Origin of the sequence: Roseivirga thermotolerans, assembly GCF_014653175.1 — a bacterium.
In the GTDB taxonomy this organism is placed as follows: Bacteria; Bacteroidota; Bacteroidia; order Cytophagales; family Cyclobacteriaceae; genus Roseivirga; species Roseivirga thermotolerans.
On sequence record NZ_BNAG01000006.1, the window covers coordinates 57,672 to 108,775 of the forward strand.

42 protein-coding genes and 1 tRNA gene are annotated in these 51,104 nt (G+C 43.3%); 25 read left to right on the forward strand and 18 right to left on the reverse strand.

What is annotated here, in order from left to right:
• Window positions 1–15: 15 nt before the first annotated feature.
• Window positions 16–792 carry an amidohydrolase gene (locus IE164_RS17935; RefSeq protein ID WP_189631660.1) on the forward strand — a complete coding sequence of 259 codons (777 nt, stop codon included), beginning with the start codon at window positions 16–18 and terminating at the stop codon, window positions 790–792.
• Here IE164_RS17935 and IE164_RS17940 read toward each other — a convergent pair.
• Entirely contained in the window at window positions 782–1,171 is a 390-nt protein-coding gene (locus tag IE164_RS17940; protein ID WP_189631661.1) for a hypothetical protein, read from the reverse strand. The two genes, IE164_RS17935 and IE164_RS17940, sit on opposite strands and share 11 nt — an antisense overlap.
• Window positions 1,168–3,324 (reverse strand): T9SS type A sorting domain-containing protein, encoded by a 2,157-nt coding sequence (locus tag IE164_RS17945; protein ID WP_189631662.1) that lies wholly within the window; start codon window positions 3,322–3,324, stop codon window positions 1,168–1,170. Before IE164_RS17945 ends, IE164_RS17940 begins: the two co-directional genes overlap by 4 nt.
• A gap of 95 nt (window positions 3,325–3,419) precedes the next feature.
• On the opposite strand from IE164_RS17945, the gene IE164_RS17950 reads away from it, so the two are divergent.
• Entirely contained in the window at window positions 3,420–4,700 is a 1,281-nt protein-coding gene (locus IE164_RS17950; protein WP_308440977.1) for a UDP-N-acetylmuramoyl-tripeptide--D-alanyl-D-alanine ligase, read from the forward strand.
• Window positions 4,701–4,808: 108 nt separating this feature from the next.
• On the opposite strand, the gene IE164_RS17955 is transcribed toward IE164_RS17950, so the two are convergent.
• The 4 genes from IE164_RS17955 to IE164_RS17970 form a co-directional block, all read right to left on the reverse strand.
• Window positions 4,809–5,753, reverse strand: coding sequence for a FecR family protein (locus IE164_RS17955; RefSeq protein WP_189631664.1), 945 nt, complete (start codon window positions 5,751–5,753; stop codon window positions 4,809–4,811).
• Between the two features lie 206 nt (window positions 5,754–5,959).
• Window positions 5,960–8,695 (reverse strand): carboxypeptidase-like regulatory domain-containing protein, encoded by a 2,736-nt coding sequence (locus tag IE164_RS17960; RefSeq protein WP_189631665.1) that lies wholly within the window; start codon window positions 8,693–8,695, stop codon window positions 5,960–5,962.
• On the reverse strand, window positions 8,695–9,585 hold the full coding sequence (locus IE164_RS17965; RefSeq protein ID WP_189631666.1) for a FecR family protein: 891 nt from the start codon (window positions 9,583–9,585) through the stop codon (window positions 8,695–8,697). Before IE164_RS17965 ends, IE164_RS17960 begins: the two co-directional genes overlap by 1 nt.
• Before the next feature lie 14 nt (window positions 9,586–9,599).
• Window positions 9,600–10,091, reverse strand: a complete 492-nt coding sequence (locus IE164_RS17970; RefSeq protein WP_189631667.1) for an RNA polymerase sigma factor — start codon at window positions 10,089–10,091, stop codon at window positions 9,600–9,602.
• Between the two features lie 200 nt (window positions 10,092–10,291).
• On the opposite strand from IE164_RS17970, the gene IE164_RS17975 reads away from it, so the two are divergent.
• Window positions 10,292–10,366, forward strand: a tRNA-Val gene (locus IE164_RS17975).
• A 131-nt stretch (window positions 10,367–10,497) separates the two neighbouring features.
• Here the strand turns inward: IE164_RS17975 and IE164_RS17980 are convergent.
• Window positions 10,498–11,577, reverse strand: a complete 1,080-nt coding sequence (locus IE164_RS17980) for a glycoside hydrolase family 130 protein (RefSeq protein WP_229838768.1) — start codon at window positions 11,575–11,577, stop codon at window positions 10,498–10,500.
• 12 nt (window positions 11,578–11,589) lie between these two features.
• The gene (locus IE164_RS17985; RefSeq protein WP_189631668.1) at window positions 11,590–11,856 is read right to left on the reverse strand and encodes a phosphoribosylpyrophosphate synthetase; all 267 of its coding nucleotides are present in this window, start codon (window positions 11,854–11,856) and stop codon (window positions 11,590–11,592) included.
• A gap of 137 nt (window positions 11,857–11,993) precedes the next feature.
• Between IE164_RS17985 and IE164_RS17990 the strand changes: the two genes are divergently transcribed.
• Window positions 11,994–12,701 (forward strand): TIGR04283 family arsenosugar biosynthesis glycosyltransferase, encoded by a 708-nt coding sequence (locus IE164_RS17990; RefSeq protein WP_189631669.1) that lies wholly within the window; start codon window positions 11,994–11,996, stop codon window positions 12,699–12,701.
• 271 nt (window positions 12,702–12,972) lie between these two features.
• Window positions 12,973–14,607: a B12-binding domain-containing radical SAM protein gene (locus IE164_RS17995; protein WP_189631670.1), complete on the forward strand. Its 1,635-nt coding sequence runs from the start codon at window positions 12,973–12,975 to the stop codon at window positions 14,605–14,607.
• Here IE164_RS17995 and IE164_RS18000 read toward each other — a convergent pair.
• Complete coding sequence (locus tag IE164_RS18000) at window positions 14,604–15,413, reverse strand: thioredoxin family protein (protein WP_189631671.1); 810 nt, start codon at window positions 15,411–15,413, stop codon at window positions 14,604–14,606. The two genes, IE164_RS17995 and IE164_RS18000, sit on opposite strands and share 4 nt — an antisense overlap.
• A gap of 250 nt (window positions 15,414–15,663) precedes the next feature.
• Here IE164_RS18000 and IE164_RS18005 point away from each other — a divergent pair, with 250 nt between their 5' ends.
• Entirely contained in the window at window positions 15,664–16,980 is a 1,317-nt protein-coding gene (locus tag IE164_RS18005) for a phosphatidylserine decarboxylase (RefSeq protein WP_189631672.1), read from the forward strand.
• Window positions 16,981–17,041: 61 nt separating this feature from the next.
• On the opposite strand, the gene IE164_RS18010 is transcribed toward IE164_RS18005, so the two are convergent.
• The 4 genes from IE164_RS18010 to IE164_RS18025 form a co-directional block, all read right to left on the reverse strand.
• On the reverse strand, window positions 17,042–19,726 hold the full coding sequence (locus IE164_RS18010; RefSeq protein ID WP_189631673.1) for a valine--tRNA ligase: 2,685 nt from the start codon (window positions 19,724–19,726) through the stop codon (window positions 17,042–17,044).
• 164 nt (window positions 19,727–19,890) lie between these two features.
• Window positions 19,891–21,240, reverse strand: a complete 1,350-nt coding sequence (locus IE164_RS18015; protein WP_189631674.1) for a methyltransferase RsmF C-terminal domain-like protein — start codon at window positions 21,238–21,240, stop codon at window positions 19,891–19,893.
• 39 nt (window positions 21,241–21,279) lie between these two features.
• Window positions 21,280–22,071 (reverse strand): DUF6090 family protein, encoded by a 792-nt coding sequence (locus IE164_RS18020; protein WP_189631675.1) that lies wholly within the window; start codon window positions 22,069–22,071, stop codon window positions 21,280–21,282.
• Window positions 22,072–22,082: 11 nt separating this feature from the next.
• Window positions 22,083–22,553, reverse strand: coding sequence for an Lrp/AsnC family transcriptional regulator (locus IE164_RS18025; protein ID WP_189631676.1), 471 nt, complete (start codon window positions 22,551–22,553; stop codon window positions 22,083–22,085).
• A gap of 237 nt (window positions 22,554–22,790) precedes the next feature.
• Here IE164_RS18025 and IE164_RS18030 point away from each other — a divergent pair, with 237 nt between their 5' ends.
• From IE164_RS18030 to IE164_RS18070, 9 genes are all read left to right on the forward strand, one after another.
• Window positions 22,791–24,017 carry a Glu/Leu/Phe/Val dehydrogenase dimerization domain-containing protein gene (locus tag IE164_RS18030; protein ID WP_189631677.1) on the forward strand — a complete coding sequence of 409 codons (1,227 nt, stop codon included), beginning with the start codon at window positions 22,791–22,793 and terminating at the stop codon, window positions 24,015–24,017.
• A 172-nt stretch (window positions 24,018–24,189) separates the two neighbouring features.
• On the forward strand, window positions 24,190–25,347 hold the full coding sequence (locus IE164_RS18035; RefSeq protein WP_189631678.1) for a homogentisate 1,2-dioxygenase: 1,158 nt from the start codon (window positions 24,190–24,192) through the stop codon (window positions 25,345–25,347).
• 25 nt (window positions 25,348–25,372) lie between these two features.
• The gene (locus IE164_RS18040; RefSeq protein ID WP_189631679.1) at window positions 25,373–25,729 is read left to right on the forward strand and encodes a hypothetical protein; all 357 of its coding nucleotides are present in this window, start codon (window positions 25,373–25,375) and stop codon (window positions 25,727–25,729) included.
• A 107-nt stretch (window positions 25,730–25,836) separates the two neighbouring features.
• Window positions 25,837–26,976 carry a 4-hydroxyphenylpyruvate dioxygenase gene (gene hppD, locus IE164_RS18045; protein ID WP_189631680.1) on the forward strand — a complete coding sequence of 380 codons (1,140 nt, stop codon included), beginning with the start codon at window positions 25,837–25,839 and terminating at the stop codon, window positions 26,974–26,976.
• A 96-nt stretch (window positions 26,977–27,072) separates the two neighbouring features.
• On the forward strand, window positions 27,073–28,344 hold the full coding sequence (gene fahA / locus IE164_RS18050) for a fumarylacetoacetase (protein WP_189631681.1): 1,272 nt from the start codon (window positions 27,073–27,075) through the stop codon (window positions 28,342–28,344).
• A gap of 134 nt (window positions 28,345–28,478) precedes the next feature.
• On the forward strand, window positions 28,479–28,883 hold the full coding sequence (locus IE164_RS18055; protein WP_189631682.1) for a DoxX family protein: 405 nt from the start codon (window positions 28,479–28,481) through the stop codon (window positions 28,881–28,883).
• Window positions 28,880–29,776 carry a flavin reductase family protein gene (locus tag IE164_RS18060; RefSeq protein ID WP_189631683.1) on the forward strand — a complete coding sequence of 299 codons (897 nt, stop codon included), beginning with the start codon at window positions 28,880–28,882 and terminating at the stop codon, window positions 29,774–29,776. Before IE164_RS18055 ends, IE164_RS18060 begins: the two co-directional genes overlap by 4 nt.
• A 1-nt stretch (window position 29,777) precedes the next feature.
• Entirely contained in the window at window positions 29,778–30,368 is a 591-nt protein-coding gene (locus tag IE164_RS18065; RefSeq protein ID WP_189631684.1) for an outer membrane beta-barrel protein, read from the forward strand.
• A 179-nt stretch (window positions 30,369–30,547) separates the two neighbouring features.
• On the forward strand, window positions 30,548–31,150 hold the full coding sequence (locus IE164_RS18070) for an outer membrane beta-barrel protein (protein WP_189631685.1): 603 nt from the start codon (window positions 30,548–30,550) through the stop codon (window positions 31,148–31,150).
• Window positions 31,151–31,187: 37 nt separating this feature from the next.
• Here the strand turns inward: IE164_RS18070 and bioB are convergent, their stop codons facing one another.
• On the reverse strand, window positions 31,188–32,291 hold the full coding sequence (gene bioB / locus IE164_RS18075) for a biotin synthase BioB (protein ID WP_189631686.1): 1,104 nt from the start codon (window positions 32,289–32,291) through the stop codon (window positions 31,188–31,190).
• A 74-nt stretch (window positions 32,292–32,365) separates the two neighbouring features.
• Between bioB and folK the strand changes: the two genes are divergently transcribed.
• Entirely contained in the window at window positions 32,366–32,860 is a 495-nt protein-coding gene (gene folK, locus IE164_RS18080) for a 2-amino-4-hydroxy-6-hydroxymethyldihydropteridine diphosphokinase (protein ID WP_189631687.1), read from the forward strand.
• Window positions 32,861–33,123: 263 nt separating this feature from the next.
• A complete protein-coding gene (locus IE164_RS18085) occupies window positions 33,124–33,501 on the forward strand; it encodes a hypothetical protein (RefSeq protein WP_189631688.1) in 378 nt (125 codons plus the stop codon).
• Window positions 33,502–33,513: 12 nt separating this feature from the next.
• On the opposite strand, the gene IE164_RS18090 is transcribed toward IE164_RS18085, so the two are convergent.
• The 4 genes from IE164_RS18090 to IE164_RS18105 all read right to left on the reverse strand — a co-directional run bounded on the left by IE164_RS18090 (window position 33,514) and on the right by IE164_RS18105 (window position 38,916).
• The gene (locus tag IE164_RS18090; protein ID WP_229838770.1) at window positions 33,514–34,371 is read right to left on the reverse strand and encodes an alpha/beta hydrolase; all 858 of its coding nucleotides are present in this window, start codon (window positions 34,369–34,371) and stop codon (window positions 33,514–33,516) included.
• 361 nt (window positions 34,372–34,732) lie between these two features.
• A complete protein-coding gene (gene fabD, locus IE164_RS18095; RefSeq protein WP_189631689.1) occupies window positions 34,733–35,605 on the reverse strand; it encodes an ACP S-malonyltransferase in 873 nt (290 codons plus the stop codon).
• 42 nt (window positions 35,606–35,647) lie between these two features.
• Window positions 35,648–36,049: a thiol-disulfide oxidoreductase DCC family protein gene (locus IE164_RS18100; protein WP_189631690.1), complete on the reverse strand. Its 402-nt coding sequence runs from the start codon at window positions 36,047–36,049 to the stop codon at window positions 35,648–35,650.
• Complete coding sequence (locus IE164_RS18105; protein WP_189631691.1) at window positions 36,049–38,916, reverse strand: T9SS type B sorting domain-containing protein; 2,868 nt, start codon at window positions 38,914–38,916, stop codon at window positions 36,049–36,051. Before IE164_RS18105 ends, IE164_RS18100 begins: the two co-directional genes overlap by 1 nt.
• A 310-nt stretch (window positions 38,917–39,226) precedes the next feature.
• On the opposite strand from IE164_RS18105, the gene IE164_RS18110 reads away from it, so the two are divergent.
• The 8 genes from IE164_RS18110 to IE164_RS18145 all read left to right on the forward strand — a co-directional run bounded on the left by IE164_RS18110 (window position 39,227) and on the right by IE164_RS18145 (window position 51,066).
• The gene (locus tag IE164_RS18110) at window positions 39,227–39,916 is read left to right on the forward strand and encodes a succinate dehydrogenase cytochrome b subunit (RefSeq protein WP_189631692.1); all 690 of its coding nucleotides are present in this window, start codon (window positions 39,227–39,229) and stop codon (window positions 39,914–39,916) included.
• 10 nt (window positions 39,917–39,926) lie between these two features.
• Window positions 39,927–41,936, forward strand: coding sequence for a fumarate reductase/succinate dehydrogenase flavoprotein subunit (locus tag IE164_RS18115; RefSeq protein WP_189631693.1), 2,010 nt, complete (start codon window positions 39,927–39,929; stop codon window positions 41,934–41,936).
• Window positions 41,937–41,962: 26 nt separating this feature from the next.
• Complete coding sequence (locus IE164_RS18120; protein ID WP_189631694.1) at window positions 41,963–42,730, forward strand: succinate dehydrogenase/fumarate reductase iron-sulfur subunit; 768 nt, start codon at window positions 41,963–41,965, stop codon at window positions 42,728–42,730.
• Window positions 42,731–42,951: 221 nt separating this feature from the next.
• A complete protein-coding gene (locus IE164_RS18125) occupies window positions 42,952–44,373 on the forward strand; it encodes a hypothetical protein (RefSeq protein ID WP_189631695.1) in 1,422 nt (473 codons plus the stop codon).
• A gap of 346 nt (window positions 44,374–44,719) precedes the next feature.
• Window positions 44,720–45,775 carry a hypothetical protein gene (locus tag IE164_RS18130; protein WP_189631696.1) on the forward strand — a complete coding sequence of 352 codons (1,056 nt, stop codon included), beginning with the start codon at window positions 44,720–44,722 and terminating at the stop codon, window positions 45,773–45,775.
• A 167-nt stretch (window positions 45,776–45,942) separates the two neighbouring features.
• A complete protein-coding gene (locus IE164_RS18135) occupies window positions 45,943–47,049 on the forward strand; it encodes a hypothetical protein (RefSeq protein ID WP_229838771.1) in 1,107 nt (368 codons plus the stop codon).
• Window positions 47,039–47,800, forward strand: coding sequence for a helicase associated domain-containing protein (locus IE164_RS18140; protein ID WP_189631697.1), 762 nt, complete (start codon window positions 47,039–47,041; stop codon window positions 47,798–47,800). Before IE164_RS18135 ends, IE164_RS18140 begins: the two co-directional genes overlap by 11 nt.
• 2 nt (window positions 47,801–47,802) lie before the next feature.
• Entirely contained in the window at window positions 47,803–51,066 is a 3,264-nt protein-coding gene (locus tag IE164_RS18145) for an RHS repeat domain-containing protein (RefSeq protein ID WP_189631698.1), read from the forward strand.
• Window positions 51,067–51,104 lie beyond the last annotated feature (38 nt).

A 51,104-nucleotide genomic window follows, 5' to 3' on the forward strand; every position in this document is an offset into this window, starting at 1 on the left:
TTTATACATTTGGCTATGCAAAACCTTCGCGTAGCTCTTATCCAATCTGATATTCATTGGCATGAAATAGGTGCGAACCTAGCCATGTTTGAAGAGAAAATCTGGCAAATACAGAATGATGTGGATCTTATTCTACTTCCAGAGATGTTTCAGACAGGCTTCACTATGGAGCATAAGGGGTTAGCCGAGCCCATGAACTTCAATACTTTTAAGTGGATGAAGCAAATGTCAGCGCAAAAGAATGCGGCTATTTGCGGTTCTTACATCGTCAAGGAGGAGGGCAAGGTGTTCAATAGGCTTTTGTGGATGCAACCCGATGGACAGTTTAAGACTTATGATAAGCGTCACCTTTTCCGAATGGCCAATGAGCACGAGCATTTCGATATGGGTGCAGAAAAGCTCATAGTAGAGTGGAGGGGCTGGAAGATATGTCCAATGGTTTGCTATGATCTAAGGTTTCCTGTGTGGTCTAGAAATGTAGACTTAGCCTATGATCTGTTGCTTTATGTGGCCAATTGGCCGGCTGTTAGAGTCAATGCTTGGGACACGCTACTGGAAGCAAGAGCTATTGAGAATGTGAGTTATTCTATTGGTCTCAATCGTGTAGGGAAAGATGGAGTTGGTATTGAATATAATGGTCATTCAGCGGCATACAGTCCAAAAGGAGAGCAGCTGGCATTTTCTGAAAAGGAAGAGATTATTTACATAGAACTCTCTGCAGAAAGCCTTCAGTCGTTCCGTAAGAAGTTTCCTGCTCACCTAGATGCCGATGAGTTTGAAATCAAGAGTTGATAGATTCAGTTAAAACTGCTTTCAACTGCGCGGTAGATTGAAAGTTGTGCACCGGTTGTTTCAACATCTGTAAGACTTTCTGCAATTGTTGATTCTTCCCATTCACAAAGAACAGCTGGTTTGCTTTGCTTTTTCTCAAGGCTTCTATGGCCTTAGAAAGAGCTCCTAGACCTTCTGATTCAACTACATCGAAAAAGCATATGACTTGTTCTGATTCAGCTATCATTTTAGCGATCTCCTGAACTAAAAATGGCTCCGATTTACTATCGGCTTCCACAAAGTTAAACGCTGCATCAATTTCACTTAATGCGTCTTTCTCGGGAAAGCTGAAAGCGATTTGCTCTATTGGTTTTATCTGAAAGTAACAGAAGAGGGTCATCGCTGAATTAATAGCTTTTTAGTAATACTCCGTCCGTCCGAACTTACAATTCGAATCAGATATAGGCCAACGGGGTAGCTGGAGAAATCCAAAGTAGTTACTTCAGCATCGGCTACAGCTACAGGCTCGGAAATTAGTCGTCCACTGGTATCTACCACTGAGACCATGGCGTTGGCATTTACCAAAAGTCTGACGGAGTCCGCTGATGGGTTTGGAGACAGTGAAACCCGTAGATCGTTTTCGCTTCCGCCATTTCCGGTTCCCACATTTCTGAGAAGCAACAGTCCACCTCTTTTGGTGCCAACAACCAGCGATGGTTTGCCATTGTCAAATAAATCGGCTGTGGCCAGGTAGTTGCTTCGGCCAAGTCGTGAAGGTCTGAGGTTATTCGCTTCGCTAATTAGTGTAGTGACAGAGGGGCCTTTTTGGAATGCGGCATTAAAAGGAGCTTCATAGAGGGTCAATGCTCCCTGACTATCTATGGTAAGTAGTTGTGGTTTACTGGTGCCCGACCAGTTAGCCACTGCAACAGAAAGCACCTGACGGGTAAAATCATTTTCAAAACCGCCAAACTGTTCCTCTTCCCTAAACCTTAGGTTGCCTTCGTTGATAAATGCCGTCAGTCCTCCAAAAGCTCCGCCAAGCAGCACGTCTGCCAGGCCGTTTCCGTCAATGTCATACACCAAGGGGTTGCTATTGGGTGTAGTAGGCAGGTTAAGATTTACAGGAGTTTCGAAACGGCCATCACCAAGGCCCTTTAGAAGAAAAATAGCAGCCGAATTTCCTCCGGTTTGTGCCTGAAGAACTATATCGGTAATGCCGTCATTGTCTATATCGGCCATCTGGGGTTTGAACCCGGCATAACCCAGCGAAGACAGATTCTGGAAGTCGGTAGTTGCCAAAGCAAAGGAGGGGTTAAAACGGTTTCCGGTATTTTCAAACAGCCAAAGACTGCTTACCAGTCCGTTAGGGGTTGGTTGTCCAGCGTGCCCAACGAATAAATCCAGATCACCATCGGCATCATAGTCCCAAAATGCGGGATAGGCATCCTCCCCCAAATCTACCATCTCATGTTGTAAAAAAGGCTGTTTCCCTTCAAAGATGGGGCTTAGGTTGTTGCCGGAATTGTCGAATACTTGTATGTGGTTTGTAAAGTTTACCCTGTTGCCCAGATTGCGGTCGATGTTTGTGGAAACCACCAGTTCCATTACCTGGTCAAAATCGGTATCTAAAAGGAACGCTGAAGGAAAAAACTCAAAGGCCACAGGGTCTTGAGAAGGGAAGGGATGAAAATCGGTAATAGAGGCTTGTTGCGTGGTTCCCTTATTTTCAAAAAAAACGAGATTAGTACAGAGCTCATCTGAGGCTACAATATCTATATCGCCATCATTGTCTGCATCGAAGGGAAGAATCGTTTTGCCTCCTGCATGCAAAATCACAGCCGACTCTGAAGTCTCGGCCTTCTCAGCAGCTTCTCCAGAGTTTTCCTGACAGGGTTGTCCGAACGAAAAGTTATTGCAGCCACAATCGTAAAAATCGCCCCAGTTTCTGGTGATTCGGGTAAAATTAAGGCTACCACAGGAACCTGTGTTTTGGTAGTATTCTATCGAACCGGAACTTCCAAAGCGGTAACTAAGAATGTCCAACGCTCCGTCTCCGTTAACATCGGCAAAGCCGGGTATATCGGTGGCGCTCACCTGTAAATTAGAGCCCTGATCGAAGCGCAGAAATTCACTGGCTAGTTGCCAGGCCACACCTTCGGAAGTACTCATGTTGCGGTATACTTTAATGCCCAGCGTGGTGTTTGTAAAAAGATCCTTTTTGCCATCACAGTCAAAGTCTGTCAGTACCATCCAATTCACCACATCGGTCGGAAACAGGAAGGCATAAGAAGGGTCAAATACCCATTCATCGTCTTGGCGTATATAGGTGGTAAGGTGGCCGGACTGCCGGTGGAAGATGACCAGGTCTTGTTGGCCGTCCATATTCAGATCCATGGTTTGAAATTGCGCAGAATTTAAGCCCCCCTCAAAAGCCCTAGCTAAGCGTTCATCGTCTTGCCGGAGTTCTACCGTCTGATCGAAGGCGAAGGCAACCTGAGCCTTGGCCGTAGTGGCGAAGAAAAGGGTTATTAAGACAATCAGGTATTTCATGCGAGCAACTCTGAGGCTAAATTACGATCAGTCATTCAGAATAACGCAATTTTTGCGCTTTAGTGTTGTAACTTCACCGACCAAATGCAATGGCAATGATTGATCAGTTATACTCGGTTTACCTTCGTTCTACGGGTGTGTCTACAGACACCCGCACTCTCCAAAAAGATAACCTGTGGTTTGCTCTGAAAGGGCCAAACTTTAATGCCAACAAGTTTGCCGATAAGGCTTTGGAGCTTGGTGCCTGTGCGGTGGTAATCGATGACCCGGCCTATGCCAGAGATAATCGTTATCTGGTGGTTGAAGATGGGTTGAAGGCTCTGCAGCAGTTGGCCAATCATCACCGCAAGCAGTTTAATATTCCGGTAATTGGCATTACGGGTTCTAATGGAAAGACTACAACTAAAGAACTTGTGCGAGATGTGCTGGCTAGAAAATTTCGTGTGTTGGCCACATTGGGCAATTTCAACAATCACATTGGTGTACCTCTTACTTTGCTGAGGCTGACGGCCAACACGGAGATGGCTATAGTAGAAATGGGAGCTAATTTTGTAGGAGATATAGCTCAACTTTGTGCCATTGCCGAACCCACTTTCGGTTTGATTACTAACATAGGAAAGGCTCATCTGGAGGGCTTCGGTGGAATAGAAGGGGTGTTTAAAGGTAAAACCGAGCTATATGAACATGTGGCGAAACAAGGGGGTGTTTTGTTTGTGAACTCCCGTAATCAGCGCCTGATGGAAAAGGCCGGTCGGTTAGTAAGTGAGATAGCGACTTACCCTGATAAGGATGATGTTTACCATGCTGAGTTAATCGATGCCCAACCCTTTGTGAAACTGAGGGCCCGATCAGGCAAGGTGGTGGATACTCAGATTTCCGGAAGCTATAATTTTGAAAACATTTGTGCGGCTCTTTGCATTGGAGCCTATTTTGGGGTGCCTGAGAATGAAGCCCTGGAAGCTATAGCCGCCTATATACCTGAAAATAACCGGTCTCAGATTAAGCAATTAGGCTCAAATACCGTGGTAATGGATGCCTATAATGCCAATCCCACTTCTATGGCACTTGCACTGCAAAATTTTGCGGCCAAACCGGGTTATAAGGTGGCTATTCTGGGCGATATGTTCGAACTGGGTGAGTCAGCGGCCGAAGAGCATGCTGCTGTGGGTAGCCTGACGGCTGGCCTCGCTCTGGATCAGGTGATTTTTTGTGGTGAGCTAATGAAGCATGCCTATGAAACGAATGAGAAGGCTGAGTACTTTGAAGATAAACAAGAATTGGCGACTTACTTAAAAGGACTTCAATTGCAAGATAGCCAGATACTAATTAAGGGTTCGCGGGGAATGAGCCTGGAAACTCTTTTGGAGAGTTTTTGATGTCTTGAAAAAATAAGAGGGATGGCACCACCCATCCCTCAACCTCAACCTAAGAATCGGTGACTGAACTGCTTAACCATAAAAACAATTGTCACCTTATTTTAAATATTATTTCACCTTAAACACCACTCGTTGAGCCTCAGTATTTACCTCAAATCCTCTGCTTTTGGATAGTGCAATGGTTTGGGCGGCATCTTTCAGGCTTTTGAATGTGGTGGTTATAGGGCTTGATAATTCGCTTTCAGAGAAGTCGTGCTCAACTTCTACACTGTATAATCTTTTTACTTCGTTCAGAACTTGTTGCAGCGGCACACTCTCGTAGTCATATTGACCGATTCTCCAGCTGTCAATTCTGTCTAGCCGCGTTTCTACAGGTTCGGAAACAACATTATTTTCAACAGAAACGGAGAGTCCCGGAGTTATTATTTGCTCTGAAGTGCCTTCCGGACTACTTACTCTTACCTTGCCGGTTTTACACGCTACTTGCAGTAGCTGGCCTCTGGTTCTCACATTAAAACTGGTGCCTAGTACTTCAACCTTTCCGTTGGTTGTTAGCACCTTGAAGCTGCTGCCCCGCTTCACCTCAAAGAAGGCTTCGCCAGTTAAGCGCACCTCTCGGTGGTCTGTCCAGCCTTTTTCAGGAAATGAAACGGAACTTTCAGCATTCAGGTATGCCACCGATCCATCGGGCAAATTTACTGTTCGTACTTCTGCCAAACCGGTAGCTATAGAAACTTGATTGGTTCGTGGTTGTAAAATGAAAAAAGCACCAATAGCTAAGATGAAAGAGGCCGCTACTCCGATTATCCAATCTCTGCGCGAAATGGAAATTACTTTAGGTGAATCGTGGTTAGAAATTTTGCTTTCCAGCTTCTTCCAGGCCTCTTCCTGAGAAATGGTTTCTCTCACACAGAGGTTGCCGGACTGTTCCACAAACTTCTGCAATGACTCAAATTGAGGGTCGTTTTCGGCATGTTGTTTTGCTTCCCGGTGAGTTATTTCTCCCTCAAGCCACGCCTGCTCCCAATTGTTATGGTGCTTTTTTCCTGTCATTGTGCTGTTAATACACCAAGCGTGAGCAACACCCTACTTTTAGTATATTTATAGTGTGGCTTATTTAAGTCGTATGGTGTGTGTTTTGACATTTTTCCACTAGTCTTGCCATTTGCGAATGGAATGACACATATAGGGGCTGTTAAGGCAGCTTGTAGGTCAAGTGTCTTTTGCTTCTATCTGATCTGGATAAGTAGCCCTATAATTTAAAAATACAGATTGAGAAACAGGGAAGGGGTAAAGTCGAGCAGTACTATATCTCTGTAAAGATTGGTAGGGGCCATTTGTTCATTGTTATTAATGGCCATTTCAATTTCATCTCGCTTGAGTCTCCTGCCTTGTATGTTCTGCCGGTTATACACGTTGAGAATAGATAGCCCCATTTCTCCACGCATATGTTCTCCCTCAAACTTATGGGCAATGGAGATGTCTAACCGGTGATAATCAGGAAGTCGTTCAACTGTTTTTTGGGTGTTAACCACTTCAAAATTGATCAACTCACCCTGATTGTTTCGAATAAAATTAATAGTGGGACGGTAAAATGGTTTGCCGCTACCATAGACCCAGGTAGCTGAAAAGTTCCAGGCCGGTAGTTCAATAATATGTACAAACTTAAGTTCATTGCGCTGGTCTTCTCTTGCAGCTATTTCACTATTGTTATTTATGCTTTCAAAGCGGTTGAGTGCTTTACTTCTGGTGTAGGCAATCCAGCCCTGGTATGGGCCTATACGCTTTTGAATAAGTAGATCTAAACCCCTGATATTGCTGGTGCCGGGTGCTATAAGAATACTCGGACTTTGGCGGTTGGTGTTGGGATTGTACAGGTGAGAGATGTTGTATTCGGTGAGCCCGCTTACCTGTTTTTCATAAAACTCAAGGTCTATGGTAAGGTCGTTTTTTTCATATTGAAAGCCTGCTATTAGGTGGTCCGATTCCATTACCGGAAGGTGCCTGGGCCCTGGTTTGCTGCTTTCATATGCCAGGTTCCAACTGTTTTCATTATTCGAAAAGGGGTCGTCAAAAACCTCTTCTCGCATAATCTGAAAATACTTGCCCGAACTTAGTTTGAGTTCCAGGTGTGGAAGGGGCTGATATACGAGGGCCGCCCGTTGCCCAAAGAAGCTTTTGTCACTTACACTGGTGGTGTTGAGCCGGCCACCCAGTCGCAATTCAAGGTTTTTGCTGAGCGTAATATTGTCGGCCAGATAGAAGGAAAGAATGGTTCCGTCAGAGCTGGGGTTGCGGTCATCCGGAGTCATGCCCGATAAATCGCGTATATCTACCTTATTGAATACGTTGATGCTGGAAAGGTTAATGCCAAAGTCAAGGCTATGTCGTCCGCCCACCGTGAGTTCATTTTTTAAATTTAACTGAAGATCTTCTACTTCATTCATTCGGGTGATTTCGTAAAGCCCGATTTGATCGCCAGCACCATTGCGTCTTTCGTTGTTGTAGAAGTAGTCGAAGTAATGATCGGAAAAGGCCAGCTGCAGGTTTGAGTAATACTTTCTGTTCCAGTTTCTGGACCAGGCCAGTCCAATGCCATTGTTACCCCAGTCGGCCTTTTCATTGTAGCTGTCAATTTGGCTAATGGTGCCGGGATTGTTGGGATCCTGGAAGTTCACTATGTCAAAGTCCGTATCAAGGTCGTCCCGGCCCTGATAAACACTCAGACTCATTACATCGCGGGTAGAAACCTTGTAGGTGGCCTTAAAATTGAGATCGTAAAAATGAAAATCGGGGCGTATGAGGTCGTCTTCATTGGCCAGCCCGTTAAAAGCCTGCTGATTTACCTGATTAGATTTTTTTCGATAGTTGGTGTAGAGTTTTTCGAAGAGATTGCTGCGAATAATATCGGTGTATGCTCTTCTTGCACTCACATGAAAAGCTCCTCTTCCACTGGCAAAAGGCACATTGGCACTAAACCGAGCGCTTAGCAGGTTTAAGCCCATGGAGTAATTGGGTTCGTTGAAACTCCCGGTGGTACCCGTAATGTCTACCACCCCGGAGACCCGACCTCCGTACTCTGCTCCAAAGCCTCCTTTGTAAATTTGAATGTCTCGAACAGCATCGGCATTGATGGCACTAAAAACACCAAAAAAATGATCTAGCCGGTAAAGGGTTATACCATCGAATAGCACCAAATTGTGAGTAGAAGGGCTGTTTCTAATCGATAGGGCCGATGAGGTTTCGTCAGAACCTCCAATGCCCGGCAAATACTGAAGCGAACGAAAAATATCCAGTTCACCAAGGCTTGGTAGTGCGGAGAGGTTGTTGGGATCTATGGTGATCTGAGATATCTGATCGCCATACTTAACCGTGGAGAATTTATTTTCTACCACCGTAAACTCAGACAGATCTAGTGAGCTTTCTTGCATCATTATTTTGATGGTCTGCTTGGTTTCTCCCGGCTTCAGTTTTACCTGCGATTTTTGGTAGCCCAGGTAGCTAACTTCAATGGTGCTGGTGTCGGTGGGTACCTGGGGTAAAGAGAAGTAGCCGTCTTTATTGGTTATAACTCCTCGTTGCAAACCGCTCACTCTTACCACGGCATTGGGTAAACTTTCTCCGGTGCTGGCATCTTGCACCAACCCAAATACGGTTATGTCGAACAGACTGGGCGTATTTACATCAAGATTTACCTTTTTGGGGATGAGGATGATTTTATCATTGAGCAATTGGTAGTCTATTCCTTTATTGCGCAAGATGGCGTCCAGAAATTCGGTCACAGGCTTTTGAGCAAACTGCCCGGAAACCGTAGTGCCTGTTATAAGGGCATCGTCATAGGCAATTTTAAGGTCGTATTTGTTTTTGAGTATTCGGAGTACTTTGGCCAGTGAAGCGTTGTCAAAGTTTTCGGTTATGGCCACCGAACGGATGTCTTGAGCCAGGCTGATCTGGCTACAAATCAATACACATAAAAGCCAACTTATAATGCGCACTATTCAACAATTACCTGATCTCCGTTTCTACTGAATTTAAGCCCCATAGGTACAAAAACCAACTGCAATGCCTCGTTGAGGTTCGAAGTATTGAAGTAGCCTGAGTAATATCTTTCGCTGAGTGGTTGCTCTGAAAGTATTTTAATATTGAACTGCCTTTCCAGCTCCTCAACTACCTGCGAAAGGGGTTGAGCATCGAAGTAAAAGCTGCCCGACCTCCAGGTGGCTGTTCGTGTGAGATCGAAAGCCTGGGTTTTCAACTGGTTTTTGTGCAGTAAAGCTTCCTCACCGGAGTTCAAAACTACTTTATCTTCATTGTTGCTTACCTCTACTGTACCGGTAAAAACGGAAACACGCAGGTGTTTGGATCGGTTGTAAAGGTTAAAGGAAGTGCCCAGCACTTTTACCTGATAATTGTCTCCGATTACTTTGAATTCGTTGCCCGGAGTAATATCGAAAAAGGCTTCGCCCGATAGTACCACCCAACGATTGCGTTCCCAGTTTTTTTCTTTGTAAGACATAACGGTTCCGGCATTGAGGGTAACCATAGAGTTGTCGGGGAGTGTAATGGTTGTAAGCTGGCCCGATGCCGCCCGTACGGTGATGATCTTATTGCCGGCCGAAAAGTTAACGTAGATAACCAGGGCTATAATAGCGGCAGCCGCAGCCCACAGCCATGCCCTGCGAGGCTTTGAGGGCTGCATAATTTTTTCGTTGTCAGGAGCTCTTTCTTCTATTTTTCTGGTGAGTTGCTCCCATGCTTCGTTTTGCGATTTACCATGCGGAGCGTCCAGCTTCTCGGTGAAAGCGATAAGTTTCTCCATAGCTTCCTTCTCTTCCGGAGGAAGCTCCTGTTTGAGCCAATTGTCTATGAGATTATCTTCTTTCACCGGTCTAAATTAACTTAAATTTTATACTTAATGTGTTCGCGAAGATGTGCCAGAGCTCCGTGCATTCTTTTCTCAACAGCTTTGACGCTTAGTGCGAGCCTATCGGCTATTTCTTTATAGGTGAGTTCATCAATCCGGTTCATTAGAAAAACTTCGCGTTGCTTTTCGGGCATAGCACCAATAACTTCTTCCAACTCGGCTTTGAATTCCTTTTCTTCCAAAGCAAACTCCGGAGAGTGTTCTTCTTGTTGGGTTTTGTGCCGTTCTGCAAAATTCATCACCACCTTGTCATGTCTTATTTTGTTGAGCAACATGTTGTTGGCAATGGTGTATAAGTAGCTTTTTACAGTCTCCGGCTGAACTTCCTCCCGCTTGTCCCAAAGTTTCATGAACACATCTTGGGCAATGTCTTCGCTCTGCTCAATATTACCCGATTTGTAGTATAGGAAATTCTTGATGGGGGTGTAATACTGATCGAAAAGGCTCTTGAACTCTGAGAGGGTCATGCAGTGCTAAAAATGCTTTGGCTAAAGATAAATAAAAAACACTTTTCCGTAAGATGGAGAGCTTTTGTGGAGCGATTATAATTTTTTAAAATATTTTTGCCGACCCATTTGCATTATTAAAAACCGGTGCTACCTTTGCACTCCCATTTGATCACAAGCACAACAAAAACAGGGTAAAACCTGGTGTAAGTGAGAAATAAGGGCTCTTAGCTCAGTTGGTTCAGAGCACCTGCCTTACAAGCAGGGGGTCGCTGGTTCGAATCCAGCAGGGCCCACAAAAAAGAGGTTATCGCAAGGTAACCTCTTTTTTTATGCACTTTATTTTAGTGGGTCGAGTATAGTCCAGGCTTTTGGGTCTTCAAACGGTAAGGTGGGTGCTCATCTGCCTTCAAATCCTTTACAGTATTTATTGATTGGCAACGGCCACTCCCACAAAGGAGTCGGCTGTACCGTAGTACATAAACCACTGATTTTTATAAGGAACCAGGGCTTCCAGAAAGGTAGTGCCTGCAGCGTACTGCCCGGTAATTTCGTGAGGCAGTGTTGGGCAAATAAAGGGCTCATCCATGCGCTTTATAAACTTGGATGGATCGGCAGCACTAAACAAGGCTTGCCCACCACAATAGGTGCCTTTGGCAATGTCAGGGTCTGCAATATCGCCTTCGTCATTCTTACCATTATATATGAGCAGAATGCCTTCACTGGTCAGTAGGGCAGGAGGTCCGGGTTCGGTGAGAAAACTGTCGAAATAGCCGGGACGGGTATCCATAACTATGGCCAGCTGGTCGCCATCGGTTAGGGGAGTCCAGTTAATCAGGTCTTCTGACCAGGCCAGGTTTACTCCTCTTTCGCCAAAATACATCCAGTATTTGCCATTGATTTTGGTGGCAATGAGTTCATTGCCTTGTTGCTTGCACACAATGGATCCAGACTTACTCCAGGTGTCTACAAATTTTCCCTGAAGGGCATTAAGCAAAGCAGGGCCATGCTTGGTCCAGTTTCTTAAATCTTTGCTGCTGGCAATGGATAGGCGGGCTACATCCTGATTCCACGAGGTGTAGGTCATGATGTATCGCCCATCAGGTGCTTTTACCACCCGAGGATCTTCACAGCCCCCGGGATAGTCGTAGGCTATAAAGGCTGTGGAGTCCGGATAGAGAACCGGAGAATCGAATTTGTTAAAGTTGAGCCCATCGGTGCTCCAGGCAAGCCCAATTCTTGAGGTTCTTCCGCCTAAATAGGCTTTGGGGTTATCTTCGGCCCTAAAGAACATAAACACCGTATCGTCTTTTACTACCACAGCCGGGTTAAAAACATCGGCCTTTTGCCAGGCCACCGGGCTGTTGGTTAGTGGGTCTAAAAAGGTATAGGTACTATCGGCTTTTAAGATGGGGTTCATTTCCGGTTTTTCGAAACCGGTAAGCCAGGGCTCTTTCGGTTCACAACTCAAAAGAGCTACAAACAGTAGTATCGCAATCTTTTTCACACCCTAATCTACTTAATTCTCCTCTTCAATGGGAATTTTTTGTAGAGTGGAGTGGTGTTCTGTCTGGCCGGAAACAACAAGTGTACCCTGAGTGCCATCTTGTGCCTTAATGGCGAATAAGTCGGCTTCATCGCTCGGGTTAGTCATTCCGTCAAAGTGATAGCGTGCTACTATTTTTAGCTGGGTTGGAAGAAATTTATCTCCCCGGCCTAATACCTCTACTTCTTCTTTTTGTAAAGCAAACTGTGCCGTGAAGCCTTGCTCATGTAGCTTCTGCATGACAGTTGAAAGTGTTTTTTCGTTGGTTTTCATCATATTTATTGAACAGGTCAGTACAGGAAATGTTCCTGTAGATATAGATTTAAAAACATGAACTCAACCTCATCTAAACCGGGGCTGCCTTTCGTATCTAAGCCATGCAAGAGAAAATTAGTGTAATCATTCCTGCACTCAACGAAGCAGACCTTATTTACAGTCAGGTGAAGTCGGTCTTTCATAAAGGCAACGACTCTGCTTTGGAAGTAATTGTGGTAGATGGGGGGAGTTCGGATAATACCCGAGAGCTTGCTTTAAAAGCCGGTGCTCAGGTAATTGATTCTGCTCCCGGTCGATCGGTACAAATGAATGCCGGAGCGGCCAGGGCTACGGGCGATGTATTTTACTTTGTGCATGCCGACCTGACGATGCCGGATACCTTTGTTAAGGATATTAGAAAGGCTGTGGCCGGTGGATTTAGCTACGGTTGCTATCAAGTGGCTTTCGATAGACCCGTGAAGGGACTCAGGTTCAATAGTAGTCTTTCTAAATACCAGGGCATTTTTTTTAGGGGGGGAGACCAAACTCTGTATATAACCCGTGAGCTATTTAAGCACATTGGAGGGTTTGATGAAACCATAGTGATTATGGAAGATTATGAGATATTGTTGAGGGCTCGTAAGTATGGCAAAATTCATATTATGCCTCAAAAGGTAATTATCTCGGCTCGTAAAATGGAGCAGAATAACTACTTCAAAACCAATGTAATCAATGTGCTGGTGTTCGTGTTGTTCTTCCTGGGAGCTCCCCAGAAAATGTTGGTCAATATTTACAGTAGACAGGTGAAGGGGTCTAAGTATCGCATGTAACCATGTGCATCTAGTTTTCAGATGCTTCTTTTGTCTTATTTACCAATAAACATCTGGTGCGTTTTATGTTTTGTCTTCCTTAGGTATTTGCTATTAGCCGGTGTAAGAAGTTCTGAGCACACCTCTCATGCCCGGGATGTTGGGGTCATTTCCGCTCGATCTAAATAAGTGGTTGATACTTTTTTAAGAGGTGAATATTTAGCATATTCAAATCGGGCCAGTCAGTAGGGTAGGTATAGTGGGGTGTTCGCCTTCAACCTTTATAATACTTATGAACGTACTGCTTAGCTACCCTATTTTTCCCACAAGTTTCTGGTCGTTTGAAAAGGCTGTGCAAGGCATGGGTAAAAAAGCCTTTATGCCTCCCCTTAGTTTAGTTACTGTTGCGGCTCTGCTTCCTCAGGAATGGAATTTCAAATTGAGAGACAGAAATATTGAATCTGTGACGGAAGAAGACTGGGAGTGGGCCGATATGGTCATGTTTTCCGGAATGATCGCTCAAAAAGAGGATTTTTTAGGGCAGATAAGAGAGGCTAAGAGAAGGGGTAAGCCGGTGGCAGTTGGAGGCCCTTACGCTACTTCTCTGCCCAACGACATGCTTGATGCTGGTGCCGATTTTCTGGTGTTGGATGAGGGAGAGTATACGATAGGCCTTTTTGTAGATGCTCTGAGCAGGGGTGAGGCTTCGGGCATATTCAGGTCTAAAGATAAGCCAGATGTAACTTTGAGCCCGGTGCCCCGATATGACTTGTTGCAGTTGGATGCTTACTTTCTAATGGCCATACAGTATTCCAGAGGGTGCCCTTTTCGCTGTGAGTTTTGCGACATCATTATTCTTTATGGCAGAAAGCCCAGAACCAAAACGTTCAGTCAGGTACAGGCCGAGCTGGATCTTCTTTTTGAACTGGGGTGGCGTGGAGGAATCTTCTTTGTGGATGACAACTTTATTGGTAACAAGCGCACGGTAAAACCTTTTCTCGAAAAACTGATAGACTGGCAAACTACAAATGGCTACCCGTTTAGCTTTACTACCGAGGCTTCCATAGATATGGCTCATGACGATGAGTTATTGGAGCTAATGGTAATGAGTAAGTTTTCCACTGTTTTTATTGGGATTGAAACCCCCGATACAGATAGTTTAGCCCTTACACTCAAGCATCAGAATAATCGCCAGCCCATGAATGAATCTTTGGAGAAGATAGCTAAGTCTGGTCTGAGAATTATGGCCGGGTTCATTATTGGTTTTGACGATGAAAAGAAGGGGGCCGGGGAAAGGGTTTTTCAATTCGCTACCGAAAACGCTATTCCGGGAGTAACTTTCAGTATGCTGCAGGCACTTCCGGGAACGGCTTTATGGGACAGGCTGAAGGAGAATGGCAGGCTTCTGGACGATGCTAATTTGAATCAGACAACCCTGCTGAATTTTGTTCCTACCCGTCCGATTGAAGATATAGCCAAAGAATATGTAGAGGCTTTTTGGAAGCTATACGATCCTAAGGTTTACCTTAAGCGGGTTTTTGATCACTTTATGATGGTTGGTCAGGCCAGGGTTCACAGAGATCCGGAGCTTAGGGCGCAGCTTAAAAATAGGCATAAGACGGACTTTGATTTTAAAGGGGTTTTGTTTGGGCTAAAAATGCTCTTTAAGCTTGGTTTTGTAAGAAGCACCCGTTTTGTTTTCTGGAAGTATCTCTACTTGATGTTTAAGAAGAACCCCGGAGGAATTGGCAATTTCTTCACCTTTGCGGTCTTTATGGAGCACTTCCTCCCATATCGTAAAATGGTGAAGAAGGAGATTCAAGAAGCTTTACAAGCTAGAATGGACGGCAATGTTAAAGCATTAGAAACCGATATTGAGCTTTCTAAAGACCTGGCCAAAGAAGTAGAATGGTATAAAGCGAGCTAATTATTCTTATCTAACTCGGCAACCAGTTTTTCGTCTTTTATCTGCGACTTTTCTCTTTGAAACTCATCGTTTTGCCCATTGCACTTATAACAGTAGGCACGCACGTAAGCAATAAAGTCTCTGGTAATTTCAGATTCCGAATTGTCTACCTTTTCCAGTTTTTTTAATGCTCTTTTGGTATTGCCCCCGAGTGCCACATTCAGTATTTGATTCAGCTCGGCCAACTGAGAAATGGTTGCGTCATCCCCTTTTTCTGCCTTTCTGAAGTGTTCGTTGCTAAGTTTAAAAAAGTTGTTGGCCACTTGTTCCGACTCTATCTCCCTGGCCACTTGGCTGTAGGCTTCTCCCAGCCGCAGATAGGATAGCTGAGACTCTTCTTTTTCGTTGGCTTCGATCGCACTAAACAGGGCGTTTAAGTCTGTGGGTAAATGTGCAAAGGAAGTCAAAAATTCATCGCTGGAAGCAAAGCCCGTTCTGTCCCAAACTATCTTTTCGTCAGGCGTAATAAAAATTACCCTTGGTATGCCCTTTACCTGGTACTTCATGGCCAAAGACACCTCAAAATCTATATCCGCTTTATAAGCAATAAACTTATCGGCCATTTTCAACATTTCCTCAGAAGACCAGAGCTTTGAGTCCATGTTCTTGCAGGGGCCGCACCAAATAGCCCAAAAATCGATCATTAGAAGTTTTCCCTGAGCTTTTGCCTGGCTCTTGGCAAGTTCATAATCTTTGTACCAGTTGATTTGCGAAAAGGCCGGAGTTAGCAGAAAAGTAAAGAGTGTTGATAGAATGAGTTTTTGCATGTTTATTATTTTTAGATAAAATAAAATTCGAATAATTATAATAAATTAAAAACTAGGTTTCAAATTGAAATAGAAGAAAATATGAAAAGCAGCTCTAGAAGGCTCCTTTTTCTTAGTTTATACTCATTAATTACAGATTCACTCCCAAAGTAGGTTGTATTACTTGATCTGGGAATCAAGTAGTTATGCCTGTCTATTTAAAAAAAGCATTGCGTAGCTTTATCTCGTTATTAACTTAAAACACACACAAATGGAATATCAATCTTTAGAGGTTATTGCTAACCTCAAAAAACAAATCAGTGACGACAAGATCTTTGCTCAAGCACTTGTTCTATCGCTCAAGGCCGCAAAAGAGAATGCTGCGGATGGTAAACTCAATGCAGACCTTTATGATGCATTGAATAAGCTGTATGACAACAACGCTTGGCCGACAACATCAGAGGATTATTTAAGGTACCTCAAGACGTTTGCAGAAGTGATTCCTTCAGAGAACCAAGTGCCTGGCTACACAGCCTGGAATAATAATGATCAACAAAACGGTTACAGCCAGCAGGTATATGATAGACTCTGCCAGTTTTATTGGTTGGTCGATCAAGGCCCCGAAGTAGGTGGTGCTAAAGTTACTTTACAAGATTATAAGAGTAAAATTAATGATTTCAGTTTTGCTGAATGGTTAGATCAGTACGCCAATGCCTGGGGAAGCTTCCTGGACACTCCTGCTTCTATGACTCCGGAAACTCTTAAGTCTTTTGAAGATGATGTGATGTACAACCTTCCGGATTATTCAGACGACAAACCCAATTGGACTACGTTCAATAAGTTTTTCTTCAGGCAACTGAATTCAATTGAACCTAATCTACAGCCTATGCGTCCGGTAGCGGCACCTAATGATAATACCATTGTCTGCTCGCCAGCTGACTGCACGTTTAAGGCGATTTATAACATTGACGATCAGGGCAATGTGGTTGAGCCGTTGTCCAATGCGGAAGGTATTACTTTGAAGCATACACATACCATTGGTACTGTACAGCAATTGTTGAATAACAGTCCATTGGCTGAGCGTTTTTACGGAGGTACGTTTGTCCATTACTTCTTGAATCCATTTGATTACCACCGTTTTCATGTTCCTGTGGCTGGTAAAGTGGTAGATTCTCAAAAAGTGCATGGCAATGTTTTCTTGAATGTAGAGATTACCGACAACCAGTTTGATGCTCCTGACGGTGCCGGAGATGGTTATGAGTTTACCCAAGCCAGAGGGGTAATTATTGTAGATACTGCGGGTAGTGATGCTGGTGATGTAGGTTTAGTTGCTACTATTCCAATTGGAATGGCACAGGTGTCTTCAGTGCACATGGAATTGCAAAATGGTGCTATTGTGCACAAAGGCGATGAGTTTGGCTATTTTGCTTTCGGTGGGTCCGACATTATTATGGTGTTCGAACGTCCACAAGAAGCCTTAAGGTTTGTGAAGTATTGGGATAACCGACAGGTGAATGCTACAGACGCTCAAAAGCAGGTTGCTCCGTTCCACTTTAAATATGGACAGCCCTCAGTGATTTTTAAATAGGCAGGGATATACTAGAACTTGAGAGATGACTTCCAGAAGCCACCTCTCAAGTTTTTCTTTTTTAACTGAGGGAAGCCAGTTTCTCTTCCAATACTTTAATCTTAGATTCAGCATCGGCCTGCTTCTTCTTCTCATTGGCAACTACTTGTTCAGGAGCTCCATTGACGAACTTCTCATTGCTGAGTTTTTTCATTACGCTGTTCAGAAACCCTCTGGTATATTCCAGTTCTTTGGTTATTTCGGCTTTTTCGGCTTCAACATCAATTGAGCCTTCCGGTAGGGGCAGGTAAAACTCGTCTGACTTTATAACAAAACTCAGTGAGTTGTCTACCTTTTCTTCGGTAAATCGGAGTTCGCCAATATTACCAAGTTTAGTGATTACCCCGGCAAAGCGCTGGTAGGCTTCTTGCTCTTTGGCCCGTATGTACAGGTCGAGAGTTTCTTTGGGAGAAATGCCTTTGCTGCTGCGTGCGTTTCTGATTTGCGAAATCAGTTCAAATGCAGTTTCAGCATTTTTGGTGAGTTGGGCATCGGTGCCCCCCATTACCGGCCATGCAGAAACAATGATGTCTTGCTCTTCACCTCTTTCTCTCAATTCACTCCATATTTCTTCAGAAATAAATGGCATGAAAGGATGCAGAATTTTCATGATTTTTTCGAAGAAGTTGAGCGTTACCTCGTAGGTAGCCGGGTCGATGGGTTGCCCGTAAGCGGGTTTAATCATTTCGAGGTACCAAGAGCAGAAGTCGTTCCAGATGAGCTTGTAGGTGGCCATAAGGGCATCGGAGATTCTAAACTTGCTGAAATGGTCTTCAATTTCGGCCAATGTTTCATTGAATCTTGAGTCGAACCACTGTATGGCTATGGTATTTTCTCCCGGAGTAGCATTGCCTTTTACCTCCCAGCCTTTTACTAAACGGAAAGCATTCCAGATTTTATTGGCGAAGTTTCTGCCTTGCTCAACAAGTTTTTCATCGTATAGCAAGTCGTTTCCGGCTGGGGAAGAGAACAGCATACCCGTGCGAACGGCATCAGCTCCATAGTCGCGAATCAGGTCGAGCGGATCAGGAGAGTTGCCTAGTGACTTAGACATTTTTCTGCGCTGCTTGTCTCTTACAATACCGGTTAGGTATACATGTTTGAAGGGCTTGTCGTCCATGTATTCATAGCCGGCAATAATCATTCTGGCCACCCAGAAAAACAGAATCTCTGGTGCTGTAACCAATACAGAGGTAGGATAGAAGTAATCCAGATCAGCGTTTTTTCCTTTGATGATTTTGCCCGTTTCTTTGTCGAAGCAGTCGTCATTAAAACCATCGAAAACAGCCATTGGAAATAGCCATGAAGACGCCCAGGTATCGAGTACATCCTCGTCTTGACGCAGGTCTGAGGCAGTCAGGTCATTAGTTCCCGATTTCTTTCTGGCCAATTCTACAGCTTCCTCCAGGCTTTCTGCTACCACAAAATCGTCATCGCCCTCGCCATAGAAGTATGCAGGAATTCTTTGTCCCCACCAGAGCTGGCGCGAAATACACCAGTCTTTTACATTTTCCATCCAGTGGTTATAGGTGTTTTTAAACTTAGATGGGAGTAGTTCAATTTCATCGTCCATTACCACCTTGTGAGCAGTTTTGGAAATTTCCTTCATGTTAATGAACCACTGCAAAGAGAGCTTAGGCTCAATCACCGTATTTGTGCGTTCTGAACGACCTATTTTGGTGGTAAATTCCTCAAAGCCCATAAGGTAACCGGCTTCTTCCAGGTCTTTGATGATCTGTTTGCGTACGGCAAATCGATCCATGCCTACGTAAGCCGGTATTTCACACTTCTCATTCAGGGTGCCATCAAGGTTGATAGTATCTATCACCTCCAGGTTATGGCGCAGACCTATTTCGTAGTCGTTAGGGTCGTGAGCCGGAGTTACCTTGAGGCATCCGGTACCAAAATCCATTTCTACGTAATCATCGCCAATAATGGGGATTTCTCTACCAATAAACGGCACTAGAGCTTTTTTTCCGATTAGGTGCTTAAAGCGTTCGTCTTTAGGGTTTACGGCAATACCCGTATCACCCAAAATAGTTTCAGGGCGTTGGGTGGCAATGATCACCTTCTCATCAGAGTCTTTAATGCTGTATTGAACCTTATAAAGTTTAGAAACTTCTTCTTTGTCCGCATAAATCACTTCTTCGTTGGAAACTGTGGTTTGGGCTTCAACATCCCAGTTCACCATTCTCCATCCACGGTAGATGTAGCCTTTTTTGTACAGGTCTACGAAAACCCGAATAACTGCCTTATAATAGGCATCATCCATGGTAAAAGCAGTTCGTTCCCAATCGCAGGAAGCGCCCAGTTTTTTTAGCTGCTCAAGGATAATTCCTCCATACTTTTCTTTCCATTCCCAGGAGTATTTCATGAATTCATCGCGGGTCAGATCAGATTTCTTGATTCCTTTTTCGCGAAGCATTCTTACCACTTTGGCTTCGGTGGCAATCGAAGCATGGTCGGTCCCCGGTACCCAAAGGGCTTCCTTGCCTTCCATTCGGGCCTTACGGATGAGTACATCCTGAATGGTGTTGTTGAGCATGTGGCCCATGTGCAATACACCCGTCACGTTTGGAGGCGGAATGACTATGGTAAACGGCTCTTTTTTCGGATTGACCCGGGCTTTGAAATAGCCTTTATCCATCCAATGTTTGTACCATTTGTCTTCTACCTTTTGCGGTTCGTATTTGCTTGAAAGTGACATAAAAGTGTACTGCTTAAAATGAAGGTGCAAAAATAGGGGGAAAAGCTGGAAGCTGGAAGCTGGAGGCTGGAAGATTCGTTCGTTTTGGTTCATAGTTCATAGTTCGTAGTTTGTAGTTCATGGCTCATGGTGAACTTTGGTGACTATGAACTATGAATCATCAGTTATGAACTGATTCTGATTCTCCAATTCGTAGGATAGTAGTTGTTTACCCTTTGCTGAATACGGTTGGCCCAGCCCAATCCCAGGCCTTGGTAAGTAATCAGGTTCCAGCCGTTGTTCATGGCTTCAAAGTTGAAATTCTCCTTACGGAGATAGTTCAGAGCCTCTTCAAGATTCAATTCAAAGGTTGAAAGTTGATTGTGATCCAATGCTGTTGAAAATGCCAGTCCTTCGTTAGGGATTAGTTTTTTGCCTTTCAATCGGCCAATGTCAATGCCTTCTGAAATAATGTAGAGGTTGGAGTTGATGTCATGAATCACCTCTTTCCATTGATTAGGAAGGGCAATGAACAGGTCGTTGTGTTTGATGAAGTCGAATTGTTCAGGCTCCTTCAGCCACTGGCTGACAGTTCCAATTTCCTGTTTCGAAGCAAAATTCATGGGCTTCTTCTGCTTTCGGAGCTTCTTTTCAAAGCCATCGTTTTTTCTTACCGCAGCAATGAAGAAACCCTCACCTTTTACTTTGTGCGGATAGGCATGAAAACCTTTAATGCCCCTAGTTTCGGTTTCGGCAAAGCCCCAGTCATCGTTTAGGTTAATGGAAATACCTTCGGCATCTAGTTGCTCACTTAACCACTCTAGATTTTCTTCATTTTCCAGCGAATTATAGGTGCAGGTGGAGTAAATGAGTACACCGCCTGGTTTCAATGCCGGCCAGATATCCGCCAGAATTCGCTGCTGGCGGGTCGCGCAAAGTTTTACGGCTTCAGGACTCCATTCATTCATGGCTTCGGGTTCTCTGCGGAACAGCCCTTCGCCAGAACAGGGTGCATCTACCACAATTACATCGAATTGCACATTCAGCCTGTCGAAATGAGAAGGGTCATTATTGGTGATCACCACATTAGGAAAGCCCCATTTGGTGAGATTTTCAGCTAGAATATTTGCCCGGGTTTTGATCACCTCATTGGACACCAGCAGGCTGCCATCACTCAACAAACTTTGAATATGGGTGCTCTTTCCACCAGGCGCAGCACATAGGTCGAGCGCCAAAAGGTTCTCTTTCAAATTAACTACTTGTTTCAATATTTCCTCCAAAACCATAGAGCTGGCTTCCTGCACATAATAAGCCCCGGCATGAAAGGCAGGGTCTAGAGTGAATGAAGGACGTTCCGGTAGATAAATCCCATCTTCTGCCCATGGAATTCTGTCACCTTCCAATTGGCCCGCATATTCCTTTAATGGATTAAGGCGGATGCTTGTGGGAGAATCAGTATTTAAAGACTGAAAGAATGCTTCAGCTTCGTTGGGTAGGAGTTGCCGGATTTGGGATTGGAATTCTGAAGGTATCATTAAAGCTGGATAAGAGTTTAGAGGAGGTTCCTCAGAAAATTAGAACCTTTCAATTTCTGAGTCGATCAATTCAAGGGTTTTGGCAATTACATTTCTCAGATAGTCCGATTGAAGGTTGGTGATTCTATGGAAGGTAATAGAGGTAGCAACCATTCCCTCCAGTTCAACATCCCTCAATACCTTGTCGTAATTTATTTTGGAATGGCTTTCGCCAATATTTTGCTTGTAGTTGGCACTTTTGTCTAAGGCCTCCAAAGGTGTGTACCCATTTTTCCAGAGCTCATTTTGTAGGTTTCTGCCCAAGCCCATGGTGTTTATCTTGGGGGTTAGCTGAGAACTCCTGAACTTTTGATACTCTAGTTCCAGCTCTTGAACCTGATAGACATCAGAAGACCATCTGGAAAGTTGCTGTATAATTTCGGCATTGGTTAGCATGCGCAGGTTTTCAGTTCCAACGATGTCATTTTCAATGGGGTCGAATGTGGGATCTCTGACCAGCTTCCAGAGCGCTTGGTAGAAACCGGCTTCATCAAACGTCTGTTTGTTGTCGAAATACGACAGAATTTGAGATGCTGCTTCCAGTCCTTCATTTCTCATCAAAATTTTCTCTTCGAGCTGAGACTGGTTGAGCTTGAATTCATCTTTTAACTGCTTGAGAATTTCAAGTTCCTTATCTCGCTTTTTCAGCCCTTCATTGTAGTTGTTAATGCTTATGGCAATTAGAATACCTAAAACGACCAGAACAATTTCGCCAATAGCATAAACAAGATATCCCCTAAGTTTCGAATCTTTCAGGTTTTTGCGTCTAATAGAGCGTAAGAAAGCAAGCATTTGGGTTCATGTTAATGGGCCGATACTCTATAAGCAGTAGAGTGCAGATTCTCTGAAAGTACGAAAGAACTTTGAACATGCCCAAGATTGGCTATAGTAGAGAGTTTGGTGAGTATAAAAGACTCATACACATCCATGCTTTTGACTACCACTTTCAGTAAAAAGTCGAAATTTCCCGCAATGTGATAACACTCCATAACTTCCGGATATTGACTGACCTCGTTTACAAATTTTTCCAGGTAAGAACGTGAGTGCTTGGTAAGGCTAATTGAAATAAAGGCAATTAGTCGTAGCCCCAATTTTTTGTTGTCTACCAGAGCAACATATCGTTTTATGAGGCCTTCCCTTTCCAGTCGCTTAACCCGTTCAAATACAGGTGTTGTCGAAAGGTTGAGTTGATCGGCCAGGGCTTTGGTGGTAATTCGTGCATCCGTTTGGAGGGTTTCTAAAATTTTGATGTCTACTGCGTCAAGTTTAAGCATAGAATTTTATTCTGGAATACACGCGAATTTAGAAAATCATAATTGACTTTTTCTTTTAATCAGTCTTTTAGAAGAATAATTTTCCAAAGATTTAAATCTGATTGGTTGATTGGTATTAACAGATTAACTTCTGCATAGATTTGTGCGGATTATGTTTTCGTCATTCCCGTGAAAACAGGAGGCTCGTCAATTAATGAAGATTTCCACCTAAGCGGAGATGACGTGGAGAAGAAACCTATGGAAGATTTATTAAAAAGATTTGAGGAGAAAAGGCCAGAGATCGTTTTTGAATGGCAAGACCCGGAAACTGAGGCCGAAGGTTGGGTGGTTATAAACTCACTGCGAGGCGGAGCTGCCGGTGGAGGCACCCGAATGAGAAAGGGGTTGAACAAGCGTGAAGTTGAGTCGCTGGCCAAAACCATGGAGGTGAAGTTTACCGTTTCAGGTCCTCCGATAGGTGGAGCTAAATCAGGGATCAATTTCGATCCTAACGATCCGCGAAAAGAAGGAGTGTTGCGCAGGTGGTTTAGTGCTGTTAGTCCATTGCTTAAGTTTTACTATGGCACCGGTGGAGATCTTAATGTGGATGAAGTACATGAAGTAATAGCCATGACAGAGGAGGCCGGAATATGGCACCCTCAGGAAGGCGTATTTAATGGGCACTTCAAGCCCAACGAGGCCTCAAAGATTAACCGAATAGGCCAACTGAGAAATGGTGTGGTTAAGGTAATCGAGAACCCATTCTTTTCGCCCGATGTGACTCGCAAGTACAAAATTGCCGATATGATTACTGGCTATGGAGTGGCCGAAGCCGTGCATCATTACTACAACATTTGGGGTGGAGACTACAAGCAGAAAAGAGCAGTAATTCAAGGTTGGGGCAATGTAGGAGCCGCGGCTGGCTTTTATCTGGCTCAAATGGGAGTTTCTGTAGTAGGAATTATCGACAGGGAAGGAGGAGTGCTTAAGCAAGAAGGCTTCTCTTTCGAAGAAATCAGAGAGCTTTTTCTTAATAGAAAAGGAAATCAATTGGTTGCCAAAGACATGATCCCGTATCAGCAGATAAACGAGCAAATCTGGGATCTGGATTTTGAAATCTTTGTTCCCGCTGCGGCCTCAAGGCTGATTACTCGCGAACAGGTAAATCGTATGATCAATACCAAGCTCGAGGTTGTTTCGTGTGGTGCCAACGTTCCATTCAACGACCCTGAAATATTCTTTGGTGAAACCGGCTTGTATGCCGATAACAACCTCTCTGTAATTCCTGATTTTATTGCCAACTGTGGAATGGCGCGCGTTTTTGCGTATCTTATGGAGAGAGGAGTAGCACTTACCGATGAAGCGATTTTTAGTGATACTTCGCAGGTAATCGAAAAGGCGCTTCAGAATGTCTATGGTATTTCTGATAAGAAAACAGGAATATCAAAAAGAGCTTTAGAGCATTCGTTGAAGCAGCTTGTTTAATCCCTTTCACCCTCTATATCTTCCCTTGGAGGGGAGAAATTGGTAGGGAGTAATAATACAGAACGTCATCCTGTTCCGAGACTTCGGGATCAGGATCCTGATCAACAGATTCCGAAATAACCCGATAAGTATCGGGACGGAACGATGGTTAAAGAACAATAAAAGGTAAACTATGCCATTTTATCATCACCTTGGAAAAATACCGCATAAGCGGCACACCACTTTCAAAAAACCGGAAGGAGGTTATTACTACGAGCAGTTATTCGGCACCATTGGTTTCGATGGTATGTCTTCCTTGCTCTATCATGTACACCGCCCTACTCAGGTAAAAGAAGTCGTCAAGTCATATGATGTTTCGCCCAAGGTTGCGGTAGAGAAAAATATGCTGGCACTGGGCATAAAAGGTTTTTCTGTAGAACCAAAAGCCGACTATCTGGAAAGTAGGACACCGGTGTTGGTCAACAATGATTGCCATATTGTACTGGCTGCTCCGCAGAAGTCTTTGCGAGACTATTTCTATAAAAATGCCGACTGCGATGAGTTGATTTTCATTCATGAAGGTAAAGGAACCCTAAGAACCCTACTCGGTAACCTCAGCTTTAGTTATGGAGACTACCTGATGGTTCCTAGAGGAATGATTTATCAGATAGACTTTGAAACTGAGCAAAACAGGCTCTTTATAGTCGAGTCACACAGGCCTATTTATACACCCAAGCGCTACAGAAACTGGTTTGGTCAGCTATTGGAGCATGCCCCTTATTGTGAGCGCGACCTGAGAAGACCAACCGACCTGGAAACGCATGATGAAAAAGGAGATTTCATCATTAAGGTGAAGAAGCAGGGAATGATTCATGAATATGTGTATGCCACGCATCCATTCGATGTGGTCGGCTGGGATGGCTACAACTATCCGTATGCCTTCTCTATTCATGACTTCGAACCGATTACAGGACGAGTACATCAGCCACCACCGGTACATCAGACTTTTGAAACCGATGCTTTTGTGGTTTGCTCATTTGTGCCCAGGCTTTATGACTACCACCCTGAAGCAGTACCGGCCCCTTATAACCATAGTAACATTGATTCGGATGAGGTGCTGTACTATGTGGATGGTGATTTTATGAGCCGAAACAATATTGAGAGAGGAATGATTACGCTTCACCCGGCCGGTATACCGCATGGCCCGCATCCGGGAGCTATGGAGCGCAGTTTGGGTAAAAAGTCAACGGAAGAATTGGCGGTAATGGTAGATACCTTCAAACCACTAATGGTCACTGAAGAAGCAATGAAGATTCTGACAAAGGACTATCATAAGTCATGGTTGGAATAGTTCAAGTTTTGGGGTTTAAAGTTCAATGGAGGTAATCGCTACATATAAACATTTTGATCAATCGTTTTGCGATAAGCTTGAATATGCTTTAACTAAAGCATTGCGTAAAATCAATGATCCTGATTTAAAGGATTTTTGGTGTGATGGTGTCTTACCTGATCAGATTAGCATTCAAAAGTTGTTAATCGAAAAGGTTATTGAAACCACAGCATGGATTGGACAAGACGGACAAACAAAGTTCGACATGACCATTTTTTTAGGTGTCCTAGCTCTGGAAAGAATAACAAGAAATGAATGTTTGGAAGATTGTATTCCTTTAAATCTTGAGGATGTGTTAAACATATCTGCTGACGAGAAATGGGTGGAGATGCATTTGGATTGAGCATTGGAGACACCAAGACTGGCGAATAGTAGTAATGGGCTTTGCAGCCACCGATGGTGTCCTCACCATCGGAATAAAGAAGGAAAGTAAACAGTAAATAAAAGAATATGGCAACAGATAACGTAACCTATTCAGGAGAAAAAATATTCAAGGAAGCTCAAGACTTCCTGCCTATTAACGGAACGGATTATGTAGAACTATATGTGGGCAACGCCAAGCAGTCGGCTCACTTCTACAAAACAGCTTTTGGTTTTCAGTCGGTAGCTTATGCCGGTCTGGAAACAGGGTTGAAAGACCGGGTTTCATATGTGCTACAGCAAGATAAGATACGCCTGGTACTTACTTCGCCTCTCAAACAGGATGGGCCAATAAACGAACACATTAACAAACATGGTGACGGAGTCAAGGTAATAGCCCTTTGGGTAGACGATGCCACCAAAGCCTGGCAAGAAACTACAAGCCGTGGAGCCGAGTCATTCATGGAGCCTATAAAGGAAGAAGATGAATACGGTTATGTAGTGAAAAGTGGTATTCATACCTACGGAGAAACGGTTCATATTTTTGTAGAAAGAAAGAACTATCATGGGGCCTTTATGCCCGGCTTTAAAGAGTGGAAGTCTGATTACAATCCTACGGAAGTTGGCTTGAAATATATTGACCACATGGTGGGTAATGTAGGTTGGGGAGAAATGAACAAATGGTGTGAATTCTATGCCAAAGTGATGGGTTTCACTCAGTTGGTTTCATTCGATGACAAAGACATCTCTACCGAGTATACCGCACTGATGAGCAAGGTAATGAGCAATGGAACAGGTAGAATCAAATTTCCAATCAACGAGCCGGCCGAAGGCAGGAAGAAGTCGCAAATTGAAGAGTACATAGACTTTTACAATGGTGCAGGAGTACAGCACATAGCAGTGGCTACCAACAACATTATTGAGACGGTGGCTCAGTTAAGAGCCAGAGGGGTAGAGTTTCTTCGGGTTCCTGAGGTTTACTATGACGATGTGCTGGACCGGGTAGGCGAAATTGATGAAGACCTGGAGCCACTGAAAAACCTGAACATCTTGATCGATAGAGATGATGAAGGGTACTTGTTGCAGATATTCACCAAGCCGGTACTTGACAGGCCCACCATGTTCTTCGAGATTATTCAGAGAAAAGGAGCACAGTCTTTTGGTAAGGGGAACTTTAAAGCCCTTTTCGAGGCCATTGAAAGAGAGCAGGAATTAAGACAGACACTTTAATAAACTTAAATAGAACGTCATTCCAGTGAAGACGGGAATCTCCCAAGTGAGTTGGAGATCCCCCATCTATGCGGGCATGATGGTAGGAGAGAAACTATGATTAAAGCAAACGATCCAAAGCTAAAATCATGGGTAGAAATACCTTCCGATTCAGACTTTTCAATACAAAATATACCATTTGGTATATTTAAAACAGATAGTCTTGGCCCCAGAGCTGCCACGGCTATTGGCAACAAAGTACTTGACCTTTCTGTATTACAACGAGAGGGCTATTTCGATGGTCTAAACCTTCCTGAGGAGGTTTTTTCCAATCATGTACTCAACGATTTTATTGGTTTAGGAAAGGAAACCAACAGAGCGGTAAGAAATAGAATATCCGATTTGTTGGAAGCAGGTAATGAGGAACTCAGGTCTGATGCGAAGGTATGTGACCTGGCTTTCTTTGAGCAATCTGAGGTTGAAATGTGCATGCCGGTGCACGTGCCCAACTACACCGATTTTTATTCATCGGAACAACATGCCTATAATGTGGGCTGCATGTTTCGCGATCCGGCCAACGCATTGATGCCCAATTGGAAACACCTTCCGGTGGGTTACCACGGCAGAGCTTCATCCATTGTGGTAAGCGGAACACCCTTTCATCGACCTAAAGGACAGACTAAGGCCGATGACGCAGAAATGCCCTCCTTTAACCCTTGTCGATTGTTAGACTTCGAGCTGGAAATGGCCTTTATTACCGGAAAAGAAAACGGTTTGGGTAATCCGGTTTCTACCCGTGAGGCCGAAGAATACATTTTTGGTTTCGTTATTTTCAACGACTGGTCGGCTAGAGACATGCAAAAGTGGGAGTATGTGCCACTAGGGCCATTTTTGGCAAAGAACTTCGCTTCACACATTTCACCATGGATCGTCACCATGGATGCGCTGGAGCCTTTTAGAGTGCCTGGGCCTAAGCAAGAGCCTAAAGTCTTACCTTATCTTGAGTATGAGGGAAATTACCACTTCGACCTGAATTTACAGGTGGCTATTCAACCCGAAGGACAAGATGAGACGGTGGTAACCAACTCCAATTTCAAATACATGTATTGGAACTGCCTGCAGCAGTTGGCCCATCATACCGTAAACGGCTGTAATATGCAGGTAGGCGACATGTACGCATCAGGTACCATTTCGGGGCCAACTCCTGAAGAGTATGGTTCTATGCTGGAACTGGCCTGGAGAGGCACTAAACCTATTGCCCTGAAAGGCGGAGGTGAACGCAAGTTTATTCAAGATCATGATACAGTGATTATGCGCGGACATGCGGAAAGAAATGGTGTGCGTGTTGGTTTTGGAGAAGTAAGAGCCAAAGTATTGCCCGCCAAATAAGAAGCCTGCTTTGGGTGATATGGCACGGTGAACAGTGGTTCAAGGCTTTTTCATTTTATGTAAATGTCATCTGGCCGATAAATACCTACGGCAGAGATGAGTTTGCTGCGTATGGGCATTGAAACATATGAGAAATGAACAAGTTGAACACCAGAAATATACTAAACTGGGCTCTGAGGCTTATTCCGGCAATTATTATGCTTCAGACACTGTATTTTAAGTTTACCGGAGCCGAAGAGTCGGTTTATATTTTCACCCGTATTGGTATGGAACCCTGGGGTCGGTATGTAGTGGGTACTACAGAGCTGCTGGTCGGAATTTTATTGCTCACCCGCTGGTATGGCTTGGGTGCCATACTGGGGTTGGGTACTATTACCGGAGCTATCTTTTTTCACCTGACCGTTTTGGGCATGGAGGTGCAGGGCGATGGAGGCTACCTATTTATTCTGGCCCTTACCGTTTTTATGGCCTGCACCCTGTTGATATTGCTCCACTTTAAAGAAGTTAAAAATCAATTACTTTCTGCGATTAAAAAATGATACTCGATCCAAAGTTACTTTCTGTTCCGGATTTACACGCCTTCTTACTGGGCACCATTGGGCCGCGTCCTATTGCCTGGGCAAGTACCATCGATAAGGAAGGAAGGGTGAATTTAGCCCCATATAGCTTTTTCAATGTTTTTGGCACTAAGCCGCCCACATTGATTTTTTCGCCCGCCATACCCAGAGGAGGGCAGCGTAAAGACACACTACTGAATGTACTGGAAACAGAAGAGGTGGTCATTAACATTGTAAGCCATGCCGTTGTTGAGCAGATGTCTCTCAGTAGTACCGCATATCCAAAAGGAACCAATGAGTTTGTGAAAGCAGGGGTGACCCAGGTGAAGTCTGAAAAGGTAAAGCCGCCCAGAGTTGGAGAGGCCATTGCTTCTTATGAGTGCAAGGTAAAACAAGTGGTGCATCTTGGAGATGAGCCGGGGGCAGGTAATTTAATAATCTGCGAAATTCTGTTGGGGCATGTAAAAGACGAGGTGCTGGGTGAAGACGGAAAGCCCGACCCTCGAAAGACCGATCTTGTGGCAAGAATGGGGGGAGACTGGTATTGCCGAGCCAACGGTACGGCTCTGTTCGAAATCCCTAAACCCAACAGAAACCTGGGCATTGGGATAGACCAGATCCCTGATGCAATCCGCAATAGTTCGGTGCTTACCGGCAACAATTTGGGGAGATTAGGAAATGTTGAAAAATTGCCTGATAATGAAGCCGTAGAAGCGTTTTCTTCAATGCATGAAATAGTTCAAATTCGAGAGCGTTTTTCAAACAATGAAGAAGGTTTTGTAAATGCTTTACATAACTTAGCTCAGAATTATTTAGAAAATAATCAGTTGGAGGAGGCGTGGTTAACACTCCTTCAGTCACCTAAAAATGCTTAAAATGAAAAAACTCGTAATGATCTGCTTGCTGATGGCTTTAGGATTTAGTGCATCGGCTCAATTCTCTCTTGGTCCGAGAGTTACTTTGGTTAATTCAAAACTCACGCTCAAAGATGCGGTGGCAAATGTGGAGGAAGGTGATGCTGAATTTGGCTATCAGTTTGGAATATTTATGCGTGCTAAAGTACCGGTTATTGGCTTGTATGTTCAGCCAGAAATACTTTTTAGCAAGGCGGAGTCTGTACTGAGCGTAAATAATCAGGATGTAAGTTTTGAGTTTAACAAAATTGATGTGCCTATAATGATTGGCGGTAAGGTGGGCCCCTTGCGAATTAATGCAGGTCCTTCGTTGAGCTTTTTGACAGACGCCTCGCGTTCCGATGTAGCCGGAGACATAAAAGACAACTATAAAGATACAAGTGTGGGCTATCAGGCCGGTATTGGTTTGGACCTTCTCAAATTTGTGTTCGATGTAAAGTATGAAGGTAGCCTCAGCCAGTTTGGAGAAACCATCCGTGTAGGCAATACCACAGTAAATACAGATCAGCGAACCTCACAGTGGGTGTTTGCCGTTGGGTTTAAGCTTTTCTAAGCCATCCCCAACCCGGAATTCAGCAAACCCTCCATAGCTACAGCTATGGAGGGTTTGCTTTGTTAAGGTTACTATAAATATCGTTTATGAAGTTTATAATGGCGTTTTAGATTTGTGGCTTTTCGAGTAGCCTTTTTCCTTTTGAAGATTCTACCGTAATTGCGATAAAATTTGTGACTATGAAGAAGTTTACTTTGATTTTCGCCTTAGCATTTATTTCTCATTTGGCACTGGCTCAAAATGGAGCCTTTGGCCCCAGATTCAGTTTGCTATCTACAGAACTTTCACTTTCTGAAAATGTGAACAATGCCCAGTCTGGCGATGCAGAGTTTGGCTATCAGTTTGGGGTTTTTGCCCGTATTGGTATTCGCAAGTCGGTTATGCTAATGCCGGAAATTCTATTCTCCGATACCCAGGCAACTATTTCTAATAATAATCAGCGGGCCGATCTTGACTTCAACCAAATTAATGTGCCATTCAATTTTGGCGTAAAACTGCTTTTCCTAAGACTTCAGGTAGGGCCTTCGTTCAATTTCATTACTAAAGCAGAGAGCAACCTGAATGGAACCATTCAAGACATTAGCGACAACTATCGTAAAGCAACGGTTGGTTATCAGGTGGGAGTAGGCATGGACTTGCTCAACCTTTTTGCACTTGACTTAAAGTATGATGGTGCTTTGCAAGATATTAATAAGCAAAGTGTACTAGGTTTCGAGTCAGATCAACGCCAAAAGATGTTGGTGTTTTCCGTAGGCCTAAAACTAGTGAGTGGTAAGAAATAAATCCTATACTATAAAAGAACCCAAAAAGAAAGGAAGCCTATATGGCTTCCTTTCTTTTTTTATTGGCCTTTTTGGTGGCTTCTACGTTCTTCTCAATTCTGTGACCCGGTCGGCTCCATTTTACTTTTTCGCCCTCCGGAGGAGTAGTTTCCTCAACAGGTAGCGGTTGCGGCTTGGCTCCTTTTGCATAGGGTTTCATTGGGTTAATGCCCAGAATTTTAAAGAGCTCCATGTCTTCGTTTACATCTGGGTTTGGAGTGGTAAGTAGTTTGTCTCCGGCAAAGATAGACCCTGCTCCGGCAAAGAAACAGAAAGCCTGGCCCTCTTTACTCATTTCCGTTCTTCCGGCCGAAAGCCTCACGGTGGTAGAAGGTAGAACAATTCGTGTGGTAGCTACCATGCGGATCATATCCCAAATAGGCACAACTTCCTGCTCCTCCAGTGGGGTGCCTTCTACGGAAACCAAGGCATTAATTGGTACCGACTCCGGGTGAGGGCTCAGCGATGAAAGAGCCACCAGCATGCCTGCACGGTCTTCAATAGACTCGCCCATGCCTATAATTCCGCCACTGCATACCGTAACATTCGTTTTTCTAACATTTTTAAGGGTTTCCAGCCGGTCTTCCCACCCTCGTGTAGAAATAATCTCTTTGTAATACTCTTCAGAAGAGTCCAGATTATGATTATAGGCATATAGACCGGCTTCGGCCAATCGTTGTGCCTGATTTTCTGTGAGCATGCCCAGGGTGCAGCATACCTCCATGTCAAGGGAGTTAATGGTGCGCACCATATCCAAAACCTGATCAAACTCAGGGCCGTCTTCCACGTTTCTCCACGCAGCTCCCATGCATACCCGAGAAGAACCTGAGGCTTTAGCTCGTAGTGCCTGGGCTTTCACCTGTTCTACCGACATCAGGTCGTTGGTTTCAATATCGGTATGGTATCGGGCAGCCTGAGGGCAATAAGCACAGTCTTCGGGGCATCCTCCGGTTTTAATGGATAGCAGGGTACTAACCTGTACCTCGTTTGGGTTGTGATATTTTCTGTGGATAGTGGCAGCTTCATAGACCAGGTCGAGCAGTGGTCTGTTATAGATGTCAAGAATTTCCTCTTTCGTCCAGTCGTGTCTTAGTTCACTCATGTATTCTTGCTTAAGAGTTGGCAAAATAGTTAGGGGCAACCTCAACTCCAATAACAAACCCTATATTTGCAGCCATGTCGGGAATTTACCTCTTGTTAGGATCAAATATTGGGAGAAGGGCTAAGAACCTGGAAAGAGCCAGGGAAATGATTGTAAGCCACGGGATTACCATAAAAAAGGAGTCGGAGATTTATGAAACAGCGGCCTGGGGGAACGAAGATCAGGAAGATTTTCTTAATCAGGTAATTGAGGTAGAAACTTCTAAATCGCCCCAAAGACTACTCAAAATTTCTCAGCTAATAGAAAATGAAATGGGTAGAGTTCGTTATGAGAAGTGGGGTAAACGACTCATTGACATTGATTTACTATACTTCAACGATTTGGTTTTTCAAGAGGCCGATCTTACGCTGCCGCATCCGGGAATTGCCGATCGCAGATTCACTTTAATCCCTTTGGTAGAGATAGCCCCTGATTTTGTTCATCCTGAACTCCAAAAGACCCAACACGAACTGCTGAACGATTGCCCTGATACTCTTGAAGTAAAGGCTTTTGCACCACAGCAGGGGTAATCTACAGGTTTTTCAGAAAGGGTTGTCACCCCAATACTGTTGAGTTACGGCAATGCTATGAGCAACGGGAGTGGAGGCTTGTTTCAGCCCCAAATTAAAGATACAGGTGCTATTGCTTTACTCTTTCTTCTGTAGGGTGAGGCCAATTCATTGCAACCTATCTACTCATGTACTCCTGTTGTCGATAACTTATGTTCAGTTATCGATTTTTAACTCATTGATTCTAAGTGAAATAGTAGATTGAAGCATAAAACGATACGACTATGGAACAAAGAGATCAGGAATTTTACAATGTGTTTAAAAAGTATAAGGCACTAAAAAAAATGAAAGACACCTCTCACCTGGCCATGCAAACGTACTTTGCCAAGCGTCTTGAGGCTCTTCAGCTATTTTTCGATAGACTCCATGGGGCGCGACTCAGAGACAGGCTTTTTGAAGTGTATGATGAGCTCTGTCCGGACGATGAGATCAAGGATATTTTGGAGTACTTTTCGTTGAAAGAAGACGAGCGCGGGGTTCAGGTATCGGCATACGACTTCCCCGGAGTGCAAGCTACAGTGAGCATCAGGTTGTTTCCTATGCGCATAGAAATGAAAAGCCTTACGACCGACTACAAAGAAGTTCTCTGGAGTGCAGCATAAGGCTTTCTGTGTCTAATACTGATGAAATGCGTCTGAAACGAACTTAAGTACAACAGGCAAAGATTCACGCCAGTAGGTCCATGTGTGTCCTCCATCGCGAACTCTATATTCATGCGGTATCTCTTTTTTCTTCATTGCAATGTGCACCAGGCTGTTGCCTTCATAAAGAAAGTCGTCATCACCACAGTCTATAAACCACCGCACCGAACTAATTTGTTTAGGATCCCCATCTTCTATTAAAGAAATGGCATTGTGTCTTTTGAAATAGGCCTCTATTTCTTCATCAGAGGCCTTGAGGTTCATGCGTTTTACCTGCTCTTTAAACTGTTCTAAAGATAATGGGCCCACATAGGCACTCAGGGGTGCTGCAGAAGAGAACAAGTCCGGGCGATGCATAGCATACATAAAAGTGCCTCCGCCTCCCATAGAAAGTCCGGAAATAGCCCTGTATCTTTTTTCTTTCTTTATTCTATAGTTGTTTTCTACATAGGGCATCAGTTCTTCAAAAAAGAAATCTTCATAACGCCAGTCGGTTTGAGGTACATTGAAGTAGCCCATTTGGCCGGTTTTTGCATCGGGCATTACAATAATCATTGGAGTGGCAGTTCCGTCTTTTATGGCCTGATCGGTAATTCGCAATACTTCGCCAAACTGCACCCAACCCGTCTGATCGTCTCCTGCTCCGTGAAGCAGATACAATACGGGGTAGCTTCTTTCAGAAGTTTCGTAGTCGGGAGGAAGGTATATGGCAAACTTTCGGTCCATTTTAAGTATTTCACTTTTCATGGATAGGTTGTCGAATACTTTGCCGGTTTGTGCCGAAAGGCATCCGGCAATGCAAAGGAGGATGATAATGAAGCGCGTTTTCATAAGTTTTAATTTTGATGGATTTACCTGAGGTCGTTGTAAGGGAGGGCCAAACTTCAAATGCGGCCTATTTTTCCCAATGGAGTTTTTTCTTACAAACAACACACAGGCTGATCAGGAATTTCCAGAAAAGGCAAGTCAATCACAATAGACATGTTATGAGCGGAAGGACAGAATGGGCCGATTTTTTTGTTAAGCCTTTGAGAAGTGAAAGGCAGAGGGAGGCTATTGGTTTACAAAAAAAAAGGTGACACAAAGATCGAAGAAAACATCATTCAAAATTTGCTGGTTGGCTGACAGCTCTTCAGAATGAAGCTAAAACGATTTTTGTGACACCCTCTCTGGGTTTTTTCTTAAGGTCAAACTAGATGCTATCTACCTCAGCCTCTCTGTGGATTTTTTTCACCAGACCTTGCAGCACTTTACCCGGCCCCGATTCAATAAATTGGGTGGCTCCATCAGCCACCATTGCCTGAACAGATTGAGTCCAGCGCACTGGGGCAGTCAACTGAATTTTGAGATTTTCTTTGATCTCATCAATGTCTGTAGAAGCTTTGGCTGTAACGTTCTGATAAATGGGGCAAATTCCTTTATTAAATACGGTCGAATCGATGGCTTTTTCCAACTCCTCGCGAGCGGGTTCCATTAAGGGTGAGTGAAACGCGCCCCCCACAGGTAAGGGAAGGGCTCTTTTTGCTCCTGCTTCTTTGGCCGCTTCACAAGCTAGCTCTATACCTTTGTGGCTTCCGGAAATCACCAATTGGCCCGGACAGTTGTAGTTGGCAGCAACGACAACCTCGTCAATATCATTACATATTTTTTCTACTACGGCATCTTCAAGACCCAGAATGGCCGCCATGGTAGAAGGGTTTGTTTCACAGGCCTTCTGCATGGCCATGGCTCTTTGCGACACCAGCTTTAGGCCGTCTTCAAAAGAAAGTACTCCGCTGGCCACAAGTGCCGAAAACTCTCCCAGAGAGTGACCGGCTACCATATCGGGCTTAAATGAATCGGAGATTTTGGCCAATACAACGGAGTGTAAGAAAATGGCCGGTTGGGTTACCTTGGTTTGTTTCAGTTCTTCATCGGTACCGTTAAACATAATGTCGGTAATTCTGAAGCCTAGAATTTCGTTGGCCTTTTCCAATAGTCTCTTAGCTTCTTCAGAAGACTCGTATAAGTCTTTCGCCATTCCGGGGAATTGTGCTCCCTGACCTGGGAAAACATATGCTTTCATATACTGTGATTTAATTTGGGGAACAAAATTAAGGATAAATCCTTAGGCCTCAACAAAGCGTGCTTTTAGCTCAGGGGTGGGCATGCGGCAACTGTCTCTTTTACCCCACCATTTATAGCGATTTTTGGCAATTATGTCGTAAACCCCGTGTCTTATAAATGGCGGAATGATTATGAAGATATAGAGCAGAGGATATAGGCCCGATAGTTTTTTGGCAATGCGCAAGGCTGCAGAGCTTTTTTTGTAAACCTTGCCACCTGAGAGCAACACAAGGCTATCAAATTCGGCCTGATCATAGCCTAATTCTTTCAGCTTTTTTTGACCAAAATCTGATTGTAGTGCGGCAAACCTAAAATGACCTTTTGGATCGTGGTCGATAATGAAATTGACCGAACTGTTGCAAAGGTTGCATACCCCATCAAAAAGCAGAATGTCTTTTTGCACTATCGAATAATTTTTACCCAGTTTTTAAACTCTTGTTTCCTTTTTGAAGGATCCAATACGTCAAAGGTAACAGTGGCGGTATAATAGTAAGTTCCGCTAGGCAGTTCCACACCGTTTTTGTCGCGTCCATCCCAGTCAATAAATAGGTTGGGCTCGCCTGTTCCGCGGGTGGTATAATTGAATATTTCTGTGCCCCCCCATCGGTCGAATACCCGGAACTCTACCGAGCTTACAAATCGCGGACATTTGCCATTAGGTTGGTCAAAAGCCCTGAAAGTATCATTGATACCATCACCGTTAGGGGTGAAGGTGTTGGGTAGTTCGTAGTATGGACAGTTGTCAAAACAAATAGGATCGCTCAGTTCGCTTTCGTTATTGCTTCGGTCTAGTGCCGAAATTTTGTAACAACCTTTTATAGAGTTAAGACCGGTGTGTCGGAAGGTGGTTTGAGTACTTGTTCCCACCAGTTCATAGTCGGCTTCGGCACCGGTTGGTGAATAATAAATGTTATAGCGGGCAATATCGTTTTGTGTGTCTTGAACGGTCCAGTTAAGCGTATTGGTAAAGTTGGCAAAACCACAAGGTTCAGTACTTAGCCTGTCGCAGTTCTCATTGTCAACAATCAGCAGAGGTCCGTCCGGTCCAATGATTTCTTTGCCATTATCGGGGTCTTTGTCTATGATTGGTTTTTCTGGTGCCTCTTCATCATTGGGCTGTACACAGATTTTTTGAGAGTCGTTAATGAGGGGAGCCGGAATAATGGGATTTCCGTAGCTACCCCGGGTAGTCACAAAATAGCAGTACTCTCGGTCTTCTTTTAATTCTATACCATTAAAGCTGCCATCATCGTGGTACTTCAAGCCTTGTGAGGTAACCAGAGCACTGTCTATGAGCACAAAGTTGTCTACATCTTCTGCCGCGGCATCTGTTCTGTTTCTGTAAATAAGATGGTAGGGGCTGCTTTGCACCTGATTGGACCAGGGCACATCGGCCGTCCAGGAGAGGTCTATGGACTTTACATTGCCAAAGGCATCGAGCCATACGGAAGAAGCCGTAGAAGAACTATCAATCAGGTTGTTTCCTGCATCATAGAACCTTACCTGATAGTGATAGGGTCGGTCTTTGGTGTTTAAGCCGGTGTCGGTAAACACAGTGTCTTGTGTAGAAGTGAGCAGGGTTCTGTTGCTGCCTCCATTCTGGCCGGTATAGCGGATTAGCTCATAGGTATAGGGGCCGGGAAAAAGGGTTTGGTCTATTTCTAATGGCGAGGTCCAGCGCACATACATTTCTCCGTTGGTGTTGTCTGTGGCTTCTACCGAAACATTGGTTATGGTTGGCACATCGAGCGGTATGGTTACACACACTTCTGCAGAGGCGTAACTCGTTCCGCCTTCAGGCAAAGGGAATTCTGCCACAATGCGGTAGCAGTAATTAACTCCGGGCCGAAGGTCATTGTCGTCCAGATACGAAGTCTCGCTTACGGCTACATCGTCAATGAGTTCGTAGCCGGAATTGGCCGGTATGCCCACGTTACAATGTTCGGGCTGAAAGTCGTAGCTCTCTACCCTCCGGTAAATTTCGATTCTCGGGTTTAGGTTGCCTCCAACGTAGTTGTCCCAATTTAACTCTATAGACTGCCCGGTGACAATATTGGCAGTGAGGCCTTTGGGTGCCGGTGCCACCACAGTAACGTTCCAACGTTTAAAGTCGGTCAGGTTTGGGGCATCCGGGTCAAACGGATCGTCAGTAATTTTAAACTGTACTTCGTATGGTCTTCTTCGAACGTGCGAAAGGTTAGTCTGCCATTTGAAAAGGTATTCGGCAGGTTGCGGCCTAAAGTCTCTGTCTTGAGACATATCGGGCAGGTTAAAAAACTGAGCGGGTGATGAATTTACTCTAAATGGCCCACCAAAAGACTCTACGAGGATGTCGTTATTGTCGGGGTCGGTTCCACGAATAACAGCTTCTAACAGTTGGCCTGCTTCAATACAGGTGTCTGCCGGAACTTCGAGCAATGGCCTTTCATTGTCGCAATCTTCTATGAGAATCTGCATGTCTCGGGTTACGTAGCCCAGCAGTTCATAGCGCCCGGTGAGTTCAGAATATCTCCATTCTTCTATGATAAAGGCAATGTTGTATTCACCGGCAAACTCCGGTGCATCCCAAATCATATCTCCCGTTATTGGGTCTATACTAAAGTTGGTGGGGGTGCCTCCATCTTCTCGGATTTTGCTTATGCTGGGGTCGTCTAGCGGAAGATAAGGAATAACCTCCGTGCCGCGGTCTTGCAGGGGAACAACCATTTTGTAGGCCAGGCTGTCTCCGTCCGGGTCATAGGCCCCGGGGTTGTGGATAAATCGTGCTCCCACACAGCCTCTATCTATTGGCGGAATGGTTAGTTGTGGGGTGCCATTTACATCCAATCCCGGATCGATACGGATAACGGTTTCGATGTGGAAAGGAATACTGTCGGAGGTTGCTCCTCCAAGGTTAATGATTCCTCCATTTCGGTTTTCTTCGGTATAGCTCACCACAAACACTCCCGGTCCATCAAAGGTGTGTTCCCAGGAAATGGTAACTTTTTCGGTCTGATGGCCAATGGGCGTAATAATGAACCGGCCTTCTACCGAGGCGGCTTCCAGTGCGGGCTTGTCTCTGATAATTCTACCCTGGCCAAAGTTCATAATGCCATTCGACCCCACTTGAATGGACGATTCCGTGTCGCGGTAAATAACCAGGGTAAAGCGATATCTTAAGCTGGACTGTGATATTCTTACTGCTGTTAGTTCACCAGCTCTAATATGAGTTGCCCAGGCTTCCGTAGCCAGGAAAGTGAGCAATAGGAGCACAAATATTTTTCGTAGCATAAGATTCTATTGGCCTAAGAAGTTTAACGCGCCAGGGTCACTAAGTTATATCTTCCAACACAAAAAACTGTCATTAGGTTGTAATATCACACCTAAGGGAGGCTTTAACCCCACTTGTTTTGGGTGCAATGTCACCAGGCTTAAGTTTTAAGGCAAATTCTCTCCACTTTTTTCTTAAGTAGCAAACAAAGTATGATCACACTATGTTAGCGGGTTGTTGCTGTTATTTAGAATTGTTCCAAGCATATTTGCTTTTGTTTGGTAACGTTTGAACTGTAATTTTGACCGGAATTTTAACCATTGAAATTAAATGAGTTGGGTAAAAAATACCTTTAGTAGTTCAGTGGGGAGAAAGTTTGCCATGGCGCTTTCAGCCCTATTCCTCATGATCTTCTTGTTACAACACTTCACAATCAATTTCATCTCGGTTTTGAGCAAAGATACCTTCAATGAGATATCTCATTTTATGGGTACCAACGCTCTGGTGCAATTTGTACTGCAGCCGGTGCTGATTTTTGCGGTGGTGTATCACTTTGTAATGGGTTTTGTGTTGGAAATTAAAAATCGTAACGCCAGAGAAGTAAAGTATGCCATGAATAAAGGCTCTGCCAATTCTACCTGGTTCTCCAGAAATATGATTGTTTCAGGAGCTGTGGTGCTGGCATTTTTGGGGCTACATTTTTATGATTTCTGGATTCCGGAAATAAATGTAAAATATGTTCAGGGCGATATGTCTGGTTTGCTGGCCGATGGTAGTTTTCGCTACTACGAAGAGCTGGTTCACAAATTTGTCGACCCTGTGAGAGTGGGTATTTATGTAGTGGCTTTTGTGTTGCTTTCTATGCACCTGCTACATGGCTTTGCTTCGGCCTTCCAGTCGATGGGAGCAAGACACGCCAAATATACTCCCGCTATAAAGAAATTAGGTAATATATATGCTATTGCCATTCCGGCAGGCTTTATCTTCATTGCCTTGTTCCATCATTTAACTTCACACTAAGTAAGGAAGAATGACTAAACTAGATTCAAAAATTCCAGAAGGTCCTTTAGCAGAAAAGTGGACCAAGCATAAGAATAATATCAGGCTGGTAAACCCTGCCAACAAAAGACTTATTGATGTTATAGTGGTGGGAACGGGTTTGGCCGGAGGATCGGCCTCTGCTACCTTGGCCGAGTTGGGATACAATGTAAAAGCATTTTGCTATCAGGATTCGCCCCGAAGAGCACACTCCATTGCTGCTCAGGGAGGTATTAATGCCGCTAAAAACTATCAGGGCGATGGAGACTCAATATACCGCTTGTTCTACGACACGGTAAAGGGGGGAGATTATCGTTCAAGAGAGGCTAATGTGTATCGTTTGGCCGAAGTTTCAACCAATATTATAGACCAATGTGTCGCGCAAGGGGTTCCTTTTGCCCGCGATTATGGTGGGCTGTTGGACAACCGATCGTTTGGTGGAGTACAAGTCTCCAGAACATTTTATGCCAAAGGTCAGACAGGCCAGCAGTTGCTGTTGGGGTGCTATTCGGCCATGTCGCGGCAGATTGGTAAAGGAAAGATAAAAATGTACAATCGCCATGAAATGCTGGATCTGGTGATTGTGAATGGAAAAGCCCGCGGAATTATTGCCAGAAATCTGGTGACCGGAGAAATTGAAAGGCATTCGGCTCATGCTGTTGTAATAGCCTCAGGAGGTTACGGAAACGTGTTTTTCCTCTCCACCAATGCCATGGGTTCTAATGTATCGGCCAGCTGGAAGGTGCATAAGAAGGGAGCATTTTTCGCTAACCCTTGCTTTACACAAATTCACCCTACCTGTATACCCCAGCATGGCGACCAACAGTCTAAGTTAACCCTTATGTCTGAATCGCTGCGAAACGATGGAAGAATTTGGGTGCCTAAGAAGAAGGAAGACGCAGAGGCGATTAGAGCAGGTAAACTGGACCCGACTAAGATAGCGGAGGAAGATAGAGATTACTACCTGGAGCGCAGATATCCTTCATTCGGTAACCTTGTACCCAGAGATGTGGCTTCGCGAGCTGCCAAAGAAAGATGCGATGCCGGCTATGGTGTAGGTACCAATGAAACCGGTGAGGCTGTGTTTTTGGACTTCTCTTCGGCTATTATGCGTTATGGACAAGAGGAGGCCAATGTAAAGGGACTTCACGATGCCAGCCAAGAGCAGATAAGACAAATGGGCGAGCAGGTAGTTGAAAAGAAATATGGAAACCTGTTCCAGATGTATGAGAAGATTACGGCCGACAACCCGTACAAAACCCCAATGAAGATTTACCCGGCTGTACACTACACCATGGGTGGCGTTTGGGTAGACTACAATCTGATGACCACTATTCCGGGTTGCTATGCCATAGGAGAAGCCAACTTCTCCGATCACGGAGCCAACCGTTTGGGGGCTTCTGCACTTATGCAGGGCTTGGCTGATGGTTACTTTGTGCTGCCTTATACCATTGGCGACTATTTGGCCGATGATATTAGGACCGGTCCAATTCCGACTGACACTCCCGAGTTCGATGAAGCTGAAAAGGCTGTGAAAGACAGGATAGACTTCTTTGTAAACAACAAAGGCTCTAAGTCGGTCGATCACTTCCACAAGAGACTCGGAAAGGTAATGTGGAATAAGGTAGGTATGGCCAGAAACGAAAAAGGACTTAAAGAAGCCATAGAAGAAATAAAGGAAATTCGAGAAGAGTTCTGGAAAGACGTGAAAGTACCAGGCTCGCCTGATGGTATAAATCAGGAGCTTGAAAAAGCAGGCCGTGTGGCAGATTTCCTGGAATTAGGTGAACTATTTGCCAGAGATGCACTACTCAGAAATGAGTCGTGCGGTGGTCACTTCAGAGAAGAGTATAGCACAGAAGATGGAGAAGCCATGAGAGACGATGCCAACTTCACCTATGTTTCTGCATGGGAATATAAAGGAGAGCCTTCTGAGGCTGTACTGCATAAGGAACCATTGGTTTATGAGAATATTGAGCTCAAAACCCGTTCCTACAAATAATTATTTAGAACCTAGATATACGAAATATGTCAGCCAATAAAGGATTAAACCTTACACTAAAAGTCTGGAGACAGAAAAGTCAAAAGGAAAAAGGCCAGATGGAAACTTATCAGGTCTCTGATATTTCACCAGATAGCTCTTTCCTTGAGATGATGGATATATTGAACGAGCAGCTTATTGAGGAAGGTAAAGAACCGGTAGCCTTCGATCATGACTGCCGTGAGGGTATTTGTGGTAGCTGTTCAATGTACATTAACGGAGAAGCACATGGGCCGGGTAGAGAAATTACTACCTGTCAGTTACATATGAGAGAGTTTAAGAATGGAGATACCATTTACATTGAACCTTGGAGAGCTAAGGCTTTCCCTGTCATAAAAGATTTGGTAGTAGACCGTTCTGCTTTCGATCGTATTATGGCTGCCGGTGGTTTTATAAGTGTAAACACTTCAGGGAATACACAAGATGCCAATGCTATTCCTATAGAAAAGGCAAATGCAGACAAAGCTTTCGATGCGGCCACCTGTATAGGCTGCGGGGCCTGCGTGGCTTCATGTAAGAATGCCTCAGCCATGCTTTTTGTTTCAGCTAAGGTATCGCAGTTTGCTCTTCTTCCTCAAGGGAGAGTAGAAGCCAAGGAGCGGGTAAGAAATATGGTGAAAGTAATGGACGAAGAAGGTTTCGGAAACTGCTCCAATACCGGAGCCTGCGAAGTGGAATGCCCTAAAGGAATTTCTATTGAGAATATTGCCCGAATGAACAGGGAGTATTTGAACGCCACCTTAAAAGGGGAATAGTTTCTTTAAAGTCTCAAATCTCAAACCCTAATATTGGGTTCGCATTAAAAGTTAGAGCCTCTTTCAGATTTCTGGAAGAGGCTTTTTTAGTTGACCAAAATTTGGATTATACTATAAGGCTATCGAAGAAAAAGAATATTTATGGTTTAATAATAAATATTTTATGTAGCTGGTTTTTATCTGTGTACAACTAAACTTATAATTGAGTTTAGTTTTTCAATATGCGTGCACTACTCTTCCTACTCGGTATTTATACTTCTTTTTTATGCAATGGACAATACATGGTCGATTTACCACTCAATCTGGATAAATCGATATCCGATGCACATGTTAAAGTTCTAGAAGAAGGAGTGCTTCTCTCCTTTGAGCTTAAGAAAGCTACGGAGGTTGTTTTGCTTAACGAGAATCTGGATTTTGTTAAAAGAATTACGTTACCTGCTCCATTTAAGTCAACCAATTTTATTGGTGTCAGGGAGACAAATGAGAGCTTTTTTGTCTACCGAAAAGTGCAAGATTCTGGTTGGTTTATGAATGAAGTAAAAATAGACAAAACAACATTCGATACATATGAGCGTGTTTACCCTCTTTCAAATGACGGCTTGGATTCATTTGCGAATTTTGTTTTAGATAATGAAGTCTTTAGCATCCGTTCTGATCAGAATAATATGATTTTGAAGATACTGAGATCGTCAAAAGGTGATGACCTGTCCGAGTATAGCTATAAACTGTCTGAAAGTGATATTGAGCTCTTCAGGAAGGGCTCAGGCCTTTTTTCAACAGGTTCAGTATCTATGGAGCGAATGGATAAAAGTGCTGAACACAGCATTTATAATACTCATGAAAAGTATAAGTTTTTTACAAGTAATTCAGGAGGTTTAATACTTACCATTGATGGGAAGGAGAACTCCGTAGATTATTTGAGAATTTTAACATTTACAACTGAACCAGAAGTAGAAGGTTATTCAAGATTGAAAGAGACCTTTATGCCTAGAGTTATTAGTTCTGGATTGCGTTTTTCTGCCAATTCATTCATACACAATGATATGATATTCAGTGTAGGTATTAACGAAGATGCGATAATGCTGGATATTCTTGATTTAGACAACCTTAGTCCCATTAAGAGTTTTTCCAGCGTCTCTGAAGAAATAACTAGCAGAATCAAACCGAATATCCTTTATCAGGAAGGAGCGTTATCTCTGCTTGCCAAGACAGAGAAGAGCTACGACAAGCCAAAAAAGATTATGAGCAAAATAAGAAAGGGGCAGGCTGGTATTGTGGTTGCAGATAGAGGGAGTTTCATTGAATTAACTATAGGATCTTATGTGCCGCCCCAGACAGGAGGAGGAACTTGGGTTGGTGGATATAACGGTATGGCTCCAATGTATATACCAAGTTTCTATTCTTTTGGAGATGGAGTGACTTATTTTTACAGAGTTAAATTAGATCCTGAAACTCTTGAAAGCCTAGGTAGTATTGATGTGGAGAGAGATATCGATAAGTTAAATGACTTTTTAGAGAGCGACAAAAGCCTAAAAGAAGAGGCATTTCTGAATGGAAGGATTCTATTTGAAATGAATGGGGCCTATTATATAGGGTATCAGCAAAGAGATACTCATAAGTATAAGATTTGGAAAGCTTTATGATTAAAAGGCCTGCATTCGCAGGCTCTTTGCTATGCGTCCTTGACAGAATTTGCCTAATCGAAATCCTTAAACTTCACCCACATTAGGACGGGGTTTCCCCAAACTGAGTATAGATTGTATCTACACTCACAGGTATTTTCCGCGGCTGACTCTTCCCTTTGGTGAGAATCCTTTTTCCAAGCTCATATCATGCTTAATCAAAGTTGAAATAGTTTATTTGAAAATCTTTTGCTTCTTGGATTTTTTTGTTTATAAAAAAATATGTGAGAGTACTATTTAAACAATGATAATATCTATCTTGAAGAATTATCTGTATTCAGTTTTTAACTATTCAATTTAAACTCACATGAGAGCAAGTATACTCATTATCACCAGTTTAATGGTGTCTTTTTTACACTCAAATGCACAAGATGAAACTATCAACGGAAGGCTGACGGTAAAGAAGGCTTCTTGGTTAGGTGACATAACAGTTGGCAATCCTAACACAGGAACCAATATAGTTGCAGGGCTGTCCCTTCTTCATTCCGATACAAACTATTATGGCAACTATGGTGGAATCATGTTTTATGCGAACCAAAGCTGGACTTCATCGGCTAGGAGATATCTATTGACAAACGGTTTTAAGACAAATCGCTTTGCCATTATTCGAGCTAGCGTTAGTATGACTTCACCTTCTTTAGGACTTAACGGGGAAGCTCAAGATGGCGTAGTGGACTTCGTAATGAATAATACAGGAGATGTTGGGATTGGTATGGAATCCCCTGCGTATAAGCTTGATGTAAACGGAACAGGCAGGTTCTCAGGTTTTTTGGAACTCCAAAACCCTCAGACGCAATACACTACTTCTTTATCGGAAGTAATTAGCCGATCAGCTTTTAGCATAAAAGCAAATAGTCAGAACTCCACAAGACTAGCTTTTGGTCAAGCAGGTACAGGAGCAACTGTCACAATGCAAACTACCAATGGTTCTTCAACCGCTTCTTGGCACATAGCTTTAAGCCCCTATGGTGGGAATGTAGGGATAGGTACGGGAAATACTGATCCTTCTTTCAAGCTAGATGTAAATGGCGCAAGCCGTTTTACTGGCAAAATGATAGTTGATAATGATATAGAATCCAAGAAGGTCAAGGTCACTGCCACCCCGGGGTCAGTTCCTGATTATGTATTTGCTATAGACTATAATTTGATGTCTTTAAGTGAGGTGGAAGAATTTATCAAAGCAAACTCCCATTTGCCCAATATTCCCAATGCCAAAGCAATAGAAACCAATGGTCAGGATGTTGGAGATTTACAGCTCAAGCTACTGGAGAAGATTGAAGAGTTGACGCTTCACATGATTGAAATGGAAAAGACCATAAAAAGCCAGGCCGCTGAATTAGAAAAGCTAAAAAGTAACAATTAGGAATGGTCATAAACTCAGTTGTTCGGATGTAGTTTTTTGTTGTTTACATATATAATTGATTAAGCTTATTTTTTTTACTTTAACCATAATGAATTTGAAAGTAAGATTTAAGAAAGATTAATGTGTAAATAATCGAAATACTTAATACTTTAGGTAAATTTCAAACAATGAAACACACACTGAAATCCCTAGCCTGTTTATTACTATTAAGCCTTCCATTCAATTTTTATGCACAAAACCTTCTTGACCTAAATGGCTGGACTATAGGTTCTGGTAGCGCTTCCGGCTTCAGTCAAAATGGTTCAACATCCGAAAACACAAGAGAGTGGGGCATTGGTCCTCATGGAAACAGGGTGATTCTTTGGAAGGCAAGTCCAGATGCAGGGGGGGGGACAAGTGGAGGATGGGACTCTAATTATTATGCTATTGACCATTCAAAGGAATATAGAGTGTCTGTTTGGATTAAGAAGACCAATTCCAATAATGGCTATAGCTACCTTGGTTGCACTGGGGGCGGGAGTCATGTTTTGAATTTGGACGGTTCCGTAAACAACAATGCTTATTTCTGGGTAGGTGACCCCCCAACATTAGATCGATGGTATTTGATTGTTGGCTATGTTCATGGCAGTGGTGATAACAGCACCGAGAATTATGGTGGGGTTTATGATGGAGTGACTGGCAAAAAGGTGGTAAATATCACTGATTTCAAATTTCAAACCTCAACATCGAGCCTTCGACACCGCTCATACCTCTATTACGATTCAAATACCTCCGATCGACAATACTTCTATGCCCCCCGCATAGATGAAGTGAATGGCAATGAACCAACCATTGCTGAGCTTTTGGGTATTATGCCCAATAGTTTGGATGAGCTCTCGGTAGGAACAGACAATTTACCTTCTGGCTACAAGCTCTCTGTTGGTGGAGATGCCATAATGGAAAAGGTAAAAGTTCAGGTAGAGGGGGCTTGGCCTGATTATGTTTTTTCCGATGGGCACCCTCTACTGTCTTTAGATGAACTTCAGCAATACATTAAGGAGCATGGTCATTTACCTGGAATTCCTTCAGCCAAGGAAATAGAGGAAGAAAGACAAGACCTGGGCCTCATTCAACAAAAGCTCTTAGAGAAGATAGAGGAGTTGACACTTTATGTTCTCAATCAAGAAAAGCGCCTCTCTCGATTGGAGGAAGTTGAAAATGAGAATGACCAAATTAAAAAGCAATTAAGAGAAGCATTAGATCAGTTGAAGAAATTAGGCAATAATGAGAATTAGATTAGTATTCATTTATCTGACAATCTGTTTACCTGCACTGAGTCAAGTAAGCATTGGCAATGGTACCAACATTAGCAGTAATGATGGAAGTTCTATAAAGTTGAACTATGGCAACTCATTGGGGCATTTAAATCTAATACAAGACTCTTGGATGAATTTCTATACAGACCGTGCTAAATACTATTTTGATAAGGAAGTGGTATTCAATAGTGGTATTTCAACCTATAATTCAAACAGTCTCACGTTAAGCTTTACACCTGGGAATCTAACCATTGTCACTGATGGCTGGATGAACTTCTATACAGATAGATCAGCATTTTATTTTAGTAAGCCAATAATATCCAATAGTGGAGAATTTGGTTCTTACAATCAAAGTGATTTAATCCTTAAAACCAATGGGACAACCAGGTTGACGATAGATAACTCATCAGGTGATGTAATTATCAATGAGTGCTTAGAATCCAAGAAAGTAAAAGTCTCTGCCGCTCCCGGCTCATTCCCAGATTATGTATTTGCAAATGAATATCAGCTCAAAAGTTTGTCTGAGCTAGAAGCCTTCATTAAGGAAAACGGCCACCTTCCCAATGTGCCCACCGCTAAGGAAGTAGAAGCCAATGGTCAGGATCTGGGGCTAATCCAACAAAAGCTATTAGAGAAGATAGAGGAGTTGACGCTTTATACAATTGAACAACAAAAACTGATCAAACAACTAACTGAAAGAATTGAAAAACTCGAAAACACAGGCAACTAATTATGAAAGTCATTTATAAAATCACCCTGCTTTTTTTTGTAGCCATCGGCCTCCCGGCACAAGATTTACCAAAAATCGTTCCTTTGAGTCCAAATGCAGCCTCCATTGTAAAATATGGAGAAATACCGGTGGGCTATTTCACAGGTACTCCAAACATACAAATACCAATATATACTATTCAATCAGGTGAGCTTTCTCTTCCTCTTTCCTTAAGTTATCATGCAGGGGGCAATAAGGTAGAAAGCGTTGCTTCCTGGGTAGGTTTAGGTTGGTCTTTAAGCTCAATTCCCTCAATCTCTAGAAGTGTACGTGGAATTCCCGATGAGAGTGGTGGGTATTTTGAAAAGTACAGCGGAAAAACTGTACAGGAACTCTGGAATTTAGATGAGAGTAACACTACATTTCAGTCATACAGACAGGATTTGTACAATGGGGTTGCTGATTCAGAGCCAGACATTTTTAGCTACAGCTTGCCAGGGGAAAGTGGGAAATTCTTTTATAATCAGGAGGTAGATGCTTTCATTACCTTTCCTAAGTCTAATTTGAAAATCTCAAGAAGTGGACATGTTTTTACGCTGACAACACAAGATGGAACCAAGTTTATATTCGATGAAAGGGAAACTATTCCCAGTGGATCTGCTCTAATAACTACCACTTGGTATGCTTCTTCTATGATTTCGGCCTCTGGAAAAGATAATATACAGTTCACTTATTTAAACGAAAGCCCGATTCAAAAGACAAAAAATGTGGTTACCAAGTACCATTACCTAAGTGGTCTTTCCAACGGTTATCCGTCAGATAATGGTAGTACTCTTACAATTAATACCACCAATGCAAAAGTTATAGATCAGATAATTTTCAAAAACGGTTATGTGAAATTCAATAAGAATACTAGCTCATACAGGGCAGATATTAATGGGGGTTATAGTTTGAATAATGTTTCCGTTCATGATAATTATCAACAATTGATTGCCCAGCATAAATTCACCTTTAGTTATAAACAAGGAACAGGTAACAGTGGTGCTGGAACTGCATGCTATAATGCCGATACCCAAAGTAAGACTTGGATGTTTCTAGACAAGTTGGAACAAGTATCCAATGATGATTCAAATATTAGCTTGTCCTACTTGTTTGAATATAACGACAGTTATTTGCCTGCGTGCAGATATAGTGCTGCACAAGACTACTGGGGTTATTATAACGGAAGTGAGTCCAATTCAGACCTGATTCCTTCATATTACCTTCCCAATTCGAACAATCTAATTGCAGGTGCAAACAGAAGTGTGAACCCGGATTATTCAGATTTTGGAATCCTTGAGAAAATGACCTACCCAACAGGAGGGTATACTGAGTTTGTTTTTGAAAATAATGTTGCTTTTACGAGCGATCTTCAGCCTCAGTATAGTTCAGGCGGTCAAATTATTGCAGGAGACGAATATTTTGATGCAGAAGAAACCTTACCTGCAACCAATTCTTTTCAAAAGACATTTACAATAAATAATCCGCCAGAACCATTCTTGAACAACAACAACCCGAATGGAGGAGCCACTGTGAGCTTTGAGATACAAAACCCAGGATGCGATTTGAGCGGAGGGGCAAATCCATGCGCCTACTTTACCGTAACATCTGCCTCTAGTCCAACTTACTATATACAAATTCAAGGATCATCATTCTATTTGCCCAATGGAATTTATACAATGACGGCTTCTTTTAATCAACCTAGCCCCAATACCAATTATCGTGACTTTATCTTTATGGCCAATTGGCAGGAAATCGTAAACTACCAAGACGGAAACCGCTATGCAGGAGGTTTAAGGATCAAAGAAATAAGAAATTATGCAAACTCTGCTACCCAGCCTATTGTCAGAAGGTATAAGTATACTAAAGAGTATAATTCGACTGAGTCATCAGGAGATGTTTTCAGTATTCCCAACTTTAGGTATTCAGAAGTAGTTACATATCAGAATTCTACTCCTCCACAAAGTGGGGTTGATAGGTCTACCTTGCTTAGGGTAAGATCGGTAAGTAATATTCAACAAGTAAGCCATTCTGGCTCCTATGTTGGTTATAGTACCGTTTTTGAAGAAACTGATAATGTGAATGAAACCGGCTACAGTGAATACCATTACTCCAACGCAAAGGATGAGCCTCAACATTATGGTTTCCCATATCCACCCGATCAAAGCATTGAATTAGAACGGGGGCAACTCATTAAAAAGAGAGACTTTAAAAAGGTTGAAACTGGTTTTGAGAAAGTACAGGAAAAGAACATGACTTTTACTAGTGTAGCCTTTGATAGTTCACTGGAATATCCAAAATCTTCATTTGCAATTAAATGGGGTAACTTAACTATCAGTGAAATTGCTCCAAATACTTGGACAGCCCAAACAATGGTCGATTATCAGGTTTTTGGCGGTTGGAAGGCTTTAGCTAATGAATCTAATACCAGCTACTATAGTTCTGGTTCAGTTACGACAAGTAGTGATTATTTTTATGACAATTCAAAACATTTGCTGCCAACACGGATCAGAACTATTGACAGCAATGGCCGTCACTTTTTCAACGTAACCAAATTCCCTCAAGATATTGGAAACCCGAATACGGCAATCATAGCATTGATTAACCAAAATCGCTTGACGCAGACTATTGAGCGCAGGACTTTTGTTGATGTAGATACAGATGCTGTTATAGACCCGGGAGAGGAACTCAATACAGAAAAGCATGACTTCAAGGAGTGGTATTCAAATGTTGTAATGCCTGAATTTATAAAGAACACCACGGGGTCAAATAACCTGGAGGATCGTATTGTTTTCAGTGCCTATTATTCCAATGGAAGCTTAAAGGAAGTGTCTAAGGCAGGTGGTACTAAAATAGTTTACGTTTGGGGCTATAATGGAGAATATCCTGTTGCCATGATTGAGAATGCCACTTTTACAGTTGGTCAGCCCAACACTATTTCTGGTGCCCAACAAACATTGATAGACAATGCAGTGGCTGCTACCGTTAATGAGACGTCTCAGAATTCCGAGGATAACCTACGAGATAAGCTCCAGCTATTGCGCCAAGGTTTTCCAAAAGCCATGGTTACGACCTACACATACGATCCTTTAGTAGGTGTTACCAGCATAACTAGTCCTAATGGGTTGACCAACTATTATGAGTATGATGGGTTTAACAGGTTAAAGTACATAAGGGATGATAGCGGGAATATTTTAAAGAAGAACGAGTACGTATATCAGCAAAATGCCAACACCACAAACAATTAGAGAATGACACACACGAAGATAAGATATGCAACAGGGGT

Coding starts and splice junctions, on each gene's coding strand:
- IE164_RS17935 (WP_189631660.1), top strand. CDS start 16: ATGCAAAACCTTCGCGTAGCTCTTATCCAATCTGATATTCATTGGCAT.
- IE164_RS17940 (WP_189631661.1), bottom strand. CDS start 1,171: ATGACCCTCTTCTGTTACTTTCAGATAAAACCAATAGAGCAAATCGCT.
- IE164_RS17945 (WP_189631662.1), bottom strand. CDS start 3,324: ATGAAATACCTGATTGTCTTAATAACCCTTTTCTTCGCCACTACGGCC.
- IE164_RS17950 (WP_308440977.1), top strand. CDS start 3,420: ATGATTGATCAGTTATACTCGGTTTACCTTCGTTCTACGGGTGTGTCT.
- IE164_RS17955 (WP_189631664.1), bottom strand. CDS start 5,753: ATGACAGGAAAAAAGCACCATAACAATTGGGAGCAGGCGTGGCTTGAG.
- IE164_RS17970 (WP_189631667.1), bottom strand. CDS start 10,091: ATGACCCTCTCAGAGTTCAAGAGCCTTTTCGATCAGTATTACACCCCC.
- IE164_RS17985 (WP_189631668.1), bottom strand. CDS start 11,856: ATGCAGAAGCTACATGAGCAAGGCTTCACGGCACAGTTTGCTTTACAA.
- IE164_RS17990 (WP_189631669.1), top strand. CDS start 11,994: ATGCAAGAGAAAATTAGTGTAATCATTCCTGCACTCAACGAAGCAGAC.
- IE164_RS17995 (WP_189631670.1), top strand. CDS start 12,973: ATGAACGTACTGCTTAGCTACCCTATTTTTCCCACAAGTTTCTGGTCG.
- IE164_RS18000 (WP_189631671.1), bottom strand. CDS start 15,413: ATGCAAAAACTCATTCTATCAACACTCTTTACTTTTCTGCTAACTCCG.
- IE164_RS18005 (WP_189631672.1), top strand. CDS start 15,664: ATGGAATATCAATCTTTAGAGGTTATTGCTAACCTCAAAAAACAAATC.
- IE164_RS18010 (WP_189631673.1), bottom strand. CDS start 19,726: ATGTCACTTTCAAGCAAATACGAACCGCAAAAGGTAGAAGACAAATGG.
- IE164_RS18015 (WP_189631674.1), bottom strand. CDS start 21,240: ATGATACCTTCAGAATTCCAATCCCAAATCCGGCAACTCCTACCCAAC.
- IE164_RS18020 (WP_189631675.1), bottom strand. CDS start 22,071: ATGCTTGCTTTCTTACGCTCTATTAGACGCAAAAACCTGAAAGATTCG.
- IE164_RS18025 (WP_189631676.1), bottom strand. CDS start 22,553: ATGCTTAAACTTGACGCAGTAGACATCAAAATTTTAGAAACCCTCCAA.
- IE164_RS18030 (WP_189631677.1), top strand. CDS start 22,791: ATGGAAGATTTATTAAAAAGATTTGAGGAGAAAAGGCCAGAGATCGTT.
- IE164_RS18035 (WP_189631678.1), top strand. CDS start 24,190: ATGCCATTTTATCATCACCTTGGAAAAATACCGCATAAGCGGCACACC.
- IE164_RS18040 (WP_189631679.1), top strand. CDS start 25,373: ATGGAGGTAATCGCTACATATAAACATTTTGATCAATCGTTTTGCGAT.
- hppD (WP_189631680.1), top strand. CDS start 25,837: ATGGCAACAGATAACGTAACCTATTCAGGAGAAAAAATATTCAAGGAA.
- fahA (WP_189631681.1), top strand. CDS start 27,073: ATGATTAAAGCAAACGATCCAAAGCTAAAATCATGGGTAGAAATACCT.
- IE164_RS18055 (WP_189631682.1), top strand. CDS start 28,479: ATGAACAAGTTGAACACCAGAAATATACTAAACTGGGCTCTGAGGCTT.
- IE164_RS18060 (WP_189631683.1), top strand. CDS start 28,880: ATGATACTCGATCCAAAGTTACTTTCTGTTCCGGATTTACACGCCTTC.
- IE164_RS18065 (WP_189631684.1), top strand. CDS start 29,778: ATGAAAAAACTCGTAATGATCTGCTTGCTGATGGCTTTAGGATTTAGT.
- IE164_RS18070 (WP_189631685.1), top strand. CDS start 30,548: ATGAAGAAGTTTACTTTGATTTTCGCCTTAGCATTTATTTCTCATTTG.
- bioB (WP_189631686.1), bottom strand. CDS start 32,291: ATGAGTGAACTAAGACACGACTGGACGAAAGAGGAAATTCTTGACATC.
- folK (WP_189631687.1), top strand. CDS start 32,366: ATGTCGGGAATTTACCTCTTGTTAGGATCAAATATTGGGAGAAGGGCT.
- IE164_RS18085 (WP_189631688.1), top strand. CDS start 33,124: ATGGAACAAAGAGATCAGGAATTTTACAATGTGTTTAAAAAGTATAAG.
- IE164_RS18090 (WP_229838770.1), bottom strand. CDS start 34,371: ATGAAAACGCGCTTCATTATCATCCTCCTTTGCATTGCCGGATGCCTT.
- fabD (WP_189631689.1), bottom strand. CDS start 35,605: ATGAAAGCATATGTTTTCCCAGGTCAGGGAGCACAATTCCCCGGAATG.
- IE164_RS18105 (WP_189631691.1), bottom strand. CDS start 38,916: ATGCTACGAAAAATATTTGTGCTCCTATTGCTCACTTTCCTGGCTACG.
- IE164_RS18110 (WP_189631692.1), top strand. CDS start 39,227: ATGAGTTGGGTAAAAAATACCTTTAGTAGTTCAGTGGGGAGAAAGTTT.
- IE164_RS18115 (WP_189631693.1), top strand. CDS start 39,927: ATGACTAAACTAGATTCAAAAATTCCAGAAGGTCCTTTAGCAGAAAAG.
- IE164_RS18120 (WP_189631694.1), top strand. CDS start 41,963: ATGTCAGCCAATAAAGGATTAAACCTTACACTAAAAGTCTGGAGACAG.
- IE164_RS18125 (WP_189631695.1), top strand. CDS start 42,952: ATGCGTGCACTACTCTTCCTACTCGGTATTTATACTTCTTTTTTATGC.
- IE164_RS18130 (WP_189631696.1), top strand. CDS start 44,720: ATGAGAGCAAGTATACTCATTATCACCAGTTTAATGGTGTCTTTTTTA.
- IE164_RS18135 (WP_229838771.1), top strand. CDS start 45,943: ATGAAACACACACTGAAATCCCTAGCCTGTTTATTACTATTAAGCCTT.
- IE164_RS18140 (WP_189631697.1), top strand. CDS start 47,039: ATGAGAATTAGATTAGTATTCATTTATCTGACAATCTGTTTACCTGCA.
- IE164_RS18145 (WP_189631698.1), top strand. CDS start 47,803: ATGAAAGTCATTTATAAAATCACCCTGCTTTTTTTTGTAGCCATCGGC.